The following is a 44,068-nucleotide window of genomic DNA, read 5'->3' as shown; positions in this document are numbered from 1 at the left end:
CTTGATCATCTTCACGACTTGCAGCTTGAAGCTGTCGTCGAATGTCCTGCGTTTGGTGGTCATGAAAAACTCCTCGATAGATGCATTTTCCACCTATCGAGGTGTCCGGGGAAATTAGACCACTACACAATGCCCTCCTCGTCAATCAACGGCTGGCCGATCACCCGCCCATCCGGCCCGAGGATCCCGGAAAACGCACTGTTGCGCCGTGAGAGCAAGGCTCGCGCCTGCGGGTAATCGGGCTCGAGCGCCTGGATAATCTCTTCACTGACCGTCGAGCACGAAACGACCGTGAACAGCTTGCCCTCGAAGCAGTGCGCAGCCGCGCGGACCTTGATGGCCTCGGCCATATCGTAGTCGGACGGGGCCACGGGCAAAGAGATGTAGCTGGCCACATGCACCAACTCCCCATCGGCGATCAAGGCAAACCGGGCCAGGGTGTTGGTGTTCTCACCACACGCCAACGCACCGAGGGGCCCCACCGTCGTGGCATGGACGCGCAGTGCCGAAGCATCGCCAGGCGCCCAGGTCAGTTTTTCGGCCCAGGTCGGCACCAGCTTGCGGTGCCGGCCAAGGATCCGCCCCTCATCGGAAATAGTCACCAGCGTGTTGTAGAGCGTACCCACGCCATGGCTACTCCGCTCGTTGACACCCACGACGACATTGATGTGATGGCGTGCCGCAGCCTGGGCAATCTTGGCAATCTCGGGGCCGGGAATCTCGATCGCCGAGCGCACCAGTTTCTCGAACCATGGGCTGCCTTCAATCGGGCTGCCCATCCAGTTCCAGTAGGGGTAGCCCGCCACAAACACCTCGGGAAAAGCCACCAGTCGCGCACCGTTGTCGGCGGCTTCCTCAATCAGACGGATCACTTTGTCGACGGTGGCGTCGGTGTCCAGGAAAACAGGGGCTGTCTGTACCGCCGCAGCCTTGAATCGGGGGAGTTCAAGCATGACAGTTCATCCGGTTGTACACGAAGGAATCAGGCCAGCCGCACAGGGCTGGCCCGTTGTTTACTGAGGCTGGCCTTTGCGCGGCTCGTCGCCGACGGCAACCACAGGGTTGCGCAGCGTGCCGATCTTCTCGACCCATGCCTCAACCACATCGCCTGGCCACAACCACTCTTGTGGCGTACGTCCGGCGCCTACGCCTGCGGGGGTGCCGGTGGCAATAATGTCTCCCGGTTCCAGGGTGATACCGGCACTGATATCGGCAATCAGCGTGGGGATGTTGAACAACAGATGGCGGGTATTGGAGTTTTGTTTCTCCACGCCATTGACCTTGAGGCTCAGGTTCAGGTTATGCGGGTCGCTGATCTCATCGGCGGTGACAATCACCGGGCCCAGTGGCGCATAGGTGTCCTGCCCCTTGGAGTAGATCCATTGACCGGCGCGCCGGTTGTCACGGGCACTGATATCGTTGAGCACGGTGTAGCCAAACACATGGCCCAGCGCCTCGGCCTCGCTCACACCTTTGGCGCGGCGCCCCATGATCACCGCCAGCTCCACCTCCCAATCCATCTGCCGGGTAATGGCTGCGTTGTGTTCGATGGCATCGCCCGGGCCGATCACCGTGGTCGGAGGCTTGGAGAAAATCACCGGCTGCGTGGGCAAGTCCTTTGAGGTGTCCAGCGAGCGGCTCGACTCCGCCACGTGCTCGACATAGTTCAGGCCGATGCCGAAGATGTTCTTGCGCGGCCGCGGGATAGGCGCCAGCAGCTTGACATTGGCCAACGGCAAAGCCACGTCCAGCGGCCACTGGCCGGCGCAAGCCTTGAGCAGCGCCGTCGTCGAGGCCACGGCATGGGGCCCCAGGTCGATAAAGTCGAGGATATTGTCCGGCAAGGCCTGGCCCGAGTGCTGGCCCAGGTGGTGCAGATCAATCACCAGATCGTCCACGATGGCCCCCAGTCGGGCGGCGGCACTCACGTGGGCGCGATAGGTTACGAGTCGCATGGTCGAAATTCTCCAGATAAATACAGCAGGGTGGTGTTCCAGGCCCGGGCTAGGCAGATGGCAGGACCGGTTGGTGGCCGCCGTTGTCAGCCAGCGCCTCCTCTCGATACAGGCCCAGTTTTTCCATCACCGGCAGGTCGCTGAAACAGAACAGGCAGGCGTCGTCACTCTGGGAGGCATTGACATGCTCATGCCAGGCCCAGGACGGCACGCAAAAAATGTCACGCTCCTGCCAGTCAAAGCGCAGGCCATTGATGATCGAGTAGCCTTTCCCCTTGGCCACCTGGTAGATAAAACTGCCGGTATGGCGATGGGCCTTGCCCACGAACCCCGGGCGCAGCAACTGCATGCTCGCGCCGATAGTGGCCAGGACATGGCCGCCATTGACGGGGCTGGTGTAGTGCATCAATGCACCATCGAAGGGGTTGTCGTCGCGGGCTGCCGAATAACGCAGCAGGGCCTCGTAGGTCGGTTCCCACTGGTACTTGAACAAGGGCGAATAGGGCTTGTTCCAGCCGATGTTCTCCGGGCGCAGGCCGGGCGCGCCCCACAGGCTCACCAGGTCGTCGACCGGGTGGCCGATCGCCTGTTGCAAGTCCGGGTGCACGGCATAGAACCCGGCCTCCAGGGCATTGACCAGGGGAATATCCAGGCCGTCCTGCCAGATGCACGGCAGGCCGTCCTCCTCGACACCGTGCTCGTGCCAGGTGCCGTTGGGCGTCAAGACAAAATCGTTGGCGCCCAGTGTCAGCTTGTGGCCGTCAACAATGGTGTAGGCCCCACGCCCCTCCATGATGAAACGCAGCGCCGAAGACGAATGCGCATGCGCGGAGGCCCGCTCGCCCGGGTGCATCACTTGCAGCCCGGAGTACAGCCAGCCCACGGCGGCAGACACCTCGGTCCGCCCCGGGTTGTTCAGGTAGATCACCCGGCGTCCGGCCTTTTCTGGCGTTACCAGGGTGACCGAGCGCAGTACATGCTCACGCAGGTCGCGGTAGCGCCAGAGCACCGGCACGGATTCGGACTGGGGCTGCCAGGGTTCGATTTTATTGGCCACGGTCCACAGTGCACCGGTCTTCAACTGATCCAGCTCACGGTAATAGGCCAGCAGTTCCGGGGTGTCTTCCACGTCGGCGCGCCCCACAATGCCTTCGCGGTATTGGTCATACGAGGTAGTCATGGTCTTTCTCCTCTTTACAGGATGCCGTGGGCACTGGGCCCTCAGGACTTGCTTCGGGTGAAGCTACGCTCAAGCGGGTCTTTGCCCCATTGATAGGGCAACGGCCATTCGACGTCTTGCCAACCTAGCCTTGCGCTCTCTCTCAGGAGCCAGGCCGAATCGGCCAGATGCGAACGCGACAAGGCACACAGGTCCGCACGCCCCGAGGCGATAATGCCGTTAACCTGGTCGGCCTCGGTGATCGCGCCTACCGCGATGGTGGGCACATGGGCTTCGTTGCGGATGCGGTCGGCAAACGGGGTCTGGTACATACGGCCATACACCGGCCGCTGGTCCGCGACCACCTCTCCTGAAGACGCCGCCACCATATCCGCGCCGCCTTCACTGAAACGCCGGGCAATCTCTACCGCCTCATCCACCTGGGTCCCGCCCGGGGCCCAATCCGTGGCCGAGATGCGGACCGAGATCGGCAAGTGATCGGGCCAGGCTTGACGTATGGCCGCCAAGACCTGGAGAGGGAAACGCAGGCGATTGGCCAATGAACCGCCGTACTCGTCGCTGCGCTGATTGGTCAGGGGCGAGATGAAACTTGAGAGCAGGAAGCCATGCCCGGCCTGCAGTTCAAGCCAGTCAAAGCCGGCCTCGGCAGCACGGCGCGCGGCATCGGCGAACTGCTTGCAAGCCCGGGCCAGGTCATCGCGGCTCGCTTCGTGCGGCACCTGCGAGATGTCCGCCAGGTACGGCAACGGGCTCGCACTGATCAGCGGCCAGTTACCATCGGCCTGTGGGTGGTCGGCCTTTTCCCAGCCCAACTGCGTAGAACCGCGACGCCCGGCGTGATTGAGCTGCACGCCGATATGCGCCCCACTCTCGGCATGCACGAAGTCGGTGATTTTTTTCCAGGCCACCACTTGCTCGGCGTTCCACAAGCCGGGATCGCCTGCGGTGATACGCGCCTGGGGCGAGACCGCCGTGGCCTCGGCCAATACCAGCCCGGCGCCGCCCAGGGCCTGGCCACCAAGATGGACCAGGTGGAAGTTGCCTGGCAGGCCATCCTGGCTGGAGTACAGCAAGGTGGGCGAGACCACGACCCGATTCTTCAAGGTCACACCGCGCACCGTGTAGGGGGTCAGAAACGGCGGGCGTGGCCGCTCCCCCGTGACCGTCGGCACACCCGCCCGCTGAGCCTGCCAGCGTTCGTAATCGCCGAGCCACTGGGGGTCGCGCAAGCGCAGGTTCTCGTGGGAAATACGTTGCGAGCGGGTCAACAGAGAGTAGGCAAACTGCTCCGGCTCCAAACGGGCATAACGCGCCACGTTCTCGAACCATTCCGTGGAGTTGCGCGCCGCATTCTGGATCTTCAACACCTCGATGCCACGCACCTGCTCGTAATGCGCCAGGCGTTCGCCCAGCGCCCCGCCGGCCTTGAGGGTGTTGCACAACTCGATAGCATCCTCCAGTGCCAGCTTGGTGCCCGAACCGATCGAGAAATGCGCGGTATGCGCCGCATCGCCCATCAGCACCACCGGCACTTCGCCGCCTTGCGGGCCATGGGGCTGGGTCCAATGCACCCATTTGCCACAGATCACCCGCGGGAAGCGGATCCAGATGGCCGCACCGCGCAGGTGCGAGGCATTCGAGAGCAGCGGTTCACCGTCAAGCCAGGGGGCGAACAGCTGTTCGCAGTAGGCGATCCCCTCCTCCTGGGACATCTGGTCGATCCCCGCCGCCTGCCAGGTGGCATCGGTCGTCTCGACGATAAACGTAGAAAGGCCGTCCTCGAACTGGTAAGCGTGGGCCTGGAACCAGCCATGCTCTGTGGGCACAAACAGAAAAGTGAAGGCTTCAAACACTTTGCGTGTCCCGAGCCAAACGAAGCGGCAATGGCGCTGGTCGATATCGGGCTGGTAGGTCTGCGCGTAGCGTGTACGCACCGCGCTGTTGACGCCATCGGATGCGATCACCAAGTCAGCGTTGTACTGGCGCGCAATCGCCTGGTCGTCCGTCACCAGGGTTTCAAAGACCAGTTTGACCCCCACCTCTTCGCAGCGCGCCTGCAAGATATTGAGCAGTTTCTTGCGGCCAATCCCGATAAAGCCATGGCCGGCACTGCGCATCAGGCGGTCTTTGAAATGGATGTCGATATCGTCCCAGCGACTGAACTCATTGGCGATGGTCTGCGCGGACACGGGGTCGGCTTCGCGCAGGTTGTCCAGGGTCGCATCGGAGAAGACCACCCCCCAACCGAAGGTATCGTAAGGTCGATTGCGTTCGACCACGACGACCTCATTGGAGGGGTTGTGCAACTTCATCAGCAAACCAAAGTACAGGCCGGCGGGACCACCGCCGATGCAGGCAATGTTCACATTGCGCTCCTTTCGTTATTGTCTTTATTGGGGGTGGAGGAAGCCGTCAGCGCCAGCCGCAACAGGCTCGGCAACTCGATGGCCTGATGACGCTCCAGGGACGTCGACACCAGGACCTGCGTGACCTTCATGCGCACCTGCCCCTCAAGGTCGGTACACCCCAGCGCCAGGGTCAGCGACTTGCCGCCAAGCCTGATCACCTCCAGGCTCAGTATGACGTCGTCGCCCATGCGGCTGATGGCCTGGAAGTCGGCTTCAAGGTGGACAGTCGGCAACCCGAAACGCAGCTTGCCGATGTAACCGGCGAAGCCCACATCGGGCAGAAGCTCGTCGATCCAGGACTCCAGCAAGTTGTTGAACATCACAAAATATTGCGGGTAGAACACAATGCCCGCCGGGTCGCACTCAGCGAAGCGGATACGGTGCTCACGTACGAATTTTTTCGGACTCATAGGACACTATCCTTGGAAAGGTAAGGCATGACGTTGCAGGCATTCGCGCAGCTGGTGGCCGTGCTCGTCGGCCAATGCCGCATCGCGCAGTTCACGTAGCGTCGTCGGCGCCAGGAAACGGGAGTGTTCGTCCACCACGGCCATCAACGTTTCGTAGTTCTTCAGGCCACGGGCGTGGGTGTCGCTGTAGCCCTTGACCAGGCGCTGGCACTGGGCGGCTTCCAGGGCCAGCGCCGGGTCGATCGCGGCCAGCGTCTGTACCCGTTGCAGCCATACTTCAATGCGCGCGTTTTCCTGGGTATAGCGCAGCGTTACACGGCGCCAGCGACGCCAGCGCGACAGGCCGTAGAGCAGGAGAAAACCGCTCAGGGAGCTGGTCTTGATCGTTCGCCCCTGCTGGGTGAAACGGGCCACCAGGCGATGGGTCCGATGGGGCTTGGCCAGCCAGCGGCCCAGGCCCGCCGGCAAGGTTTCGCAGATTTCTTCGATCCGCGGGTGCATGTACTCTTCAATCGTCAGGACCTGGTCGGCTTTGGAGCGCACCTCGCTGCGCACCCGCTCGAAGCGGCTGCCACGGGTCTTGAGGTCTGCCACCCGGATGGTGTCCTCGTAGGACATCCAGAGCGCCAGGTAACGGGCCGTCTCCCGCAGCAACTCGATATCCCCGCCGCCGGGGGCCGCTGACACTGTCTGGAGGCGGTCCAGATACAGGCGGGCGTAGTCCGGGTCCTGGTAATCGATAAGTCGGCGTACGCCCTCAACAACGATATCCACCACACTGGCCGGAAAACCTCGCGCCCGTTCGAGCAGCCCGGCCACCAGCGGATGCGGCGGCCGTGAGGCCTCAGGGCCCACGGCGGCACTGTGCGGTTCACGGGCTTCGTCCTGGGTCTCGCGTGCCCGGGTATAGCCCGCCTCGAAAGCCTGCAGGCTGGGTTTGACGCCAACGCCCCCGCGCTCAATCGTGGCCTGGAACTGCGTCCGGTTGAAGGGCAGTACCCCCGTGCCACTGAGGGCGCCAAACAACACGGCACTGATAACGCTGCCCGTGCGCTCGGCGACCTGCTCCATGTTGAAGCTGACAAAACGCTTGGCCGCCCGGCTCGCCTGGAGCAGCAGCGCCGCGCTGTCGACCCGGCCGTCGCCCATCGCCGACTTCTCGGCAATCGAATAGACCCGGTGGGTCGAGGTCACAAAGGTGGTCCGCTCAGGGGTGACGAAGCCACGCTGCACAGCACGCCCAGCCTCCATCAGCTCCGAGGCCAGCACGATATCCACATCCCCCGGCAATGGCGCCTGCGAGAGCACCGGCACCCTGGCTTGTGGAGCATCGGCACCGGGGAACAGCTCAACGTAATAAATCGTCGCGCCAGTGCGCTGTGCAACCCCGGGAACAGAGGTGGTCTGGGCGAAATAGCCGTTCTGCTCCCCCAGGTTGACAATCCAGTCGGCGAGTACGCCACCGCCCTCGCCGCCCATGGCGAGAATGGCAATCTTGATAGGTTCACTGGGCATAGACAGACTCCAGAGCCGGCACGAGGTGCGTACCGGCTCCCATGACAAGTTGATAATTGCCAGCACGGGGCGAGAGGTGCGCAGGCGCGCGTCGGCCCCCAAGGCTGACCCCACAGGAAAACATGCAGGCTTGATCCATCATGGCAATCTCGCTGGGCGTGCGGGCAGCAGGAACACCGCCACGGCGGCCACCAGGCCTACCAGCGCAAACGCAATGAAGTTCCAGGCCTGGCCTATCCCGCTGCCGGCCACGTAGCCACCCAGCAAGGGCCCGCTCATCGCCCCGAACCGTGCAAAGCTCAGGCCCCAGCCAGTCGCGGCGGCCCGTACCCGTGGCGGGTAGTAGTCGGCCAGATGGCCCGTCAAAATCAGCGAGGCGCCAATGCTCCCCAGGCCCGCAATGGCAACCAACACATAATTGAGAGCCATGCTATTGCGCGCAGCCAGGGCAAAGATGGCCAACGCCCCCACCAGGTAGAACACCCCGACCACCGCCCGCACGCCGAAGCGATCTGCCGCGCGCCCCAGAAACAAGCCCCCCAACGCCGAGGCCAGGCTGAACATGATCAACAGGCCCAGGCTGGAGCCCAGGTCGTAACCACTCTGGCGCATGATGGTGGGCAGCCAGGTGTTGAGGCCGTAGATCAGCAGCAGGCCGCAGAACAAGGCCACCCAGAAGCAGGCCGTCGCCCGCAGGTGCCGCCGGGCAAAGACCTCGGCCAGTACCTGCTGCCAGGCCGGCTGTTGGCTGAGCGGCTGCGCCGGCAGCTCGGGCACAGCCATCTGCAACTGTGTGGCGAGCCTTGTCGCCTCCTGTGTGCGCCCTTGACCGACCAGGTACTCAAGCGACTCCGGCAGCATGCGCGCCATCGGCCACAGCAACAGCACCGGCAGCACGCCGACGGCAATCACCCCGCGCCACCCCTGGGTGGGCAGCAACCAGATCGCCGCGGCGGCGGCACACAGGATGCCCAGCGAATAACCGGAATACATCAACCCGTAATTGAAGCTGCGGCGCTCGGCTCGCGAATATTCGACGGTCAAGGCCGCAGCGACCGGAATCACACCACCCAGGCCCAAGCCCCCGACAAACCGGAAGAAGCCGAACCAGGCCGGCGTGGGCGCCCAGGCAGCGCCAGCCATCATCAGCGAGAACACCAGCACGCACAGCAACAGCATGCGTCGGCGCCCAAGCAGTTCACTGAGCATCCCCACCAGCAGCGCACCGAAAAACATGCCGATCATCGCGTAGCTGCTGAGCATCCCCAGTTCCAGCGGCGTCAGGCTCCAGGCCTTGTCCTGCGCCAGTGCCGGCAGGATCGCCCCCATCACGCCCACGTCGTAGCCTTCAAACAAGATGGCCAGCCAGCACACGAACAGGACCCTGGCCGTGACCCTGGAAGGTGGGCCGAGCTCGGGGACGTCGCTTATGCCCACGCGGTTCATAGGGCATACCGGGAGCGACGGCGGGCATCGGCATCCTGCAACACGCCAATGACTGCGATCCGCACACGCTGGCTGAAGCGGTCCCACCACGAAGGGTTACTGACAATCTGGGCCCGGTAAAACGATGGGCAGAGCACCGCGGCATGGGCGACCTCGCCACAGTTGCCACACCCCACGCAGCTCTCCATCACCATGGCCACCGGGTCTTGGCGCAACGGGTCCGGGTTATCGCGGATCGACAAGGAAGGGCATCCAGAAAGACGGATGCAGGAGTGATCGCCGGTACAGGTATCCGGGTCGATGCCAAAGCGCTCACGCACAACCCGCTGACCGTCGGCCAAGGCTTTGCGCACGACCTTTTTCTCGCGACGCTGCAGATTGAGCATGCATTCGCTCTGCGCGATCAGCACCTTCGGCCCGGCCTCCTGGGTAGTCAAGGCTTCGCGCAGGGTCGAGACCATGGCTTTGAGGTCATAGGTGCGCTTGATCGTGCGCACCCACTCGACCCCCACCCCCTTGACCGCTTTCTCGATTTCATGACCGGTGCTGCGCGAGGCATTGGCCGCCCGCGACGACAACACATCCTGGCCGCCGGTGGCCGAGGCGTAGTTGTTGTCGATAATGATCGTCAGGTTGTCACTGCGATTGAACACCGCATTGGCGACACCGCTGGTCAGGCCGTTGTGCCAGAACCCCCCGTCGCCCATCAGCGAGATAGCGCGCTTGCTCGCCGGCGCCGTGCCCGGGGCCACGTTGAAGGCCGCTGAACTGGCGCCTCCCAAACCGTACCCCATGGTCGTACTGCCGAGGTTGAAGGGCGGCAGGATCGAAAACAGATGGCAGCCGATATCGGCACTGATGTGATGCTTGCCAAGCTCACGCTCGACCAGCTTGATCGCCGTGAAAATCGGGCGCTCCGGGCATCCGGTACACAGGCCTGGCGGTCGCGGGTGGACGATCCGGTCCAGGGACTGCTTGGCCATCATGGCATTGGTGGCCAGCCCTTCAGGCGACTCGTCGGTCGGCAGCATCACGATCGGGATGCCAAGCGATTGCTCAGGGGCCTGCAGGACCCCATAGCGCTCCAGAAAAGCGCGTACGCCCGCAAGCACCGTGGCGGTGTTGTAGTCCCCGGCCAGCGGCAGCATGTCCTTGCCATGCAACGCCGTTTCCAGCCCCAGCTGGCGCAGGATCGTCGAAACGTTTTGCTCTACAAAATTGGGCTGGCCTTCTTCCAGCAGCAAGATGGCGCGCTTGCCCTGGCAGAAGCGTTCAAACTCCTCGTCAACCAGCGGGTAGGCCACGTTCATGACGTACAAGGGAATTGTCGAGGTGCCGTAGACATCGGACAACCCCAACTTCTGCAACGCACGGATAAGCGTGTTGTAGTTGCCCCCCTGCAGGGCGATGCCGACATCCGCCGCGCCCTCAGAGAAGAACTCGTTGAGCTGGCGCTCTTGGATAAACCGGATCGCCGCCGGCCAGCGTTGCTGGATTTTCTCCCGTTCGTGCAGGAAGCTCGCGGGCGGCAAGACGATGCGGTCGAGGTCGCGCACCGGGTTTTCCAGGGCATCCTTGACCGTAAAGGGCGGCGGGCGGTTATCGGAGGCGATAAACTGACCATGCAGATGGCAAGAGCGAATGCGCATCTGCAACATCACCGGGGTGTTGCTGGCCTCGGACAGATCGAAGCCATCCTTGACCGCCTGCACAATGCTTGGCAGGTTCGGACGCGGGTCAAGCAACCACATCTGCGACTTCATCGCGAACGCATGGCTGCGCTCCTGCATGATCGAGGAGCCTTCGCCATAATCCTCGCCCACGATGACCAGCGCGCCTCCCGTCACCCCGCCGGATGCCAGGTTGGCCAACGCATCGGAGGCCACATTGGTCCCCACCGTGGCCTTGAAGGTAATCGCACCGCGCAATGGATAGTTGACCGACGCCGCCAGCATCGCCGCCGCCGTGGCCTCACTGGCGCTGTTTTCAAAGCGGATGCCATATTCACCCAGAATGTCCTGGGCATCCGAGAGCACGTCCATCAAATGAGAGATGGGCGAACCCTGGTACCCCCCGACATACGCCACACCCGACTCCAGCAACGCCTTGGTGACGGCCAGGATGCCTTCGCCGTTGAACACCTCGCCGGCGCCAGCACGCAACTTCTTCACTTCCTGGACAAAGGATCGCTCGGCCATGGTGCTTATCTCTCAGATCAAGTGAACAAAACTGTCTATGGCTTCTACCTTCATACGGGGAGGCAGTCGCGTCAATGCATGAATAATCATGTAGTCAATCTTGCTGCAAGATCTGGATATGCATAGCAGTACAAGGATAAGAACAGACCCGGCCCAGCCCATCCTGGCTGAAGGCCGCAAAGAAAAGCGACGTATTTTCACCAGCAGATATTCGGGGAAAGACCTTTATTTAAAGGACATTCACGCTATTTACCGGAAGACGTCTACCTGATGGGCACACCGTTTATCCAGCATGCCCGTCATACATTGCATTTTCCGGCGGACCGTGAGATTAATAATTCACCACAGAAAAACAATATGAATAATCATATGAAATATCAGCAAGCCTCATAGCGCAGAGCCCCAGGCCTGCACGGTCGAGGCTGTTGTTCATAACAATAATCAGGCTGATAGCCGGCCAAGCTCCGAGAGGGGTAGCACCTGTGCAGAATATTCCGACCTCCACCTATTCGCCCGTGCGCGGGCAGGCCGTGCTCTTTTCATCCGAGCGCGTTCTCAACGAACCGGAACGCCTGCTTTTTGCGTCCGCCGACCTGGAGCAAGTGCGCTCCATGGTCGGCCAGGTCATCGCCAATCATCACTTGAAGCAGACCAACGAAGCCGAACGCCTGGACGCGCGCATGCATTACCTGACCCTGGGCGACATCTCGCTGAGCCGCCTGCGCTACGGCGCCAATGTGCAGATCGAGCGCGGGCCCCTGGAGCATTGTTTCCTGGTGCAGATGCCTGTCCAGGGCTGCGCCGTGATCGAAAGCGGTGGCCAGCGCATCGAGTCGTCACTGGAGCTTGCGTCAGTCCTGAGCCCCGGAGACGAGGCGAATATGCAGTGGAGTGGCGATAGCGACCAGATCATGCTGAGGATCTCGCGCTCGCTGGTCGAACGCACGCTGGTTGGGCACCTGGGCCACCCATTGGAACACCCCTTGCGTTTCGATCTCGGGTTCCGCTGGCAGGATTCGGCCCCCTGGCGATGCCTGCTCTCTTACCTGCTCGATTGCGCAACCCAGTATCCAGCCCTGGCCCAGCACAAGCTGGTCATGACCCATATCGAGCAACTGACCGCCTCAATCCTGCTGACGGCCCATCGGCACAATCACACTGAAAGCGCACCGGCCCGGCGCAGCACCATCCTGCCCCGGCATGTTCGCCGCGCCCAGGACTACCTGCGTGCGCACGCCCATGAGCCGATCAACGCCGAGCAGTTGGCGCAGGCGGCCGGGGTCAGCCTGCGCAGCCTCTACAGCGGTTTCAAGGATTTCCTGGGCATCAGCCCGATGCAGCATCTGCGCGAATTGCGCATGGAACGCGTGCGTGCCGAACTGATCAGCGGCGAGGTGACCAACATCGCCGGCGTCGCACTGCGCTGGGGCTTTACCCACATGGGCCGGTTCAGTAATGACTACAAGCTGCGCTACAACGAAACACCCAGCCAGACCCTACGTCGGCATTGAGCCCCTGGACTTCGATGCCGCTTTCGCCCTGCTCCCACTGGAGGATTCAATGTGATTACTCAAACGGTTATGGCGCCCCATTTCGGGCTCACGGTTCCCGACCTGGAGGCCGCGATCCACTGGTATGTGAGCATACTGGGCTTTCGCCTGCTCACCGGCCCCCTCGAGGTCAGTGAACAAGACAGCGATCTGGGCAAAGCGGCCCAAGCCATTTACGGCAAGGGGTTCGAGCAGTTCCGCTTTGCCCACCTGGCGACGCCAGACAACATCGGGCTGGAGCTTTTCCAGTTCAAGGCGACACCGTCACAGCCCAACGAGAACAATTTCCAGTTCTGGCTCGGCGGCTACAATCATATGGGCCTGACCGCCGTCAATGTGGCCGAGGCCGTCGCCGGTGTCGTGGCCGCGGGAGGCAAGGATCGCAGCGGCGTCCTGCTGATCAACCCGCAAAAAGGCTATGAGATTGCTTACTGCCAGGACCCTTGGGGAACAATCATCGAGTTCTGCTCACACCCCTATGTCAGCATGTGGGAGCAGGCTGGCGACGGCGCCCCTAAAAGCTAGGGCGCGTCTGGAAGCGGGCTTGCTCGCGATGACCGACACTGCGCCATCGCGAGCAAGCCCGCCCCTTACAAACAGAGATGAGCGCCTACCTGACGGGCGCTATCTCGTTGGCCACCAGGGTGCCCGATCCCGCCCCCAAGCCTGGGCCCGGGTGGGTGGAGGCCCCGATATGAAACAGGTTGCCCACGGGTGTGCGGTTACCACGGGCTTGCCCGGTACTGGCCAATGGTCGCAGCCAGAAGAATTGATCCGGCGAGCAAATCCCCGAATAAGGATCCCCTCCCACCAGGTTGCAATTGAGCGCCTCCAGGTCCGCCGGTGAATAGGCCCGCCGGCCGACAATCAGCCCGGCCAGCCCCGGCATGACCCGTTCCAGACGTGCTTGCACCCGGTCGGCGAAGGCTTCCCGCACGCCCTCGTTCCATTGGCCGTCTGCCGGCACCGCAATCTCACCCGCCGCATCTCCTTTCAGCCGTGAGGGCAGTTCCTGCAATTGCACCCACAGGATCCAGGCGCCTGCCGGGGCACGCGAGGGGTCGACTGCCACCGGCTGGCCAATGGCGAGCGTCGGCCGTGCGGGCAACAGGCCGTTGTTGGCCTCGGTCACCGAGGCACAGACCTGCTCCATGCTCTCGGTCAGGTGCACCAGCGGCACCTTGAGCAGTTCCGTCTCCAGCCACGCCGGCGGGGCGCTGAGGGCAAAGTGCAGCTGCATGCCACCCCGGCCATAACGATAACCCTCGGCACGCTCGCGCAGTACCGGCGGGACATCCACCAGCAATCCACCATAAAGCTGCTGGGGGGTAACGTTGCACACCACCGCCTCACTCGCCTGAAAACGACGCCCGTCGGACAACTGCACACCCGTGGCGCGGGCCTTGCGCTTCTGCCCCTCGACGACCACACGTTCGACGTGGGCACTGGACAGCAAATGCCCGCCATGGCTCACAATAATCTGCATCAGCGCCTCGACCAAGCGGATGCCCCCTCCCCTGATCACCGGCATCCCCCCGTTGATCACCGACGCAAAGGTCAGCTTGCCGATCAACGCCGAACTCGCATCATCCGGCCCCAGGCCCGAGTGCAATGTCCAGGGGGCAATCAAGGCCCGGGTGGTGTCCGAGCGGACGGTGCGCTCAGACCAGCGACGGAAGCTTTCCAGGGCCTCGGCCGTAAATGCCATCAGGCCATCGAGCCCACGTTTGCGCCACTCACTGAACAGCAACCGGAGCAAGCCCAGCCCATAAGGGTTTTTGCCCAGCAGGCCAAAGGTCAAAGCCGCATCCCGGCCGAACAGATGCCCGGCCATAAGCGCGATGGCCTGGCCATCCCCCGGCGCCAGGGCATCCAGCCGGCGCACCGTATCAGCCAGGTCAGCCTTGAGGGCCAGGCCGGAGCCATCCGGTCGGACCAGGCCGGTGGAATACTCGCTGGGCAGCACCTCCAGCCCCGCCTGTTCCAGCGCGGGCCTGAGCTCGGCGTACGCCGCACTGCCGACAAACAGAGGGTGCCATGAGGACATGACTTCGTGCTGATAGCCGGCAAACAACTGCTCGGTACGGATACAGCCGCCAAACCGATCATTGCGCTCCAGCACCAGCACGCGCTTGCCACGCACGGCCAGCAGTGCGGCGCCCACCAGGGAGTTAATCCCACTGCCGACAAAAATAACCTGAGAATCCACTTGCGCCTTCATCCCTTACTCCACCAGCGCCAAGACGCGCAAAGGGCTACCGGAACCGCCTTCGATCTTCAGGGGCGCGGAGATAATCAACGCCCCCTGAGGAGGCAACTGGTCCAGGTTCTTGAGGCACTGCAAACCATAGCGGTTGGCACCGTGCATCAACGTATGGCAAGGGTAAGCCAGGGGCCAGGCGTAGGACTGGCCGGCATCGGTATTGATGGTCTCGACACCAAAACCGTGCACCTTGCGCTGCTCAATCAGCCACTCGACGGCCTCGCGGGTCGGGCCCGGGGTATGCGCGCCATCCTCACGCAGATTGAGAAAAGCAGCGGCGTCGTGTGCCCGTCGAGACCAGTCGGTGCGCAAAAACACCCAGGCCCCCTCAGGGATTAAGCCGTGGCGCCGCTCCCACTCCACCAGGAACGGCACGGTCAACAGCCAGTCTTCATTGACGAGCACCTCGGCACTGGCGTCGATCACCACGGCAGGTGCAATAAAATTCTCCACGGCAATGGTATCGACGCTGCTATCCGGGCAATCGCGCCCGGAAACCCAGTGCACAGGGGCATCAAAATGCGTGCCCGTATGCTCGCCACAGGTAAAGTTGTTCCAGTACCAGCCAGGCCCGGCTTCGTCGTAGTGCGAGATGCGCTCGATCTTGAACGACGCGACCTGGCCAAACTGAGGAGGCAATTGCAGGCTCGGAAAGGAAGGCGACAAGGTTTGTGTCAGGTCGATGACACGTACCCCACCGCACGCAAGCTGTGCTGTCAGCGCTGGCAATAGAGTTGTAGTTGGGGTTGCCATTCAGGGACCTCTGGCCATTGGATTGGAGGTGATGCCGTTGTACCTGGCGCCGCTGGCTTGGTGCATGGCGCCCAGACCTTGACTATGGACGTGAAAGCCGGCGAGCGCCTATCCAGGCCTCGCTCTGGCTATCCGGTGAATGCTGGTTTTACGGTTCGACGCCCATTGCCTTGATTAACCGCGTCGCACTTGAGCGTCAATCACGGGTTTGCCGCTCATCAGCATGCTGAGTAGCGGGTACAGCAAAAAGGACGAGAGCAGCGAGGTCACAAACTCAATCGGCATCCAGGCCTTGAACCCATAGCGCGCCAGGACAAAACCGACCACGACGGTAATAAGCCCCGGCCAATTGAACTCAACGACACCGGCCTGCAGGCGCCGGGGCGCGACCCAGAAATAGTCAGCGATGATGATGCCGGCGAAACCGGTGGTCAGCACCCCGAGCACGGTAATAAAACCATTGACCCAATCGAGGATCGAGCCGACCAGCATCAGGCATGCCAGGACATTGGACAGAATGACAAAGGTCAAGCGCCCAGGCCGCCAGCCGATCGTCACGTCAAACAAGTTGGTCAGGGACAGTGAGGAGCTGTAGGTATTGAGCACCTGGGCTTTTCCCTGGGCCAGAAACAGCAGCACGGCTCCCAGCGAGCCACCGAACACAATAAACGCCGCGGCAACGCTGTCGGGGCTTTGCAACACGGTCTGGACCGCATCGGCATGGGACACGCCTCGCGATACGTAGTAGCTGACCAATTGCTCGGTGCCGGCGTACATTAGAATCGCCCCCACCAGGAGCATGACGATATCCATAAACAGATTGCCAAAAAAGGCGGCAATCAATACATCCTTGGAAGAGCGGGCATAACGCCCCAAATCCCCATCAATCAAGGCCAGCGCACCGGCAGAGCCGATCAGGACATTGACGCAAAAGCCAAACTTGCCCCATGGCGTATCCGCCCCCATCTTGACCAGCACTTCCTCGGGGAATTGCGCGCCGAAACTCACGACATCGCTCCAGTTCTGGCCCGATGAATGGATCACGTCAAACAGCATGTAGCCCAGCAGTAATAAAAATGCGATCAGGGTATAGGACGCGACTTTAGAGACCAGTTCAAATCCGAAAGCCGTCAGCAAGACCCACACCGCCGTCATGATTGCGTAGACAAGCACTTGCAACCCCAGCGTGTCATCCAGGTCCAGCCAGAAAATCAGCCCCTTATAAAGCAAGGCATTTTCCAGCGCGATAAACCCGATGATCATGAACCCGAACGTCAAGGCCACGACGGCGGACCCTCGTCGGCCAAAACCATGCTGGCGCGCCAACATAGAGCTGGCCAAGCCCGTTTTATAGGCAACGTGGCCCACCCCCCACCCCAGCAGGGCCCCTACGACCGTCACCAACAGCCCGGCCATAACCCCCATCCAGATGCCCGCAACAAAAGTCACCAGCGCCCCGATGAATATCTGTATCAATGTCGTCACGATACCGGTGGTACTCCAGGACAACTGCAGCCAGCCATGCCGGGCATCTTCGGGCACGGGGCTCAGGGAGTGATCATCGGTCGTGGATTGAGTAGCGGCCATAAAACTTCCTCATGAGATGTCTTTAAAATCAGACTTATTATTCGTAGTAGAACCGGGCACCCACATGCAGCACACTTTGTTCGCGGTCGGTGGAAACACCGTAGGCGCCAGAGATATAGGCACTTTGATCATCGCCTCCGGTGATTTGATACACCGCAGACACATAGGCATCCCAGTTCTTGTTAAATCGATAGTCGTAGGTGACACCCACTTGGTTAGCCATGTTTTTATTGAGCCTGGCATTGCCCTTCAAGTACATGTAGTTGGCATATAACGAAGAGTTGGTGGTAACCGGCACGAGCGCGCCAATTGCGTAAGAGTCGATGACTCCACGGCTATAGGTGTTTTCTGTGCGGGTATACAACACGTCGCCGATGAACGAAGAAAAGTCGTAGGCGGCGCCGACGCCGTAGTTCCGGATACCGTCACGTCCCTTATTGATGGCTCGATGACGCGAGTCGGTATAGGCCGCCATGACCCGAAGCGGGGACTGGATATACTTGACGCTGTAACTGCGGGTTTTCCCGTAGCGGATATCACTGCCCGGGTCTCCATCGCCATGCATCACGCCGAAACTGAAGCCGTTGAAATCCGGGCTGAGGTACTTGACGGCCCGGTCCGTGGGGAACCCCGCAGCCACCCGGTTATAGTCAATCGAGCCGGTGGGCAGCCCGAGATTAAAAAAGGGTCCCGCTTGAAGTTGCAGCAGCGGCACGTTACGCAGCTTCTCGCCCCAGCGGTCAACCGCCAGGGTCTCAAACATGAAATCCCATTGCTTGCCCACGGTGACCTGACCGAAGTCAGAGTCTATGCCCGCAAACATCTGTCGAGAAAAAGTCCCGTCTCCGGTTATTTTCAGATCCTGCAAAGAATAGCCTGACTCAAGCTTCATGACCCCCGCATAGCCATTGCCAAACTCCTTTCTGGCCTTGAGGCCAATAAAGTTAGGGGACAGTCGTCCCTCCTGATAATGATATTGCTGTTCGCCATTGATATTACTGGTCGAACTCCAACCGATATCGGTCAGCACATAGGGTTTAAAAAAATCATCTGCAACGCTTTGACCACACACCACGAACAGTAACGACACGCATCCGACATATCTCATGTTTCGCCCCTGCTTTTTTATTGTTTTTTGAGCATTTTTATTTTAAACAGCCCGTACTACCCGGCTGCTTGGGGGGCATTAAAATCGACTATGCCGAGCCGTCGCTATCCCGGCAATTAAATGTTTTTATCCATCCCGTATGCATAAAAACAACGGAATCCAGAAACAAGAACTGATTATCCTGATAGTGCAGCTTTTTAAGGAGTACTCAACTTTGCCGCGTGGCTGACATGTTAAAAACCCTGTGTTTATACGCGCACGCCAAGGGTCATTTACGATGAGCTCATTAAAGCCACAGGCCGGCACCCCCAACCACCAGGTGACTCACATTGACCTCTGTGATTCAGAGGTAGCCCAGTCGTGGACGACGACCGTGTACGGGCCACATAGCCTGAATGTACATTCGCCAAAAAGAATACACTTCAGGCACACCTCCCGCTTATTACAGGCGGTGAGCGTCGGCTACATCGAATACGGTACAGACGTGACTATCAGCGTCGACGCACACGACCCCCTGGAAAGCTATAGCATTGAACTGCCCATTTACGGCCATCAGCGGTGGGAAAGCGCGCATCGGAGCATTTTGTCCGATCAGCACAACGGGTTGATCCTCTCGCCTAATATTGGCCAGAAACTCTACATCTCCAACGACTGCAAAAAAATCCAGGTCGTGATTCCAGGCGCATTAATGCGAGCGAGCCTGGAAAGCCTTCTCCATAGACCGATCAAGGAAGACCTGCAGTTTATCCCGGACATGAACAATGTCAGCGGTCCATCAGCCGGCTGGTGGAGAATGGCCAGGCACTTTACCGATGAGGCCTGCCGCGCCGATAGTTGCCTGGTACACCAGGGGCTGGCCAGTGAAATAGAGTCCGTCCTGGTCAAAGGGCTGATCCTGGCGCAGCCCAATAATTACTCAAGCGCACTGGACAAGGTCTTTAATGCAAACCTGCCCAACTTTCTCCAACGGGCACTCAACTTTATCCACCGCCACGCCAAGGAAGAGATCAAACTCAATGCCATCGTCGCGAGCAGTGGCGTCTCCCGACTCACGTTGTTCAACGGCTTCAAAAAACATATCGGCGTGCCTCCGATGTTCTATATCCGCCGCTACCGCCTTGAAGAAATCAGAAAGGCCATTATGCGCGATCGCGCCAACTCACAGATATCGGGGATCGCCATGGACTGGGGCTACACTCACCTGGGGCGTTTTGCTTCAGACTACCGCAAGTTTTTTGGTGAATGCCCAAGCCATACGGCCAAGCGTCGAAAGTCAGAAAACCTCAGCACAACCCTCACTCATCGGCCAACCTGAGCACCATGGATAAACTCACCGCAATGGCGACATTCGTCAAAGTCGTTCAAACCGGCAGCTTCACGCGTGCCGCCGTGGCGCTAGGCCTGCCCAACGCGCGGATCTCCCAACGGATCACTGACCTTGAACGCGTGCTGGGCGTACGCTTGCTCAACCGCACGACCCGGGCGCAAAGCCTCACCGAAGACGGGCACATCTACTTTGGAAAATGCCTGGTTATCCTGGAGGCGATCGAAGAACTTGAAGGCTCGCTCAGTACAGACCCCGCGCACTTTTCAGGAAAAGTACGTGTCGAGACCCTGAGGTCCGTTGCCCACTGGATTATCGCGCCACGCCTGGAAGCGTTTTATCAGCGCCACCCGAATATTGCTCTGAGCCTGAGAAGCAGCGACCGTATAAGTAATCTGGCGGAAGAAGGCATCGACTGTGCCATACGGGGCGGGCACCTGGAGGATTCCGAAATGGTGGCAAGGCATGTGTGCGACGTGAAGTTGGGCCTGTATGCAGCGCCACAGTACCTTGAGGAATATGGTCCTATCGCCACCGCTGAAGACTTGGCCAATACCCGCAAGATCAGTTGGTTCAATGCCAAGGGGACATGGCGTTTATTGTCGAAAAAAGATGCCATGGACGTCAAAGCCCGCGAATGCACGCAGTTTGACGATCCAGAGATAGCGATCCAAAGCTGCCTTGCCGGGAGTGGTGTCTGCCCTGGAGCCCCTTTTGCGGTTCAATCTTATGTGCAGGCTGGAACGCTTGTTCCCATTCTTGCACAGTGGCATTTCACACCACGACCAATTCACATTGTCTATCCGACAAAAAAGCACCTTTCCACCCGGGTGCGCAACTTCGCAGAATGGGCCTTTGAAGTCATGAAGTCAGACCAGGGTTTGCACCTGGCCCCACAAGACCTGGCCTGAGGCCTGTGCTCGAGTGCTCTTTAAAGCAGGCATAGTGCCTGCTTGGTTATTAAGCAATATTTAAAATAGCCTTCACTAAACCGCTGTTTTTCACGGTTCAAAAAATCTTCACACTCTTCAGTGCCACTTGAAAAATCATCAAACGGTATTGGAGATTAAAATGACAAACCTAAAAAATATAACCTTTGCCTTATTAACACTCTCATTCGCCGGCTTTTCCTATGCACAGGCGCTCCCGCAAACCCCACTCCAAGTTGCACAGGCCTTTGAAAAGGACTTCAACGCGAATAACCTGAACGGCTTGATGCGTTTGTATGATCCACACTCGATATTTGTCCCCTCTCCCGGTGTAAGCCTCAACACCCCGGAACAGATCCGTGGAGCGCTCACACAATTCATGGCGCCGAAGGTGCCGATCAAAATGGTCGTTCGGCAGATTTATCAAAATAAGGAAACCGCCCTTATCATTTCCGACTGGTCGATAAAAGGCACGGACCCGCAAGGCAATCCCGTGGATCTTTCCGGGACCGGCGCTGATATCGCCGCCAAACGTCCTGACGGGAGCTGGGGCTACGCCATTGACAACCCCTTCGGCGTTGCCCCCAAGTCGCCCTGAGACGCAACACGGGCGGACTGTTGAGCCACGTCAAACAGTCCGCCCCACTCCCTTACGAAGAAACCACCTGAGGCAGGCCATGGACTTTTGAAGGCGCGGTTTCCCTGAACAACCCCATCACCAGCAAGCCAGCCACTGCCCCACCCAGCGACAGATACAAGGTGTACTCGATGCCGTAATGCAAGGCGATGTAACCCGCAATCGCCGGCGCCACCCCACCTCCAAACACTTCCCCGATCCCCACCACCAGCCCGGTCGCAGTCGAGGTCAGCGCCGCCGGCACCGACTCGCTGGTCATCGGCCCGACGATCATGCACACCACGCCGAAGTTGAAGAACATCGCCAGGAACAACAGGATAAACAGCTGCACGGGCTCGGCGCCGGTACGGGTCAACAAGCCGATACACAGTGCCGTCGCCAGGCAACACCACACGGCAACCGGCTTACGTCCGAACCGATCGGAAAGCGTCGGCATGATCACCATCCCGAAAAACCCACCCAGGCCCAGCGCCGACATAATGAAGCCCATTTGCTGCATGCCCAGGTGCAAGAAATCCGTCAAGTAGTTGGGCAGCATCACCGCCACCACGCTCAACGCCATCTGCATCACCAGCATGCCGGCGATGTTGATCACTATGTTGCGGTGCTTGAGCGTATGGCTCCACTTCACACCCTCGGCCTTGACCGGTTGTACCGCGCTCGGCCGGGGCGCGAGCGCCGCCGTTTCCCGCAAGGTCCGGTACAGCAACCAGGCGACGATAAAACCTGGCAGCGCCACCACCGCAAAGACCCACCGCCAGGATGGCAAGACCAGCAATAACTGGGTCGCCAGAATCGGTGCCAGCCCCAACCCCAGGAGCGGGAAAAACGCCTGTTGGATACCCATGTTCATCCCCAGCCTTTTCGGGTGGGAGGCTTCGCCCGTGGCGGCAATGGACGTGGGGGTAAACGCGCCCTCGGCAACCCCCATCGCGACCCGGATGAGCAACAACGCCGCCACGCCACCGGCCAATCCAGAAAAGCCGGCCAGCAGCGAGAACAGCAGCACCGCCGGAATGATCACCTTGCGTCGGCCAATACGGTCCGAGACCCGCCCCATCACTATCGAGGCCGCGCCCCAGGCGATGGCGAGCGCCGCGGAAATATTACCCAGGTCCTGATAATCCAGGCCCAGGTCCCGCATCATGGTCGGGAACAGCGGCAGAATGATAAAACGGTCCAACCCCACCAGACCAAAACCCAACGCCAATAAAAGGACCGCCTTGCACTCATAGCGCGAATCCCAGCGACTGTTCGATACGCTCATGTTCAATACCTGTTGATGTGACTGGAGGGGCCCTGAATCGAGGGACTCGAAGACAGGCCAGAAAGACCGCGGCCGTTACCGCCAGAGCACGCGCACGTGTCTGTTTGAGCCGTCGCCCGAACCGCCGCTCAGTGGGCGTTGCTGGCGTTTCTCAAGGCGCGGGGCGCAATGCCGTAGCGCTCGCGAAAACGTTTGGAAAAGTTCGAGAGGTCATTGAAGCCGCAGTCGAAGGCGATCTGGGTAATGGAGCGCCCCAGATACCGCGGGTCGCAGAGCAACAGGTGACAGCGCGCCAGGCGTCGCTCCAGCAGCAGCTTGCCAAAGGTCTGGTGCTGGCGGGACAACACCAGGTCCACATAGCGTCGGGAAACCCCCAGCTCCTGCGCCAGGCGCGAGGATGAAAACTGCGGATCGGAAAAATTGCGGTCCAGCGAGCTGAGCATTTGCGCGGCAAGCATCGGCATTTTTGCCTCCTTGCGCGTGGCGGCGGGCGCCAGGTGTGCCACGCATTCGCACAGCATTTTTGTGGCGGCTTCAGTCATGGTTTCAACGGCACTGGCCCGGACAGGGCCAGCGGACAGCACCAGTTCAAGCATGGCGGTTGCCGCCTGGCTGTCGGCGCTGATCTCGACAAGGGGTTCGTCCAGCATCAGCAGCGCTGCCGGGTGCAAGGCCGCAAAACGCCGCTTGGACATGCGCAAGGCAATATGCTCAAAGCAACCGTCCATGACCAGCTCATGGGGCTTGCTGCTGTCGAGTACTACCAGGCTGCCCTGCGGCAGGCCGCCGTCATGGCGGCGATGACTGAGGCCAATGTCGCCGGCCTTGACGTAGAGCATGAGCACGAAATCACTGTCGACCTGGCGCAGTTTGAACAGCGACCGGGAGGTGCAGTGGGCCGTGCCCCGCAAACGTGCGACGACGACGTCGCGACTGGAAACATGCTGGTAGAACCCACAGAAACTGTCGGTTGCACAGTAGTCCAGATTGACCAGGGTGCTGTTGACCTCATTGCTCCAATCGTGCAATTGGTGATAGTTGCATTGCGCACTGCTTGGCATGTTTTCCATGACTGATTGACCGTTGCCGTTAGGTTTAACGTCAGGTCGAGGCGTGGGCCCCGACCCGTGAGTCGCCGGTCAGGCAATGTAGTCCGGTTGCTGCTCCGGGGCTGCCTGGATAAAGGCGGGGTGTTCAAGGCAGTGGCGATAGATCGCCATGCTCCGTTCAAAGTGCTCCAACTCACAACCCATGCGCAGCGCATTCGCCACCTGCGGCACCAGGCAACAGTCCGCCAGGGTAGGCTGTTCACCGAAGCAATACGGCCCCTGCCCGTGGCGTTGCAACAGGCCTTCCAGCGCCTGCATGCCCTGCTCGACCCAGTGCTGGTACCACGCTGATTTTTGCCGGTTGTCCACCCCCAGCTCACGCTGCAAGTAGCCCAGCACCCGCACGTTGTTGAGCGGGTGGATATCGCAGCCGATCAGCATCGCCACTTCCATGACCCGCGCGCGTTGCAGCGGCGCCAGGGGAATCAGGCGCAAGCCTTCGCGGGTCTGGTCAAGGTACTCAATGATGGCCAGCGATTGACTGAGGGCCGTGCCATCGTCGTCAATCAACAGTGGCACCGCCCCCGACGGATTACGACTGAGGTACTGTGCCGAACGCTGTTCACCGCTGCGCAGGTTGATGCCGTGGTAGTCCACGCTCAGCCCCTTGAGGGCCAAGGCAATACGCACACGGTAGGAGGTGGAGCTGTTGAAAAAACTGTAGAGCTGCATGGGAGCCTCCAATCATTGGACTACAAAAAACCTGGGCTCAGACCACACGAACGCTGATCACCCCGAGGTGATCCACACCCCCGGTCATCAACTGGCCGGCGACCACCGGGCCGACGCCTTCAGGCGTGCCGGTCATGATCAGGTCGCCGGGTTTGAGCTCGAAGAAACGCGACAGATAGGCGATGGTTTCCGGCACCGACCAGATCAGCTTGTCGAGGCTGCTGCGTTGCTTGTCTTCACCGTCGACCTGTAACCATAAGCCGGCACTGGCGGCGCCCTGGAAACCGGCAGCCGGCGTCAACGGGCCGATGGGCGCGGACTGGTCAAAGGCTTTGCCCAACTCCCAGGGGCGTCCCATTTCGCGGGCTGTCATTTGCAGGTCGCGACGGGTCATGTCCAAACCGACGGCGAACCCCCAGACGTGCTCATTGGCGTGTTCCAGGGCAATGTCCTTGCCCGCTTTGCCGATCGCCACCACCAGCTCGATCTCGTAGTGATAGTTGCTGGTTTCGGCGGGGTACGCCAATTCCAGGGTCTGCCCCGGTTGCAGCGGTACTACCGCATCCGCGGGCTTGCAGAAAAAGAACGGCGGTTCGCGGTCGGGATCAAACCCCATTTCACGCGCATGGGCCGCGTAATTGCGGCCCACGCAGTACACGCGGCGCACAGGAAACGTGTCGGCACTGCCATCAATGGCAAGGGCAGTGACGGCTTGAGGGGCAACGGCATAAGTCATGGTCGACTCCGGGGTTTCAAAGAGATTCACGGGATTCACGCAAGAGGCCCAGCGCTTGCTGCACCGGCCGATCGGAAAAACTGAACAGCACGCACTCTTGCTCGGTCTGGAAACTGACGGCGGCCCAGCTCGGCACCACAAACGTGTCGCGGGGCTCGAAATCGAAGGGCTGGCCGGCGATCAAGACCCGGCCTTTGCCTTCGACGACGGAGTACACCGTGGCGTCGGTACTGCGGCTGGTCTGCCCACGGAAACCGCGTGGGAGGATCTGCATGAACGTCGCGATGGTCGCCATCGGCGAACCACCGGTGGCCGGGTTGACATAGCGCAGCTTCACGCCCTCCCAGGGGTCGATCTGCTCCTGGCGCAGCAAGGTGTCCAGTGCTTCGCGACTGCGCTCGTAGGGGTATTTGAAAATCGGCGACGTGTGGGAACTGACCTGATGGCGCACCGGCAACATATTCATGCCGAAACGCGCCAGGTTGTTGCCCTCGGGGCGGCTGATGGGCTGCACCGGCTGCTCGTAGTTCTCAGCGAAGGCGGCGTCGAAAAAACGCACCAGCGGAATATCCAGGCCATCGAGCCACACCACCGGCTCCCCGCCCTCTTCCAGGCTCGGGTTGCCGTGATCGTGCCAGGCCCAGGACGGCGTAATGATAAAGTCGCCCGGCGCCATGCTGGCACGCTCGCCGTCCACGGCGGTAAACGCCCCGCGCCCTTCCACCACAAACCGCAGGGCCGACTGGGTATGCCGGTGGCTGGGAGCGATTTCACCGGGCAGGATCAACTGCAAGCCGGCGTACAGGCTGGACGTGATCGCGGCCTGGCCGCGCAACGCCGGGTTTTCCAGCACCAGGACACGGCGAACGGCTTCCTCGGCAGAGATCAGCCGGCCGGCCTCCTCAAGGTATGGCCGCAATTGCGAATAGCGCCACAGCGCAGGTTGGCAGGCACCGGCCGGCGAGGCTGGAACCAGGCTATGCAGGCGCTCCCACAGGGGAAACAAGTGGTGAGCATCAATGCGTTGGTAAAACGCCTCGCGTTCGGATTTAACGTTGTTGTTCACAGGGCACCCATTCGAGCTGACCAATCGTTGTGCACCGATTATCATGGGGCCAGATATATTCTAATAATGGTATTTCTTCATTCATCCATGCTATTTATTGTATGGGTAATTCCTCCACTGTTGAGACCCCGCCATGAGCATCGACTGGACCCGACGACTGCGCGTACAGCACCTGCATCTGCTGGTCAGCCTGGGCGAAACCGGCAGCATCAGTGAGGCCGCGCGCGTGACCTTCAGTACCCAGCCGGCGCTGTCCAAATGGTTGAAGGAGCTTGAGGAGTACGTTGGCGCACCGCTGTTCGAGCGCCATGCCCGTGGCCTCACGCCCACGGCCCAAGGGTGGGTGCTGCTGGGCCATGCGCGGCGCGTGCTCAGCGAAATGGATCGTGCGCAACAAAACCTGCTGGCCATGCAGGACGGAATGTCCTATCGCGTGGTGATCGGCACCTCGCCGGCATCCGCGCCCAACCTGGTTCCGGCTGCGATCATCCAGTTTCTCAAACGCCACCCCAAAGCCCAGGTGCAATTGCAGGAAGGCACCATGAACACCTTGCTCGAACGCCTGGAGCTGGGGCAGTTGGACCTGGTGGTGGGACGCCTGGACAACTACACCCCGCGCACCGCGTTGCGCAGCGAATGCCTGTATGAAGAAAGCATGCGGGTGATCTGCCGGGCAGACCATCCGCTGACCCGACTGCCTAGGCTGGGGTGGGACGATTTGCGTCAGTACGACTGGATCGTCTGGCCGGCGGGCACACCGATCCGCAGCAAACTCGACGAAGCCTTGACCCATGTGGGCCAGGGGCCGCTGCCCTATCGTATCGAGTCGTCGTCCCTGGTGGGCAACCTGTGGTTGCTGCAATACAGCGACATGCTGTCGATCGCTTCGGACCGTGTGGCCGAGCACTTCACACAAAGACGCCTGATCGTGCCGCTGGCCTTTGAACTCAATGCCCAGGGCTCGCTCGGCATGTGCTGGCGCGATGAACCGCATCCCGACCCGAGCCTGCCAGACCTGCTCGAAAGCCTGCGCGTGGCGGCCACGCAACAAACCTCGGCCACTGCCTGATTGGACTAGTTTTGCTGCTCGGTGGGCCGGGTAAGCCCGGTGCCCCCTCGGGCACCCTTTGTTGTCTCACCTCCAGAGGAATACTCGATGACCACCCTCCCAGGCAACGCCACCCAACAGGTCGTAGCACGGCATTGGATCAACGGCCAATGGCACGACAGCGAACAACACGGGCAAAGCATCGACCCGGCCACCGGTCATGAAATCGGGCGCTATGCCAAGGGCATGGCAGGCGAAGCTGCGGCTGCGGTCGCCGCCGCGCACCGGGCCTTCTTGACCACGGACTGGAAAAGCAACCGCGAGCTGCGCGCCCGTGTGCTCCACGAAATGGCCGAGCGCTTTGAAGCCCGCGCCGCCGACTTGCAGGCACTGCTGAGCCTGGAAAACGGCAAAGTGGCGGGCGAAGCGATGTTTGAGATTTCCCTCGCCGCGCCCGGCCTGCGCTACTGTGCCGGGCTGATTTTCAGCGATTATGGCCGCGCGGCCCAATGGAGTGCCGGGCGGTTTTCGATGGTCCTGCGCGAGCCCCTGGGTGTGGCCGGGATCAGCGTGCCATGGAACTCACCCGTGGCGCTGATGGTGCGCTCCCTGGCGCCGGCATTGGCGGCAGGCTGCACCACCGTCATCAAGATGCCGAGCCAGACAGCCCAGACCAACGCGCTGCTCGCCCAGATCCTGAGCGAAGTGAAGAGCCTGCCGCCTGGGGTGGTGAATATGGTCACCGGTGAGTTTGAAGTGCTGGATTACCTGGTGCGCTCACCGGATGTACCGACCATCAGCTTCACAGGCAGCACCAGCACCGGTCGCGCCATCAGCGCCAGCGGCGCCCCCCTGCTCAAGCGTTTCGGCCTGGAGCTGGGGGGCAAGACGCCCATTGTCGTGTTCAACGATGCCGACCTGGACGCCGCGCTGCCAAAAATCGAGAAAGCACTGACCGTGTTCGCCGGTCAATTCTGCATGACCGGCAGCCGCCTGCTGGTACAAGCCGGGATCGTCGACCAGGTGCGCGAGCGTTTGGCCCAGCGCCTGCGCCAGGTCAAGGCGGGGCCTGCAGCAGACCCGAGCAGCGACATGGGCCCACTGATCGACAAGAACAGCGTCGCACGCGTTGAGGCAATGGTGATCGAAGCCATCGACCAGGGGGCCAACGTGATTGTGCGCGGAGGCCCGATCACCGAGGGGCCATTGGCCAAGGGCGCGTTTTACCAGCCTGCCTTGCTGGAAATCAGCGACCCCAAGGCCGATATCGTACAACGCGAGATCTTTGGCCCGGTGTTGACCCTGCAAGTGTTCGACACCGAAGCCCAGGCGGTGGCGCTGGCCAACGACAGTGAATACGGGCTCGCGGCCAGTGTCTGGACCCGTGACGGTGACCGTGCGCTTCGCATGGCCGCCGCTATCGAGGCCGGTACCGTGTGGATCAATGACTGGGCCGCCATGCGCGACGAATTCGAGGAAGGCGGCTACAAGCAAAGCGGTCGTGGCCGGTTGCGTGGTGTCGCGCAGTTGGAAGACTTCCTGGAGTACAAGCATGTGGTGCTACAGCCGGGGGTGATCGACCCGCTGGGCTGAAGACTGCCAGCGACATGGCCGCCTCCCCGGCGGCCATGTCGCATGCGCCTGTACTCAGTCCATCAGCAACACCGGCTTGATCACCGCGCCGGACTTCATATCGGCGATTGCCGTCTCGATCTCTTCAAGCCGGTAGTGGCGGATCAGGCGGTCAATCGGGAATAGCCCGTCGCGATACAACTGCACCAATTGCGGGATGAATTTCTTCGGTTTGCTGTCCCCTTGCAGAATACCGCGCACCGTCCGCCCAAACAGCAGATGGGTCATGTCCAGGCTGGCCTCAGTGCCCAGTTTGGAGCCCCCGATCAGGCCGCAGATACCGCGGGCCTGCAACATCTGGAAGGCCGAGCGCAGCACTTGGGGGTGACCGGTGGTGTCCAGTGCATAGTTGACCCCGTCCGGGCACAGTTCCAGCACCGACGCCAGCGCATCCACCTGGGACGAATCAAAGACATGGGTCGCGCCCAGCGTCTTGGCCAGTGCAAGCCGCTGCGGCACCTGGTCGATCACCACGATCGGATAGCACCGCGCAACCGCCGCCGCCATCACCGCCGCCAGCCCGACATTGCCGGCTCCCGTGATGACCAGGGATGAGCCGACGTCCGGCTTCAAGGTATTGAGAATAGCCCCGGCCCCGGTCTGGAAACCACAGCCCAGCGGCGCGAGGGTTTTCAGGTCAACGTCCTTGTCGACCACCACCACGTTGGCCTCGGTGGCAATCGCATGGGTCGCCAGCGCGGACTGGTTGAAAAACGCACCGTTGATGCGTTCCTCCTTGCCCGACGGCAAGCGTTTCAACAGCGGCGCTGGCACATCCCAGGCGGTCCCGGAGTAACGCATGCCAGAGAAATTCATCTGCATATGGTGATGACAATAGGCGACGGCGCCGTCCAGGCAACTGGGGCATGTGCCACAGGCCGAAAACGACATCAAGACATGATCACCCGGCTTGACCGTCTTGACACCGGGCCCTACGGCTTCAACGACACCGGCGCCCTCATGGCCCAAGACCACCGGCAACGGCGTGGGGTAAAACTGGTCGCGGATGATCACGTCAGTGTGGCAGATCCCGCAGGCCACGATCTTCACCAGTACTTCGCCGGCTCCGGGCGCTTCAAGCTCCAGGTCTTCGATCAAAAAGGGGCCGCCGGCTTCGCGAACAACTGCTGCCTTGATATGCATGGGTTTTCCTCGGGTACGTGCGTTAGAAACGGCGCGCCCCACGGATGCTGACAGGGGCACGTTAAAAGATCCGTCTACTTTTACAACGCCAGCCAGAGGATGGCTTCGCTAGGCCGGCAATATGACTTGTCCAGGCAGGCACGCTGCAGCGAGTGCATGCGCGCCCCATCGACCAGGGTCAAGCAGGCGAGTAAACCGGATAATCGGTGTAGCCCTTGGCATCGCCGCCGTAAAACAGCGCCGGATTTGCTTCAGCAAGAGGCGCGGCCTGGCGGATACGTTCCACCAGGTCTGGATTGGCAATAAACGGACGCCCCATGGCAATGGCATCTACCAGGCCTTCGGCGAGCAGGGCTTCTCCACGCTCTGCATCGTAGTTGCCGCAAACGATCAAGGTCTTTTGAAAGGCCGATCGCAAACGCTGGCGAAAACCCTCGGGGTAAGCCGGGCCGCCAGTCCACTCCCATTCCGCCAGGTGCAGGTAGGCAATGTCGCGCTGATCAAGAGCATGCGCTAAAAATAATGCCATCGCTTCGGGCTCATCGTCTTGAATGTCACTGATCGTTCCCCACGGCGATAAGCGCACCCCTACCCGATCAGCCCCCACGACCTCAATCAACGCATCGACGGTTTCCAACAGGAAGCGGGCGCGGTTTGCCAATGAGCCGCCATATGCGTCTTGCCGCTTATTGGTGCCTGTCGCCAGAAACTGATCAAACAAATAGCCATTTGCACCGTGTACCTCGACGAGATCGAAGCCCGCGGCCACAGCGTTCCGGGCCGCCTCAACAAAGCTTTGCTTGACCGACGCCATGTCATCAAGCGTCATCTCCCGGGGTTTCTCGGCAGGCGCCATCAGGCCCGAGCCCTTGCCGTCCGAGATAAAAACCTGGGCCTGGGCCTGGATGGCGGACGGTGCAACCGGCGCGCTCCCCTGGGCCTGCAACGACGCATGGGACATGCGGCCCACATGCCAGAGTTGTGCCGCAATCAAGCCACCGGCCTCGTGTACGGCGTGGGTTACCTGTTTCCAGCCAGCCACCTGCTCGCTTGAGTAAATACCGGGTGTATAGGCATAGCCCTGGCCCTGGCGGGAAACCTGTGTGCCTTCGGTAATGATCAATCCGGCACTGCCCCGCTGGGCATAGTAGAGGGCGTTCAACGCGGTGGGTGCATCACTGCCATGCTTGGCCCGCGAGCGTGTCATAGGCGCCATGACAACACGGTTTTTCAGCTCAACACGCCCCATTTTCAACGGGGAAAGCAGACGATTTTTCATGGCCTTGTCCTCGGTCCAGAGTTGTCTTCAGATAAAATCAACTTACTTAGTGATCATTACAAAACAAAATACTCGAAGCAAGCCTCCGTTTTTTGATCACCCACAAATGACTTCACCCAAGCAACGCAGGTAGAAGGCGTAATCGACGCCAACCCCAAACCCGCCGCCAGCCCGCAGACTGAACTTAAAAGAATGACCAACCACGGTGTTGGCTCAAGAGGCACTAATTAGGTTGTTGAAAAAGACCGAACCGAATTGGATTCTGGCAAACGCCCCGTCATGTTCTTCAATGTCAGCGGAAGACCGAGCCAATGCGTGGACCCGATCTCAGGGTGCGGACAAAAGCTACAACCAGAATTTTTTTGTCCAGATGGCGCGTGAGCTGCAGGGCTTTTCGGTGCACAACTTGATCTGTTTGGAGAGCTTGTCAGGCGGGTGGGGTGGGTCGCATGTTTAGGCGAGGTGCGCCTAGAAATCGCCCCTAGGTGAATATTTGCGCTGGAACTGGCAAAACACCCGCTGACTGAGGCGGGATAAAGGGCAGCGCCAAGCCTGAGCGGCTGAAAAATCTCAAGCTTGGCGGGTTGGGGGAGATAGGAATGAATTTTTCAACGGCCTGTTAAGCATAGGCCGTGCGCCCCGTAGTTCACGAATAACCAATTAAAAGGTGACCCGAACGGTTGAGAAAAAGGCATCCAGTAGCTTGATAACTAAATATCTCTGGCCAATCGGAAACCCCACATAAAAGCACGGGCCTGCGAAGAGAAATAGGCATTCCGATAGGCAATCCTGACGTTTACCGTATTATACGCCCATGCCCCTCCTCTCAATACGCCAAAGTGACACAACCCGTTATTCTCTTTCCCCCAAACTGAACCATCAGTCGGTGCATTGCTATAACTATAGTGCCAGCAATCGTCAACCCACTCCCTAGCATTCGCCAATATATCGTAGATACCAAAATTATTCGGCTTGAATGATGCGACCGGCGCAGTAGAAATCTGCTTATCGCTACACATAAACTTACTGAATCCATATTTATAATATTCATCCGTGGTCAAATCGTAAACGTTGGCATAACCACATGCCTCGTCTCGATTATTACCCCAAAAGAAGGTTGTCTGAGTCCCTGCTCGTGCGGCATATTCCCACTCAGCCTCCGTTGGAAGACGATATTTATGCCCCGTTTTTTTCGATAGCCATTCAGCATATGCGCGGCCATCTTCACGACGAACACAAACTACGGGCTCATTTTCTCCTTGTTTAAACCCAGTATTTTTATAGTTAGCTTCCTTAGAGAAAAAAAGTTTAGCCAGAGCAACTTGCGGATTTGCAGGCGGGCTTAGTGAAGTACAGCCTTCTGGTAAACTGTAGCCAGTTTCATTAACGAACGTCTGAAAGCTACCCAGTGTCACCTCCGTTGAAGACAAAGCAAATGGCTTCTTTATCACCACCTTATGACGAGGAATTTCCCACGCATGTACTTTGGCATTTACCTTTTCGGCAACGGCTTCCTCCTCAGTTGCCCCCATAACGAAATCACCTGCGGGGATGACGACCATTTCCGAACAATAGCTATCCGTGCAATCTACAAACCTATCTAAAGGCTTGAGTTCCTTATTTTCTATCAGTGAAGGAGATTTATTAACATAGGTTAAGTTTGGGTATTTTTCAGACTCAATGACATCCTTAGCCCAGATAATGGTCGACTGCCACTCTTGTAACATTTGCTCCAATCGAGCAGGTCTTTCCAGACTTAACGAGGAGCCATCATAATCACCAGCTTGGCAACGTGACTGTAGGTATTTGACCTCTGCAGATAGGGAGTCCAACTTATTTTTTACTTGCCCCTGCAAAAACTGATTGTAAGCAGAGCTGACAATTGATTTTTTTAGATCTTCGGCAACAGCTTTTTGGGCGTCTGCCGTTTTTTGCAAAACCACCTCATATGTTGCTGAGCATTTATCAAGTGAGTCCCACCTCATAGAGTCCGCCAACGACTGCAACGAAAGTGAAACTTGGTTTTCGCTTGCATAAGCAGAATTAAAACCAACAAACAAAAAAAATGAAATTGAAAAACATTTAATACTTTTCATAAATCACTCTCCTATTTTCATTTGGGAAACTCTGATCAAATTTCGCATAATTGCAGCGAATTTAAGTTAAAGCAGTATTCAGCCCCAACCGTAAAGCAACGAATTACTGAGCTTTTCGGCACACGACTTTCTGTATTAAAAGCGTAAATATTTTTAAGACATCCCTGGCAGTCTCTTCGCCGTGAAGTCGTCTGATGTCTCAACGAAACGTGCAGCCACTTCACATTTGCTTTATCAATCCCAGCGCTACCCCTCTCGCTTGGTGCGGGCCTACCTAAACTTTTTTCAGAAATATTTGCACAGTTGGTATCCCTCCTTCTATCCAACCATCTATCGTCACACGCCCATAGGCTGAACAGCCCATACGCCTCTGACTTTTAAACCAGTTTCAGTACTTGACTGAATCTCTTGTGCGACTTTTGTGGCCAGCTTTCGACGAATTTATAGCCGACGGCAACGAGTATTACGGGTATTTCGGGCGCAGTCAGTTGAAACTCACGTGCGACTCCGACATCATCAATGTGTTAGTCGAAATTTGGCTTTCTATTAGCTCATTAATACTTTTCATGAGTTTTCCCGTCGAATGTGATATTTCGATAACTCTATACCGCAATCACATAGAAGCGACCTCTCATACATGCTTCTAAAATCCTCTCTTTTCGACTGCAAGAAAATACTCACCCATGAGAAACTGCCTCTCGTGAACGAGAGTTTGTCACTCATAGTGAATCGCCCCGGGTTTCGTAGACACCTCTTTGCCTTAAGGAAACGCTGAAAAAGCACCAGTTTGGCTATACCAAGGTGCGCTTGCGTGGCCTTGCGAAGAACACCGCGCAGCAGGTGACGCTGTTCGCGCTATCGAACCTGTGGATGGCGCACCGACATTTGCTGACGAATGCGGGCGAGGAGCGCCTGTAATGCGGGGAACGACCACTGCGAGAGGCTCGCAGTGGCTAAAAAGCATGAAATACACGGCTAATCTGATCGTTTTTTGACTGATGCGCTGTTTTCTAAATCGCAGATGGCGAAATGACCTGAAAATATCGGGCCACTTCAGACTATCCTTAACCCGAGAGCAATTTTTTTGGTGCTTTTATTTTCCACTTATGGGGAATTGAGAGTACCAAAGAACTGATTATTTATTCTCTATAGTTTCTCGTTGATAAGGAGAGACCTCACTGGCGATATCGATATAAAGAATGCCATTCAAATGGTCGACTTCATGCTGAATAATGCGGGCATGAAAACCTTCTGCTTTGCCTTGAACCTTAAGACCATCAATATCTTGAGCCGTGTATTCGATAGTCGTGTATCGAGGCACAATACCTATTTTCCCTGGAATACTAAAACACCCCTCACGTCCTTCTGCCCACCCTTCTCCCGAGAGAATAACCGGGTTTATTAGTACAGAAGGAGGTATCAGAGGTTCGCCAGGCGCTCGCTCTTCATCCCCAGAAAACTCAAAGACAATAATTCGTGCGCTCACCCCAATTTGGGGGGCAGCCAAGCCCACTCCACGACCATCACGCATGGTTTCAAACATATCAGATACTAAGGTTCGTAGCTCATCAGTCGAAAACCTATCAACCTGAGTAGCCACTTCACGCAATAAGGGGGCATCGGGAGGAAGAAACGTTCTTATCATTAAATATCTCCTAAAAACTGCTGTGAAAAAAGCTTATAAAAACTTTTATTACTCTCTTTCACTCAACGTCGTCAGAAGCGGTATAGCGCAAAAAAATCGCAGCAACCAACGATACACAAACGGTGGCATAGAACGCGGGCGCAAGTTTACTTCCGGCCATCCTCATCAACCCTGTAGAGAGCAACTGCGCCGCTCCTCCGAACAAAGCGACCGGCAGAGCATACGCAATGGATAATCCTGTTGCTCGAAAGTTCCGAGGAATAAGGCTCTCGGCTGTTAAGCTTGGCGGTCTCGCCAGGCTGTAGCACTGGGCATCGAAAACTACGGTATGGGGATTCTGCCGCCACCGGGTACTTACAGGCAGTTGTTTGTCGTCAACTATCTGGCCGATACCGTAGTGCAGGCCGCTACAAGCACTAGGCGCTAGCTCCCCTTGAGGCGATAGCTGACCTGCGCTCGACTCATGCCGAGCATCTGCGCTGCTGCCGTGATGTTACCGCCCGAGCGTTCCAGCGCCAGTCGCACCAGGCGCAGTTCGATCTCTTCCAGGGATATGTTCAACACCCGTTGGTGACCGGAAACAAAGGCCTGCAGACTCTCCAGCAACGGCTCTTGAAGGGGGCCTGCTCCCGAACCTTCGGTGGAGGTTGCGGCTGCCTGCACCTCGGCTGCGGGCTCATCCCGGCGCTGCACAGCGGAAAGGCGCCCTTCGGGGGTCAGGCCAATGGCCGTTGCCAGCAACGGCGCCCCCGCCTCGGCCAGGTGCACCATATCGATCACCTCGCCGTCACCGGCGGCAATCACACCACGCTCGATCAGATTCTGTAGCTCACGGATATTGCCGGGAAACCGATACGTCAGCAGCGCGTTGACCAGCCGCGTACTGAACCGCGCCGGCCGACGCCCATGGCGCAGGCTGAAATGGCGTAGGAAGTAACTCATCAGCAACGGGATATCTTCGCGACGCTCGCGCAACGGCGGTAGGTGAATGGGGAACACATTCAATCGGTAGAACAGGTCTTCACGAAAACGCCCGGCCTCGACTTCGCGACGCAAGTCCAGGTTAGTCGCGGCAATGACCCGTACGTCCACGCGGATCGGAGCCGTGCCACCGACCCGCTCGATTTCACCTTCTTGCAAGGCACGCAGAATCTTGCTCTGCGCACCAAAGCTCAAGGTCGCAATCTCATCGAGGAACAGCGTCCCGCCATCGGCTCGCTCGAAACGCCCGGGGCGCGATCGTTCGGCGCCGGTAAAGGCACCACGCTCGACACCGAACAGTTCGGCCTCGACCAGGTTCTCAGGCAAGGTCGCGCAGTTGAGGGCCACCAGCGGCATCTGCTGTCGGGAACTGGCCTGATACAGGGTACGGGCGAATAATTCTTTACCGACCCCCGATTCCCCGGTCAACAACACCGTCGCCTGGGTTGGCGCGACGCGCTGCAACAATTGACTGGCCGCGACGAACGCCGCCGAAATACCCACCAAGGGTATACCGTCGACGGGCTCTTCCAGTTCGGCGACGGTAGTTTCTATGCCCGAGGAGTAAGTGCTGCGACTGAGAAAATCCCCCGGGTCCAGATACGCCAGATCCACATCGATATCGTCCCACTGCTCGGCTGGCTTGCCGACGATGCGACAGGCTTTATGCCCCATCGATCGGCATTCCTCCTCACGAAAGACCACCAGGCGACCGAGCAGTGAAGAGGCGTAACCACTTGCATAACCGATCTCCATCCAGCAAGCCGGTTCACCTCCTAGGCCGTAGGCAGCGATATGTTCGTCGTCTTCCAGTGAGTTGTGCCAGAAAAACTCGGAATAGAAATGACCGAGGCCCGAGTCGATCTCGAAGCGCACGACCTCGACATTGACCATACCTTCAAGCATGTGCAGTCGCGGTCCGGCGCTGTACAAGCTGGCGTGATCGCCTTCCGGCCATTGTTCGCTGACCTGGGTGGCGTCGCGCGCGCCTGCCTGCCAACCAATGCGCGTCAACTGGCCACGTGCCTTATCGAACCCCTGCGCGTCGATCAGCTCACGGCGGATCGCGCCGAAGGCCGAGCCTTGCATCAACATCACGCGCTGACCGCATAACCAGATGCTCCCGTCCTGTGGGGCGAAGGCCACGGTCTCAGCTAGTTGCTCGGCCGAAGGCAGACCACTGGCGCCGAACTGGCTGGCCCGGTCGACAATCAGGCGCTTTTGTCGGCCAAGCAGTTGCTTGAGAAACTCCTCATCTGCAGGGCGGCGATTCTTGTCAGGCGGGGGACGAGTCATAGGATCAATGAGCTGCTGGGAAGTAATTTTTTCAGTATGCCCGGACAACCCCCACGGTCAATCTGCCAATGATTGACCACAGGCCTTCTGACCCTCGTTCGTCCGATAAACGCACAAAAAAACATCAAGCGTCGAGCTTTCAACGGCCTGCGACATCCTCTGCATAAAATTCCGCACGCGCTGTTTCAATATTTGTGTCCAGACGCGCTAAAAAAACATAACTATTTGATTTTATATAAATTAATTAATAAATCGAGTTTGGCACGATAGTTGTTATTACTAAGTCATGAGCACCCAATAAGAGAGACAACGCCATGACCGTTACTCGCCCTACCTATCAAAACCTTGAACTGCAACCTCTCGCCGGGAAATGGCGTGCCGGTAGCACCGATCGTCCGCTGGAGGTGTTCGACCCCTTCACCCAGACACGCTTGCTGCAAATCACCCAGGCCAATCGCGATGATCTCGATGAGGCTTACCGCAAGGCACAGGAAACCCAGGTCAATTGGGCAGCCCAAGGGCCGGCCGCCCGGGCTCAGGTCCTGCTCAACGCGGTAAAGATCTTCGACGAGCGCCGTGAAGAAATCATTGGCTGGATCATTCGTGAGTCCGGCAGCACGCGTATCAAGGCGCAAATCGAATGGGGCTCCGCTCGCGCCATTACACTGGAGTCGGCGAGCCTGCCAAGCCGGGTGCACGGGCGCATTCTTGCCTCCAACATCCCTGGCAAGGAAAGCCGTGTCTACCGCACACCTCTGGGCGTGATCGGCGTGATTAGCCCGTGGAATTTCCCCCTGCACCTGACCGCCCGCTCCCTGGCTCCGGCCCTGGCGCTGGGCAACGCGGTAGTGGTCAAGCCCGCCAGCGATACGCCTATCACCGGCGGCCTGTTGCTCGCGCGCATCTTCGAGGAAGCCGGATTGCCGTCGGGCGTGCTTAGTGTGGTGGTCGGTGCCGGCGCGGAAATTGGCGATGCCTTCGTCGAACACTCGGTCCCATCGTTCATTTCCTTTACTGGCTCGACCCAGGTTGGACGCTCCATCGGCCGCATCGCCAGTGGAGGTGAGCACCTCAAGCACATCGCCCTGGAGCTGGGCGGTAATAGTCCGTTCGTGGTCCTGGCCGATGCCGATGTCGAGCAGGCCGTCAGTGCCGCCGTGGTGGGTAAGTTCCTCCACCAGGGCCAGATCTGCATGGCAATCAACCGCATCATCGTCGAGCAACCGCTACTGGAAACCTTTACCCGGCGCTTCGTCGAGCGGGTCAAAGCCCTGCCTTACGGGGATCCGGATAAAGCGGAAACCGTGATCGGCCCGGTGATCAACAGCAAGCAATTGGCGGGCCTGCAAGCGAAGATCGCCACCGCCCGGGCCGAGGGCGCCAATCTGCTGGTGGGCGGGCAAGCCAAGGGGAACGTCCTGCCGCCGCATGTGTTTGGCGACGTCACCGCCGACATGGACATTGCGCGTGAAGAGATCTTCGGGCCGCTGGTGGGCATTCAATCCGCCCGCGATGCCGAGCACGCCCTGGAGCTGGCCAATTGTAGCGAATATGGACTATCCAGCGCCGTCTTTACCTCCAGCCTGGAGCGCGGCGTGCAATTTGCGCAACGCATCCGCGCCGGCATGACCCACGTCAACGACATCCCGGTCAACGACGAACCCAACGCGCCGTTCGGCGGTGAGAAGAACTCCGGCCTTGGACGCTTCAATGGCGACTGGGCGATCGAGGAGTTCACCACCGACCATTGGATCACCCTGCAACACAGCCCCAGGCCGTATCCGTTCTGACCTGAACCATGGCGTCCATGAACCCACTTCCCCATAAGAGAACGGAGTACGAAATGTCTTCACTCCTCAACCGCCCAGCGGTGAAATGGCCCCTCACTGTCTGCCTTGCCCTACCGATGACCCTGCTGGCGGGTAGCGTCTTTGCCGATGGTGACGGCGTCTGGAAAGGCGGCGAAAACGTCTATGCCAAAATGTGCGGCTACTGCCACGAAAACCAAGTCGGCCCGTCTATCAAGGGCCGCCAGCTGCCATCGCCCTACATCACCGCCATCGTGCGCAACGGTTTCCGTGCCATGCCGGCCTTCCCCGCTTCGTTCATCGATGACAATTCGCTGCAACAGGTAGCCGACTATATCTCCAAAACACCCGTTCCCGTGGCCAAGCCTTGAGGAGTCGGTAATGAATATTGAACGTCGTTTATTGCTCAAGGGAATGGCCTTGAGCGGCATGGCCGCAGCGCTGGTCAGCCGTTCGGGCCTGACCATGGCCAACGGTGCACTGGGCGTTCAGGCCCGGCCGGCGCTACCGACCCTGGCCCTAATGACTGGCGAGGTTGCCGCGTCGGCCTTCCTCCAGGGCATCAACGCCAGCCCAACCGCTAGACAGGTCACGATGCAACGCGCCGACCTGAGCCTGGACTTCATCCTCGACCTGGAAAAACGCCTGGGCAGCACTCAACCGCAACGCATCATCGGCCTGGTGGACGATGCCAGTGCTGCCGTGATCATCGACCTAGCACGCAGTGCCGGCGCGCGCGTGCAGTGGCTGGGTCAGCATCGCGCCACGGCCAACGCCTCCCATCACCGTCTACTCAGTGCCGAGGCCGCCAGCGGCTGCGCCCCGCAGCTTGGCCTGAACCTGAACGCCTGCGGTACCCACTTCAGCCTTACTGAACAGCGCTTGCATGGCCAACACGCACCGTTGCAAGTCTCTGCGACGGCGCGCAACACCGCAGGTTCCGAGCAATGGGCGGCCACGCTGGGCTACACCCTCGCTGCACTGGGCACCGCCAATCTCGGTCAGGCGCCCCTGATCGCCAGCCGTGCCTCGCCGCTGACCGGTAATTTCGTTTCGTTCTCGATCGAAGCTTGAAGGAACTCTCCAGATGACTGAAAAAACCAACAACAAGCTACTGCCTCGTGGCGTCAACGCCGCCCACTTCGAGCAAGCCATCGCCAAGTTCCGCACCTTGCTCGGCGAAGACAACGTCCTGGTCAAGGACGATCAACTGATCCCCTACGCCAAGATCATGATGGCTGTGGACAACGCCGGGCACACACCTTCTGCTGCTATCACCGCAACCACCGTCGAGCAGGTGCAAGGCGTGGTGAAAATCTGCAATGAACACAAGATACCAGTGTGGACCATCTCTACCGGTCGCAACTTCGGTTACGGCTCCGCAGCACCCGGTCAGCGTGGCCAGATCATTCTCGACCTGAAAAAAATGAACAAGATCCTCCACGTCGATCCCCAGCTGTGTACCGCCCTGGTCGAGCCGGGGGTAACTTACCAGCAGCTTTACGACCACATCCAGGAACACAACTTGCCCTTGATGCTGTCGTTCTCCGCGCCGTCGGCCATCGCCGGACCGCTGGGCAACACGATGGATCGCGGCGTGGGCTACACGCCTTACGGTGAGCATTTTATGATGCAGTGCGGCATGGAAGTGGTGCTGGCCAATGGCGACGTGTATCGCACTGGCATGGGCGGGGTTAAGGGCGACAACGCCTGGCAAGTCTTCAAGTGGGGCTATGGCCCGACTCTGGATGGAATGTTCACACAGGCGAACTATGGTATCTGCACCAAGATGGGCTTCTGGTTGATGCCCAAACCGCCGGTGTTCAAGCCGTTCGAGATCAAGTTCGAGAACGAGTCGGATATCGCCGAAATCGTCGAATTCATCCGCCCGCTGCGCATCGCCCAGGTCATCCCCAACTCGGTGGTGATCGCCGGCGTACTGTGGGAGGCCTCCACCTGCAATACCCGCCGCTCCGACTACACCCTTGAGCCCGGCGCGACCTCCGACGCGATCCTCAAGCAGATCCAGATAGACAAGAACCTCGGCGCCTGGAACGTCTACGCCGCACTTTACGGCACTCAGGAACAGGTCAACGTCAACTGGAACATCGTCAAGGGGGCACTCAAACAATTGGGCAAGGGTCGGCTCGTCACACAGGAAGAAGCCGGTGACACCCAGCCCTTCAAATACCGCGCCCAACTGATGTCGGGTGTACCAAACCTGCAGGAATTCGGCCTGTACAACTGGCGTGGCGGTGGTGGCTCCATGTGGTTCGCACCGGTCAGCCAGGCCCGAGGCAGCGAATGCGACAAACAGCAGGCGCTGGCCAAGAAGACGCTCAACAAACACGGCCTGGACTACGTCGGCGAGTTCATCGTCGGCTGGCGCGACATGCATCACGTCATCGACGTGCTGTACGACCGCACCAACCCCGAAGAGACCCAGCGCGCCAATGCCTGCTTTGCCGAATTGCTGGATGTATTCGAGCAGGAAGGCTATGCCGTGTACCGCGTCAACACCGCCTTCCAGGAGCGTGTGGCGCAGAGCTATGGTCCGGTCAAACGCAAGCTTGAACATGCCATCAAGCGTGCCCTGGACCCGCACAACATCCTGGCACCGGGCAAGTCGGGCATCGACCTCACCAACCCATTTTGATGATGCTTGATACCCCGTCAGGCCTGGCGGGGCTTTTTATCTTAGGATACGCAATGACTTACACACAGTTGCTCGCAACCAGTACCCTGCTGCTGGCTGCCTTCCTGACCCAGGCCCAAGGCGACGTAACCTAGGGTCGACATCCCGGGCCGAAAGCATGGGAAGTGATCGTCCAACTTGAAGGCAAGCTCACCGAGCAGAACATTCCCCGCCATATGATCGGGCGCGAAAAGCGTGTGGTGGCCACGGCCATCACTGCGGCGACATTCAAAAAATATCTCTGAGAATTGAACAAGGTTATTGATCTTGGATCAGGACCGCTATGAGGCTTATGCCAACCACGATCTTACCTAACGGCCATCACTCAGTGACTGCCTGTGCAACCGGTGGCGTGATCTACATAGATCACTGCAAGCAGGAGTTTCAATTGGTACGGTGCAACCTCAAGGTTTGCGAAGGCAACTCCCCAAAACGCTCTTTGTATTCCTTGGAAAAACGTCCAAACTGCTGAAAACCGTAATCCATAGCAATACTGGAAACTTTTTCAGAGGATCGCGCCTGGATCAGGCGTAATCGAACTTGATCGAATCGTAATTGACGAAAATATGCGATCGGTGTCATGCCGTAATACGTATGAAAATCACGATAAAGGCGCTCGCGGGAGACCCCCACAGCTCGCTCAAGATCCACGAGCGTCAGAGGGAGTTCCAAGGACTCATTAAACATAATTTCAAGTTGTGTCAGGTACTGCGGGCGCCCCGCTTGGCGCGCCAGCAATTCATCAAAATAGTTATGTCGTTGCGAGAACAAGAGGCTGGTGATCAAGCTGTTTTCAAAGTTGCTCCACACGTCTGGCAGATCGCATAAAGAGCTCTCAGCCAGCAGAATCTCTTGAAAATTTTCCACCAGCTGCCACCACTGCTGCATTGCACCATCCAAACTCACCTTTGGCTCGAAAAGTATCGGCTGCGAAATTTGCCGACCCAGCAGCTTTGATAACTTCACCTCCAGTGCCCTGCGCGCGAGCTTAACCATCTTTTTGCGGCATTTCTCGCCAATGGTCATGCGCAAGGACTGGTTGGGCGAGAGGATCACCCCTACTGAAGAATTGGAGACGAATGAACTACCCTGATGCTCAATACTTTGCTCTCCGTACAGAGGCAAGTTGACACTGTAGCTCTGCTCCAGATTTTCGATCTTGACACGTACCAAGGTCGAATATTCGATTATCCCAATAGCTGCATTGCCTATTATGGTCCCATAATGGCGAAAATCCAGTTCGCGGGGCCTGGGAACTTCAAGATCATGTGGCCCGTTGATATTCAACATCCACTGTACGGCTTGTGCGGGCGTGTTGAGAACTGTTGAAAACTGCTGACGAATTACATTGTTTTTATTTTGATGGTAAAACATAGCATTTCCTCGATAGCCACTTAGTGCGGCTTTTGCAGGCTAAACGCGTGAAACAGTGCGGCGTCCTTCTGATGTTTCGTACAGTGCTTCCTGCATTGCCAGATCACGGTAGCCAAACTAGCTCTGCATCTGATGCACGCGCAGCATCGCCCACCTTGGATAATTTCAAACTACCCCCATCCATAAAAATGGCTCCTTGAGTGGGGTAGTCACCGAGATCAGGTTTTGCAAAAAAATAGAACTCAGTCCGCGAAGGTCTAACCTCTGCTCTTTTGGAGGAACCATTCAAGGCCACGCTATTTCGCTCGTGACCGCACGTCAAGCTCCATCAGTCTGTCATTCATCTTTATAAAAAAATTGCTCACAGCCTGAGGCAATCCGCAAAACCGCATAGCAATTACGTTATAGCCGAATAGTACTGGGGCGGGGTCGGAGGTTTAATCAGTTCTTCCCCGAAGCGAGCAAGGGTCAGACGTCCATGAGCACCAAATCTATTGCCGAGTGGCAAGATTCTATCAGGGGCTGTCTGGACCTCCGTCCTTTGGCGATTTGGAACCTCCTGATGCGCCTCCCTTCAAGGCTTGGAGAAATCTACGAAAGTAGCGGCGCGTCAAAAGCACCGTACCTGCCTAGCCATCACCGTACCAGGGATGGGCCAGAATACTAACCGCAAGAGCCTGCGCAATGCCGAAAAATACGCCTGAATATCAATACGTCACAGGGCAGTACCGCCCTGGTTTCACCACTCTTTTCGAACAGTATCAATTGGCAAACGACAGGGTGCTCCTGGAGCGCTCCTGGGATCTAGACGTCCGGTACGGCTTGCATCCGAGGCAGGGCGGTCTCAAGGAGCAAGTGCAACAGTCAGTTAATTTTCTGAGCTTGCTAAGCGAAACAATCCCGCTTCCAAAACATCGTTATCAATGGGCGTCTGACCGAACCGAGCTTACCTGACTAA

34 protein-coding genes and 1 pseudogene are annotated in these 44,068 nt (G+C 58.9%); 12 read left to right on the top strand and 23 right to left on the bottom strand.

Going from position 1 to position 44,068, the window contains the following annotated elements; translation table 11 throughout:
- Positions 1–122 precede the first annotated feature (122 nt).
- The 8 genes from BLL38_RS24600 to BLL38_RS24565 form a co-directional block, all read right to left on the bottom strand.
- Complete coding sequence (locus BLL38_RS24600; protein WP_242627637.1) at positions 123–953, bottom strand: carbon-nitrogen hydrolase family protein; 831 nt, start codon at positions 951–953, stop codon at positions 123–125.
- 60 nt (positions 954–1,013) lie between these two features.
- Positions 1,014–1,955, bottom strand: coding sequence for a fumarylacetoacetate hydrolase family protein (locus BLL38_RS24595; RefSeq protein ID WP_076964658.1), 942 nt, complete (start codon positions 1,953–1,955; stop codon positions 1,014–1,016).
- Between the two features lie 49 nt (positions 1,956–2,004).
- Positions 2,005–3,135 (bottom strand): cupin domain-containing protein, encoded by a 1,131-nt coding sequence (locus BLL38_RS24590; protein ID WP_076964657.1) that lies wholly within the window; start codon positions 3,133–3,135, stop codon positions 2,005–2,007.
- 41 nt (positions 3,136–3,176) lie between these two features.
- Positions 3,177–5,501, bottom strand: coding sequence for a bifunctional salicylyl-CoA 5-hydroxylase/oxidoreductase (locus BLL38_RS24585; protein WP_076964656.1), 2,325 nt, complete (start codon positions 5,499–5,501; stop codon positions 3,177–3,179).
- A complete protein-coding gene (locus BLL38_RS24580) occupies positions 5,498–5,953 on the bottom strand; it encodes an acyl-CoA thioesterase (RefSeq protein WP_076964655.1) in 456 nt (151 codons plus the stop codon). Before BLL38_RS24580 ends, BLL38_RS24585 begins: the two co-directional genes overlap by 4 nt.
- A gap of 6 nt (positions 5,954–5,959) precedes the next feature.
- Positions 5,960–7,468: an indolepyruvate oxidoreductase subunit beta family protein gene (locus tag BLL38_RS24575; protein ID WP_076964654.1), complete on the bottom strand. Its 1,509-nt coding sequence runs from the start codon at positions 7,466–7,468 to the stop codon at positions 5,960–5,962.
- 138 nt (positions 7,469–7,606) lie between these two features.
- Entirely contained in the window at positions 7,607–8,914 is a 1,308-nt protein-coding gene (locus BLL38_RS24570) for an MFS transporter (RefSeq protein WP_076964653.1), read from the bottom strand.
- Positions 8,911–11,112, bottom strand: coding sequence for a thiamine pyrophosphate-dependent enzyme (locus BLL38_RS24565; RefSeq protein ID WP_076964652.1), 2,202 nt, complete (start codon positions 11,110–11,112; stop codon positions 8,911–8,913). The genes BLL38_RS24570 and BLL38_RS24565 overlap by 4 nt, the downstream gene beginning before the upstream one ends.
- A gap of 482 nt (positions 11,113–11,594) precedes the next feature.
- Between BLL38_RS24565 and BLL38_RS24560 the strand changes: the two genes are divergently transcribed.
- Positions 11,595–12,623 carry an AraC family transcriptional regulator gene (locus BLL38_RS24560; RefSeq protein WP_197883425.1) on the top strand — a complete coding sequence of 343 codons (1,029 nt, stop codon included), beginning with the start codon at positions 11,595–11,597 and terminating at the stop codon, positions 12,621–12,623.
- 51 nt (positions 12,624–12,674) lie between these two features.
- Positions 12,675–13,187: a VOC family protein gene (locus BLL38_RS24555; protein ID WP_130898267.1), complete on the top strand. Its 513-nt coding sequence runs from the start codon at positions 12,675–12,677 to the stop codon at positions 13,185–13,187.
- Positions 13,188–13,272: 85 nt separating this feature from the next.
- Here the strand turns inward: BLL38_RS24555 and BLL38_RS24550 are convergent, their stop codons facing one another.
- The 4 genes from BLL38_RS24550 to BLL38_RS24535 all read right to left on the bottom strand — a co-directional run bounded on the left by BLL38_RS24550 (position 13,273) and on the right by BLL38_RS24535 (position 18,373).
- Complete coding sequence (locus BLL38_RS24550) at positions 13,273–14,871, bottom strand: phytoene desaturase family protein (RefSeq protein WP_242627638.1); 1,599 nt, start codon at positions 14,869–14,871, stop codon at positions 13,273–13,275.
- Positions 14,872–14,886: 15 nt separating this feature from the next.
- Positions 14,887–15,678: a cyclase family protein gene (locus BLL38_RS24545; protein WP_076964649.1), complete on the bottom strand. Its 792-nt coding sequence runs from the start codon at positions 15,676–15,678 to the stop codon at positions 14,887–14,889.
- 174 nt (positions 15,679–15,852) lie between these two features.
- Positions 15,853–17,265 (bottom strand): purine-cytosine permease family protein, encoded by a 1,413-nt coding sequence (locus BLL38_RS24540; RefSeq protein WP_076964648.1) that lies wholly within the window; start codon positions 17,263–17,265, stop codon positions 15,853–15,855.
- Positions 17,266–17,302: 37 nt separating this feature from the next.
- Positions 17,303–18,373 (bottom strand): porin, encoded by a 1,071-nt coding sequence (locus tag BLL38_RS24535; protein WP_083743111.1) that lies wholly within the window; start codon positions 18,371–18,373, stop codon positions 17,303–17,305.
- 277 nt (positions 18,374–18,650) lie between these two features.
- Here BLL38_RS24535 and BLL38_RS24530 point away from each other — a divergent pair, with 277 nt between their 5' ends.
- The 3 genes from BLL38_RS24530 to BLL38_RS24520 all read left to right on the top strand — a co-directional run bounded on the left by BLL38_RS24530 (position 18,651) and on the right by BLL38_RS24520 (position 21,224).
- Positions 18,651–19,688 (top strand): AraC family transcriptional regulator, encoded by a 1,038-nt coding sequence (locus BLL38_RS24530; RefSeq protein ID WP_083743110.1) that lies wholly within the window; start codon positions 18,651–18,653, stop codon positions 19,686–19,688.
- A 5-nt stretch (positions 19,689–19,693) separates the two neighbouring features.
- Entirely contained in the window at positions 19,694–20,608 is a 915-nt protein-coding gene (locus tag BLL38_RS24525; RefSeq protein WP_076964646.1) for a LysR family transcriptional regulator, read from the top strand.
- A 160-nt stretch (positions 20,609–20,768) separates the two neighbouring features.
- The gene (locus BLL38_RS24520) at positions 20,769–21,224 is read left to right on the top strand and encodes a YybH family protein (RefSeq protein ID WP_083743109.1); all 456 of its coding nucleotides are present in this window, start codon (positions 20,769–20,771) and stop codon (positions 21,222–21,224) included.
- Between the two features lie 52 nt (positions 21,225–21,276).
- On the opposite strand, the gene BLL38_RS24515 is transcribed toward BLL38_RS24520, so the two are convergent.
- The 5 genes from BLL38_RS24515 to gtdA all read right to left on the bottom strand — a co-directional run bounded on the left by BLL38_RS24515 (position 21,277) and on the right by gtdA (position 26,113).
- Positions 21,277–22,530 carry an MFS transporter gene (locus BLL38_RS24515; protein WP_076964645.1) on the bottom strand — a complete coding sequence of 418 codons (1,254 nt, stop codon included), beginning with the start codon at positions 22,528–22,530 and terminating at the stop codon, positions 21,277–21,279.
- Between the two features lie 128 nt (positions 22,531–22,658).
- A complete protein-coding gene (locus tag BLL38_RS24510; RefSeq protein ID WP_083743108.1) occupies positions 22,659–23,600 on the bottom strand; it encodes a helix-turn-helix transcriptional regulator in 942 nt (313 codons plus the stop codon).
- Between the two features lie 69 nt (positions 23,601–23,669).
- A complete protein-coding gene (gene maiA / locus BLL38_RS24505; RefSeq protein ID WP_076964643.1) occupies positions 23,670–24,311 on the bottom strand; it encodes a maleylacetoacetate isomerase in 642 nt (213 codons plus the stop codon).
- A gap of 37 nt (positions 24,312–24,348) precedes the next feature.
- Positions 24,349–25,047: a fumarylacetoacetate hydrolase family protein gene (locus BLL38_RS24500; RefSeq protein ID WP_076964642.1), complete on the bottom strand. Its 699-nt coding sequence runs from the start codon at positions 25,045–25,047 to the stop codon at positions 24,349–24,351.
- Between the two features lie 16 nt (positions 25,048–25,063).
- On the bottom strand, positions 25,064–26,113 hold the full coding sequence (gene gtdA / locus BLL38_RS24495) for a gentisate 1,2-dioxygenase (protein WP_076964641.1): 1,050 nt from the start codon (positions 26,111–26,113) through the stop codon (positions 25,064–25,066).
- Positions 26,114–26,252: 139 nt separating this feature from the next.
- On the opposite strand from gtdA, the gene BLL38_RS24490 reads away from it, so the two are divergent.
- Complete coding sequence (locus BLL38_RS24490; RefSeq protein ID WP_076964660.1) at positions 26,253–27,182, top strand: LysR substrate-binding domain-containing protein; 930 nt, start codon at positions 26,253–26,255, stop codon at positions 27,180–27,182.
- 87 nt (positions 27,183–27,269) lie between these two features.
- On the top strand, positions 27,270–28,754 hold the full coding sequence (locus BLL38_RS24485; RefSeq protein WP_076964640.1) for an aldehyde dehydrogenase family protein: 1,485 nt from the start codon (positions 27,270–27,272) through the stop codon (positions 28,752–28,754).
- A 54-nt stretch (positions 28,755–28,808) separates the two neighbouring features.
- Here BLL38_RS24485 and BLL38_RS24480 read toward each other — a convergent pair whose 3' ends face one another.
- The 3 genes from BLL38_RS24480 to BLL38_RS24470 form a co-directional block, all read right to left on the bottom strand.
- Positions 28,809–29,936, bottom strand: coding sequence for an NAD(P)-dependent alcohol dehydrogenase (locus tag BLL38_RS24480; protein WP_076964639.1), 1,128 nt, complete (start codon positions 29,934–29,936; stop codon positions 28,809–28,811).
- Between the two features lie 178 nt (positions 29,937–30,114).
- On the bottom strand, positions 30,115–31,215 hold the full coding sequence (locus BLL38_RS24475; protein WP_076964638.1) for an alkene reductase: 1,101 nt from the start codon (positions 31,213–31,215) through the stop codon (positions 30,115–30,117).
- A 710-nt stretch (positions 31,216–31,925) separates the two neighbouring features.
- A complete protein-coding gene (locus tag BLL38_RS24470; protein ID WP_083743106.1) occupies positions 31,926–33,311 on the bottom strand; it encodes a formylglycine-generating enzyme family protein in 1,386 nt (461 codons plus the stop codon).
- Between the two features lie 777 nt (positions 33,312–34,088).
- Between BLL38_RS24470 and BLL38_RS30775 the strand changes: the two are divergent.
- Positions 34,089–34,229: pseudogene (locus tag BLL38_RS30775) on the top strand (IS5/IS1182 family transposase); the annotation flags it as partial.
- A 217-nt stretch (positions 34,230–34,446) separates the two neighbouring features.
- On the opposite strand, the gene def reads toward BLL38_RS30775, so the two are convergent.
- Both def and BLL38_RS24455 read right to left on the bottom strand, forming a co-directional pair.
- The gene (gene def, locus BLL38_RS24460; protein WP_076964637.1) at positions 34,447–34,956 is read right to left on the bottom strand and encodes a peptide deformylase; all 510 of its coding nucleotides are present in this window, start codon (positions 34,954–34,956) and stop codon (positions 34,447–34,449) included.
- Between the two features lie 423 nt (positions 34,957–35,379).
- Positions 35,380–37,233, bottom strand: coding sequence for a sigma-54-dependent Fis family transcriptional regulator (locus BLL38_RS24455; RefSeq protein WP_076964636.1), 1,854 nt, complete (start codon positions 37,231–37,233; stop codon positions 35,380–35,382).
- 314 nt (positions 37,234–37,547) lie between these two features.
- Here BLL38_RS24455 and pchA point away from each other — a divergent pair, with 314 nt between their 5' ends.
- Genes pchA through BLL38_RS24435 form a run of 4 tightly spaced genes read left to right on the top strand, consistent with a single transcriptional unit; the run spans position 37,548 to position 41,697 of the window.
- Positions 37,548–39,023 carry a 4-hydroxybenzaldehyde dehydrogenase gene (gene pchA, locus BLL38_RS24450; RefSeq protein WP_076964635.1) on the top strand — a complete coding sequence of 492 codons (1,476 nt, stop codon included), beginning with the start codon at positions 37,548–37,550 and terminating at the stop codon, positions 39,021–39,023.
- A 53-nt stretch (positions 39,024–39,076) separates the two neighbouring features.
- A complete protein-coding gene (locus BLL38_RS24445; RefSeq protein WP_076964634.1) occupies positions 39,077–39,412 on the top strand; it encodes a c-type cytochrome in 336 nt (111 codons plus the stop codon).
- Positions 39,413–39,422: 10 nt separating this feature from the next.
- Positions 39,423–40,115 (top strand): hypothetical protein, encoded by a 693-nt coding sequence (locus BLL38_RS24440; RefSeq protein ID WP_076964633.1) that lies wholly within the window; start codon positions 39,423–39,425, stop codon positions 40,113–40,115.
- A 13-nt stretch (positions 40,116–40,128) separates the two neighbouring features.
- On the top strand, positions 40,129–41,697 hold the full coding sequence (locus BLL38_RS24435; RefSeq protein WP_076964632.1) for an FAD-binding oxidoreductase: 1,569 nt from the start codon (positions 40,129–40,131) through the stop codon (positions 41,695–41,697).
- Between the two features lie 423 nt (positions 41,698–42,120).
- Here BLL38_RS24435 and BLL38_RS24430 read toward each other — a convergent pair whose 3' ends face one another.
- The gene (locus BLL38_RS24430; RefSeq protein ID WP_076964631.1) at positions 42,121–43,110 is read right to left on the bottom strand and encodes an AraC family transcriptional regulator; all 990 of its coding nucleotides are present in this window, start codon (positions 43,108–43,110) and stop codon (positions 42,121–42,123) included.
- Positions 43,111–44,068 lie beyond the last annotated feature (958 nt).

It is taken from the genome of Pseudomonas gessardii, assembly GCF_001983165.1.
In the GTDB taxonomy this organism is placed as follows: domain Bacteria; phylum Pseudomonadota; class Gammaproteobacteria; order Pseudomonadales; family Pseudomonadaceae; genus Aquipseudomonas; species Aquipseudomonas gessardii.
Note: the sequence above shows the minus strand (reverse complement) of the source record. Positions and strands in the feature narration are given on the sequence as shown.

Excerpts from the sequence above, each read along its gene's own strand:
- BLL38_RS24600 (WP_242627637.1), bottom strand. The coding sequence starts at position 953 with ATGCTTGAACTCCCCCGATTCAAGGCTGCGGCGGTACAGACAGCCCCT.
- BLL38_RS24595 (WP_076964658.1), bottom strand. The coding sequence starts at position 1,955 with ATGCGACTCGTAACCTATCGCGCCCACGTGAGTGCCGCCGCCCGACTG.
- BLL38_RS24590 (WP_076964657.1), bottom strand. The coding sequence starts at position 3,135 with ATGACTACCTCGTATGACCAATACCGCGAAGGCATTGTGGGGCGCGCC.
- BLL38_RS24580 (WP_076964655.1), bottom strand. The coding sequence starts at position 5,953 with ATGAGTCCGAAAAAATTCGTACGTGAGCACCGTATCCGCTTCGCTGAG.
- BLL38_RS24575 (WP_076964654.1), bottom strand. The coding sequence starts at position 7,468 with ATGCCCAGTGAACCTATCAAGATTGCCATTCTCGCCATGGGCGGCGAG.
- BLL38_RS24570 (WP_076964653.1), bottom strand. The coding sequence starts at position 8,914 with ATGAACCGCGTGGGCATAAGCGACGTCCCCGAGCTCGGCCCACCTTCC.
- BLL38_RS24565 (WP_076964652.1), bottom strand. The coding sequence starts at position 11,112 with ATGGCCGAGCGATCCTTTGTCCAGGAAGTGAAGAAGTTGCGTGCTGGC.
- BLL38_RS24545 (WP_076964649.1), bottom strand. The coding sequence starts at position 15,678 with ATGGCAACCCCAACTACAACTCTATTGCCAGCGCTGACAGCACAGCTT.
- BLL38_RS24540 (WP_076964648.1), bottom strand. The coding sequence starts at position 17,265 with ATGGCCGCTACTCAATCCACGACCGATGATCACTCCCTGAGCCCCGTG.
- BLL38_RS24535 (WP_083743111.1), bottom strand. The coding sequence starts at position 18,373 with ATGAGATATGTCGGATGCGTGTCGTTACTGTTCGTGGTGTGTGGTCAA.
- BLL38_RS24530 (WP_083743110.1), top strand. The coding sequence starts at position 18,651 with ATGAGCTCATTAAAGCCACAGGCCGGCACCCCCAACCACCAGGTGACT.
- BLL38_RS24525 (WP_076964646.1), top strand. The coding sequence starts at position 19,694 with ATGGATAAACTCACCGCAATGGCGACATTCGTCAAAGTCGTTCAAACC.
- BLL38_RS24520 (WP_083743109.1), top strand. The coding sequence starts at position 20,769 with ATGACAAACCTAAAAAATATAACCTTTGCCTTATTAACACTCTCATTC.
- BLL38_RS24515 (WP_076964645.1), bottom strand. The coding sequence starts at position 22,530 with ATGAGCGTATCGAACAGTCGCTGGGATTCGCGCTATGAGTGCAAGGCG.
- BLL38_RS24510 (WP_083743108.1), bottom strand. The coding sequence starts at position 23,600 with ATGGAAAACATGCCAAGCAGTGCGCAATGCAACTATCACCAATTGCAC.
- maiA (WP_076964643.1), bottom strand. The coding sequence starts at position 24,311 with ATGCAGCTCTACAGTTTTTTCAACAGCTCCACCTCCTACCGTGTGCGT.
- BLL38_RS24500 (WP_076964642.1), bottom strand. The coding sequence starts at position 25,047 with ATGACTTATGCCGTTGCCCCTCAAGCCGTCACTGCCCTTGCCATTGAT.
- BLL38_RS24485 (WP_076964640.1), top strand. The coding sequence starts at position 27,270 with ATGACCACCCTCCCAGGCAACGCCACCCAACAGGTCGTAGCACGGCAT.
- BLL38_RS24480 (WP_076964639.1), bottom strand. The coding sequence starts at position 29,936 with ATGCATATCAAGGCAGCAGTTGTTCGCGAAGCCGGCGGCCCCTTTTTG.
- BLL38_RS24475 (WP_076964638.1), bottom strand. The coding sequence starts at position 31,215 with ATGAAAAATCGTCTGCTTTCCCCGTTGAAAATGGGGCGTGTTGAGCTG.
- BLL38_RS24470 (WP_083743106.1), bottom strand. The coding sequence starts at position 33,311 with ATGAAAAGTATTAAATGTTTTTCAATTTCATTTTTTTTGTTTGTTGGT.
- def (WP_076964637.1), bottom strand. The coding sequence starts at position 34,956 with ATGATAAGAACGTTTCTTCCTCCCGATGCCCCCTTATTGCGTGAAGTG.
- BLL38_RS24455 (WP_076964636.1), bottom strand. The coding sequence starts at position 37,233 with ATGACTCGTCCCCCGCCTGACAAGAATCGCCGCCCTGCAGATGAGGAG.
- pchA (WP_076964635.1), top strand. The coding sequence starts at position 37,548 with ATGACCGTTACTCGCCCTACCTATCAAAACCTTGAACTGCAACCTCTC.
- BLL38_RS24445 (WP_076964634.1), top strand. The coding sequence starts at position 39,077 with ATGTCTTCACTCCTCAACCGCCCAGCGGTGAAATGGCCCCTCACTGTC.
- BLL38_RS24440 (WP_076964633.1), top strand. The coding sequence starts at position 39,423 with ATGAATATTGAACGTCGTTTATTGCTCAAGGGAATGGCCTTGAGCGGC.
- BLL38_RS24435 (WP_076964632.1), top strand. The coding sequence starts at position 40,129 with ATGACTGAAAAAACCAACAACAAGCTACTGCCTCGTGGCGTCAACGCC.
- BLL38_RS24430 (WP_076964631.1), bottom strand. The coding sequence starts at position 43,110 with ATGTTTTACCATCAAAATAAAAACAATGTAATTCGTCAGCAGTTTTCA.